The organism is Oribacterium sp. HCP3S3_B9 (assembly GCF_052064255.1).
Classification (GTDB): Bacteria; Bacillota; Clostridia; order Lachnospirales; family Lachnospiraceae; genus Oribacterium.
In genome coordinates this window covers 1-57,671 of the sequence record NZ_JBQHVY010000011.1, presented here as the reverse complement: position 1 = coordinate 57,671, position 57,671 = coordinate 1, and the positions used below count along the sequence as shown (strand labels likewise).

At 54.2% G+C, this 57,671-nt stretch carries 42 protein-coding genes and 3 tRNA genes (1 of these 45 running past the window's edge); 5 read left to right on the top strand and 40 right to left on the bottom strand.

Annotated features, from left to right (window positions below):
• Positions 1-3,692: the 3' portion of an acyl-CoA dehydratase activase-related protein gene (locus ACTNC3_RS07090; protein ID WP_441226942.1), read on the top strand. Its footprint begins 688 nt before the window's first position; the window shows 3,692 of its 4,380 coding nt (coding positions 689-4,380); its start codon lies off the left edge, out of view; it ends in the stop codon at positions 3,690-3,692.
• A 34-nt stretch (positions 3,693-3,726) separates the two neighbouring features.
• On the opposite strand, the gene glyA is transcribed toward ACTNC3_RS07090, so the two are convergent.
• Together glyA and recJ are read right to left on the bottom strand one after the other, a co-directional pair.
• Positions 3,727-4,980, bottom strand: a complete 1,254-nt coding sequence (glyA, locus tag ACTNC3_RS07085) for a serine hydroxymethyltransferase (RefSeq protein WP_410043654.1) — start codon at positions 4,978-4,980, stop codon at positions 3,727-3,729.
• Between the two features lie 36 nt (positions 4,981-5,016).
• Positions 5,017-6,765 (bottom strand): single-stranded-DNA-specific exonuclease RecJ, encoded by a 1,749-nt coding sequence (gene recJ / locus ACTNC3_RS07080; RefSeq protein WP_441226941.1) that lies wholly within the window; start codon positions 6,763-6,765, stop codon positions 5,017-5,019.
• 123 nt (positions 6,766-6,888) lie between these two features.
• Between recJ and ACTNC3_RS07075 the strand changes: the two genes are divergently transcribed.
• Positions 6,889-7,761 carry a CPBP family intramembrane glutamic endopeptidase gene (locus tag ACTNC3_RS07075; RefSeq protein ID WP_410043652.1) on the top strand — a complete coding sequence of 291 codons (873 nt, stop codon included), beginning with the start codon at positions 6,889-6,891 and terminating at the stop codon, positions 7,759-7,761.
• Between the two features lie 72 nt (positions 7,762-7,833).
• Here ACTNC3_RS07075 and ACTNC3_RS07070 read toward each other — a convergent pair whose 3' ends face one another.
• Positions 7,834-8,145, bottom strand: a complete 312-nt coding sequence (locus ACTNC3_RS07070) for a type II toxin-antitoxin system PemK/MazF family toxin (RefSeq protein ID WP_410043651.1) — start codon at positions 8,143-8,145, stop codon at positions 7,834-7,836.
• A complete protein-coding gene (locus tag ACTNC3_RS07065; RefSeq protein ID WP_410043650.1) occupies positions 8,139-8,381 on the bottom strand; it encodes an AbrB/MazE/SpoVT family DNA-binding domain-containing protein in 243 nt (80 codons plus the stop codon). The genes ACTNC3_RS07070 and ACTNC3_RS07065 overlap by 7 nt, the downstream gene beginning before the upstream one ends.
• 266 nt (positions 8,382-8,647) lie before the next feature.
• Here ACTNC3_RS07065 and ACTNC3_RS07060 point away from each other — a divergent pair, with 266 nt between their 5' ends.
• Entirely contained in the window at positions 8,648-10,252 is a 1,605-nt protein-coding gene (locus ACTNC3_RS07060) for a helicase HerA-like domain-containing protein (RefSeq protein WP_441226940.1), read from the top strand.
• A gap of 193 nt (positions 10,253-10,445) precedes the next feature.
• Here ACTNC3_RS07060 and pflA read toward each other — a convergent pair whose 3' ends face one another.
• From pflA to ACTNC3_RS06945, 23 genes are all read right to left on the bottom strand, one after another.
• Positions 10,446-11,183: a pyruvate formate-lyase-activating protein gene (gene pflA / locus ACTNC3_RS07055; RefSeq protein WP_441226939.1), complete on the bottom strand. Its 738-nt coding sequence runs from the start codon at positions 11,181-11,183 to the stop codon at positions 10,446-10,448.
• A 280-nt stretch (positions 11,184-11,463) separates the two neighbouring features.
• Positions 11,464-13,710 (bottom strand): formate C-acetyltransferase, encoded by a 2,247-nt coding sequence (gene pflB, locus ACTNC3_RS07050; RefSeq protein WP_410043647.1) that lies wholly within the window; start codon positions 13,708-13,710, stop codon positions 11,464-11,466.
• Between the two features lie 436 nt (positions 13,711-14,146).
• Positions 14,147-14,220, bottom strand: a tRNA-Arg gene (locus ACTNC3_RS07045).
• A gap of 74 nt (positions 14,221-14,294) precedes the next feature.
• Positions 14,295-14,732, bottom strand: a complete 438-nt coding sequence (locus tag ACTNC3_RS07040) for an RrF2 family transcriptional regulator (protein ID WP_441226938.1) — start codon at positions 14,730-14,732, stop codon at positions 14,295-14,297.
• Between the two features lie 218 nt (positions 14,733-14,950).
• Positions 14,951-15,550 (bottom strand): DUF5662 family protein, encoded by a 600-nt coding sequence (locus ACTNC3_RS07035; protein ID WP_441226937.1) that lies wholly within the window; start codon positions 15,548-15,550, stop codon positions 14,951-14,953.
• A gap of 96 nt (positions 15,551-15,646) precedes the next feature.
• The gene (locus ACTNC3_RS07030; protein WP_441226936.1) at positions 15,647-16,351 is read right to left on the bottom strand and encodes a phosphatase PAP2 family protein; all 705 of its coding nucleotides are present in this window, start codon (positions 16,349-16,351) and stop codon (positions 15,647-15,649) included.
• A 392-nt stretch (positions 16,352-16,743) separates the two neighbouring features.
• Positions 16,744-16,817: transfer RNA gene (locus tag ACTNC3_RS07025), tRNA-Met, on the bottom strand.
• A gap of 47 nt (positions 16,818-16,864) precedes the next feature.
• Positions 16,865-16,937: transfer RNA gene (locus ACTNC3_RS07020), tRNA-Val, on the bottom strand.
• Between the two features lie 137 nt (positions 16,938-17,074).
• A complete protein-coding gene (locus ACTNC3_RS07015) occupies positions 17,075-18,094 on the bottom strand; it encodes a glycosyltransferase family 2 protein (RefSeq protein ID WP_441226935.1) in 1,020 nt (339 codons plus the stop codon).
• Between the two features lie 248 nt (positions 18,095-18,342).
• The gene (arcC, locus tag ACTNC3_RS07010) at positions 18,343-19,278 is read right to left on the bottom strand and encodes a carbamate kinase (RefSeq protein WP_441226934.1); all 936 of its coding nucleotides are present in this window, start codon (positions 19,276-19,278) and stop codon (positions 18,343-18,345) included.
• Between the two features lie 13 nt (positions 19,279-19,291).
• Entirely contained in the window at positions 19,292-22,510 is a 3,219-nt protein-coding gene (gene carB / locus ACTNC3_RS07005; protein ID WP_441226933.1) for a carbamoyl-phosphate synthase large subunit, read from the bottom strand.
• Positions 22,511-22,512: 2 nt separating this feature from the next.
• Entirely contained in the window at positions 22,513-23,622 is a 1,110-nt protein-coding gene (locus tag ACTNC3_RS07000) for a carbamoyl phosphate synthase small subunit (RefSeq protein ID WP_410043640.1), read from the bottom strand.
• Between the two features lie 261 nt (positions 23,623-23,883).
• Positions 23,884-24,723: a diaminopimelate epimerase gene (gene dapF, locus ACTNC3_RS06995; protein WP_441226932.1), complete on the bottom strand. Its 840-nt coding sequence runs from the start codon at positions 24,721-24,723 to the stop codon at positions 23,884-23,886.
• A gap of 281 nt (positions 24,724-25,004) precedes the next feature.
• On the bottom strand, positions 25,005-25,712 hold the full coding sequence (locus ACTNC3_RS06990; protein WP_410043638.1) for an ABC transporter ATP-binding protein: 708 nt from the start codon (positions 25,710-25,712) through the stop codon (positions 25,005-25,007).
• Positions 25,713-25,838: 126 nt separating this feature from the next.
• Entirely contained in the window at positions 25,839-26,624 is a 786-nt protein-coding gene (locus ACTNC3_RS06985) for an ABC transporter ATP-binding protein (protein WP_410043637.1), read from the bottom strand.
• Between the two features lie 94 nt (positions 26,625-26,718).
• Positions 26,719-27,825, bottom strand: a complete 1,107-nt coding sequence (locus ACTNC3_RS06980) for a branched-chain amino acid ABC transporter permease (protein ID WP_410043636.1) — start codon at positions 27,823-27,825, stop codon at positions 26,719-26,721.
• A gap of 13 nt (positions 27,826-27,838) precedes the next feature.
• Positions 27,839-28,720, bottom strand: a complete 882-nt coding sequence (locus ACTNC3_RS06975; protein ID WP_441226931.1) for a branched-chain amino acid ABC transporter permease — start codon at positions 28,718-28,720, stop codon at positions 27,839-27,841.
• Between the two features lie 168 nt (positions 28,721-28,888).
• Entirely contained in the window at positions 28,889-30,085 is a 1,197-nt protein-coding gene (locus tag ACTNC3_RS06970; protein ID WP_441226930.1) for an ABC transporter substrate-binding protein, read from the bottom strand.
• A gap of 366 nt (positions 30,086-30,451) precedes the next feature.
• Positions 30,452-32,098: a serine hydrolase gene (locus ACTNC3_RS06965; RefSeq protein WP_441226929.1), complete on the bottom strand. Its 1,647-nt coding sequence runs from the start codon at positions 32,096-32,098 to the stop codon at positions 30,452-30,454.
• 50 nt (positions 32,099-32,148) lie between these two features.
• Positions 32,149-34,290, bottom strand: a complete 2,142-nt coding sequence (locus ACTNC3_RS06960; protein WP_441226928.1) for an aminopeptidase — start codon at positions 34,288-34,290, stop codon at positions 32,149-32,151.
• A 263-nt stretch (positions 34,291-34,553) separates the two neighbouring features.
• On the bottom strand, positions 34,554-34,880 hold the full coding sequence (locus tag ACTNC3_RS06955; protein ID WP_441226927.1) for a hypothetical protein: 327 nt from the start codon (positions 34,878-34,880) through the stop codon (positions 34,554-34,556).
• 284 nt (positions 34,881-35,164) lie between these two features.
• Complete coding sequence (locus ACTNC3_RS06950; RefSeq protein WP_441226926.1) at positions 35,165-35,647, bottom strand: VanZ family protein; 483 nt, start codon at positions 35,645-35,647, stop codon at positions 35,165-35,167.
• A 4-nt stretch (positions 35,648-35,651) separates the two neighbouring features.
• Complete coding sequence (locus ACTNC3_RS06945) at positions 35,652-35,801, bottom strand: hypothetical protein (protein ID WP_410043629.1); 150 nt, start codon at positions 35,799-35,801, stop codon at positions 35,652-35,654.
• A gap of 288 nt (positions 35,802-36,089) precedes the next feature.
• Between ACTNC3_RS06945 and ACTNC3_RS06940 the strand changes: the two genes are divergently transcribed.
• On the top strand, positions 36,090-36,968 hold the full coding sequence (locus ACTNC3_RS06940) for a GNAT family N-acetyltransferase (protein WP_441226925.1): 879 nt from the start codon (positions 36,090-36,092) through the stop codon (positions 36,966-36,968).
• 985 nt (positions 36,969-37,953) lie between these two features.
• Here the strand turns inward: ACTNC3_RS06940 and ACTNC3_RS06935 are convergent.
• The 3 genes from ACTNC3_RS06935 to ACTNC3_RS06925 all read right to left on the bottom strand — a co-directional run bounded on the left by ACTNC3_RS06935 (position 37,954) and on the right by ACTNC3_RS06925 (position 44,599).
• The gene (locus ACTNC3_RS06935; RefSeq protein ID WP_441226924.1) at positions 37,954-40,410 is read right to left on the bottom strand and encodes a glycogen/starch/alpha-glucan phosphorylase; all 2,457 of its coding nucleotides are present in this window, start codon (positions 40,408-40,410) and stop codon (positions 37,954-37,956) included.
• Positions 40,411-40,562: 152 nt separating this feature from the next.
• Entirely contained in the window at positions 40,563-43,814 is a 3,252-nt protein-coding gene (ileS, locus tag ACTNC3_RS06930) for an isoleucine--tRNA ligase (RefSeq protein ID WP_441226923.1), read from the bottom strand.
• A 245-nt stretch (positions 43,815-44,059) separates the two neighbouring features.
• On the bottom strand, positions 44,060-44,599 hold the full coding sequence (locus ACTNC3_RS06925; protein WP_441226922.1) for a hypothetical protein: 540 nt from the start codon (positions 44,597-44,599) through the stop codon (positions 44,060-44,062).
• Between the two features lie 561 nt (positions 44,600-45,160).
• On the opposite strand from ACTNC3_RS06925, the gene ACTNC3_RS06920 reads away from it, so the two are divergent.
• Positions 45,161-46,006: a hypothetical protein gene (locus tag ACTNC3_RS06920; RefSeq protein ID WP_441226921.1), complete on the top strand. Its 846-nt coding sequence runs from the start codon at positions 45,161-45,163 to the stop codon at positions 46,004-46,006.
• Positions 46,007-46,134: 128 nt separating this feature from the next.
• On the opposite strand, the gene ACTNC3_RS06915 is transcribed toward ACTNC3_RS06920, so the two are convergent.
• The 10 genes from ACTNC3_RS06915 to ACTNC3_RS06870 form a co-directional block, all read right to left on the bottom strand.
• On the bottom strand, positions 46,135-47,175 hold the full coding sequence (locus ACTNC3_RS06915) for an aldo/keto reductase (protein WP_441226920.1): 1,041 nt from the start codon (positions 47,173-47,175) through the stop codon (positions 46,135-46,137).
• Between the two features lie 32 nt (positions 47,176-47,207).
• Positions 47,208-48,365, bottom strand: a complete 1,158-nt coding sequence (glf, locus tag ACTNC3_RS06910) for a UDP-galactopyranose mutase (protein ID WP_441226919.1) — start codon at positions 48,363-48,365, stop codon at positions 47,208-47,210.
• Positions 48,366-48,508: 143 nt separating this feature from the next.
• Positions 48,509-49,492 carry a type I phosphomannose isomerase catalytic subunit gene (locus ACTNC3_RS06905; protein WP_441226918.1) on the bottom strand — a complete coding sequence of 328 codons (984 nt, stop codon included), beginning with the start codon at positions 49,490-49,492 and terminating at the stop codon, positions 48,509-48,511.
• Positions 49,493-49,769: 277 nt separating this feature from the next.
• Entirely contained in the window at positions 49,770-50,714 is a 945-nt protein-coding gene (locus tag ACTNC3_RS06900) for an Abi family protein (protein ID WP_410044070.1), read from the bottom strand.
• Positions 50,715-50,836: 122 nt separating this feature from the next.
• Positions 50,837-52,642 (bottom strand): N-acetylmuramoyl-L-alanine amidase family protein, encoded by a 1,806-nt coding sequence (locus ACTNC3_RS06895; protein WP_441226917.1) that lies wholly within the window; start codon positions 52,640-52,642, stop codon positions 50,837-50,839.
• The gene (locus ACTNC3_RS06890; RefSeq protein ID WP_441226916.1) at positions 52,614-53,177 is read right to left on the bottom strand and encodes an IS1096 element passenger TnpR family protein; all 564 of its coding nucleotides are present in this window, start codon (positions 53,175-53,177) and stop codon (positions 52,614-52,616) included. The genes ACTNC3_RS06895 and ACTNC3_RS06890 overlap by 29 nt, the downstream gene beginning before the upstream one ends.
• Before the next feature lie 130 nt (positions 53,178-53,307).
• A complete protein-coding gene (locus ACTNC3_RS06885) occupies positions 53,308-54,030 on the bottom strand; it encodes a hypothetical protein (RefSeq protein ID WP_441226915.1) in 723 nt (240 codons plus the stop codon).
• Complete coding sequence (locus ACTNC3_RS06880) at positions 54,020-55,471, bottom strand: AAA family ATPase (RefSeq protein WP_441226914.1); 1,452 nt, start codon at positions 55,469-55,471, stop codon at positions 54,020-54,022. The genes ACTNC3_RS06885 and ACTNC3_RS06880 overlap by 11 nt, the downstream gene beginning before the upstream one ends.
• 314 nt (positions 55,472-55,785) lie before the next feature.
• Entirely contained in the window at positions 55,786-56,019 is a 234-nt protein-coding gene (locus ACTNC3_RS06875) for a hypothetical protein (protein ID WP_441226913.1), read from the bottom strand.
• The gene (locus ACTNC3_RS06870; protein WP_441226912.1) at positions 56,019-57,437 is read right to left on the bottom strand and encodes an IS1634 family transposase; all 1,419 of its coding nucleotides are present in this window, start codon (positions 57,435-57,437) and stop codon (positions 56,019-56,021) included. The genes ACTNC3_RS06875 and ACTNC3_RS06870 overlap by 1 nt, the downstream gene beginning before the upstream one ends.
• Between the last annotated feature and the right edge of the window lie 234 nt (positions 57,438-57,671).

The window sequence follows — 57,671 nt, the reverse complement described above, 5'->3', positions numbered from 1 at the left end:
CCCTCCATCTGCAGGGTGATGAGATCATCGAGCCGGAGAACAGCCATCTCTTCGCGGCGATCGGCTCCTGTCTGAACTGCCCGGAGGACGCGGAAGCTGTATCCATCACGTCTCTCATCGAGCAGCTCCGTCACGGCATCCAGATGGATACCGAGATCAAGCGTATGGACCCGCTCTTCCATAGCGAGGCTGAGTATCAGGAATTCACGCAACGTCATGCGCAGGCGCGCGTAAAGACAGCCGACCTCAGTACATATCACGGCAATGTCTTCCTCGGCATCGATGCCGGCTCCACCACGACGAAGCTGGCCCTCGTTTCCGAGCAGGGTGAGCTTCTCTACAAGTTCTATGCAAACAACGAGGGATCGCCGATCGCGACGGCCATCAAGTCCATGAAGGAAATCCGGGACCTGCTGCCTTCCGACGCACGCATCGCCTACAGCTGCTCCACCGGTTACGGTGAGGCACTCCTGAAGTCCGCCTTCCAGCTCGACGAGGGCGAGGTGGAGACCATCTCCCACTACTATGCAGCTGCGTTCTTCGAGCCGGAGGTCGACTGTATCCTCGACATCGGCGGCCAGGACATGAAGTGCATCCGCATCAAGGATGGCACCGTCGATTCGGTGCAGCTTAACGAAGCCTGCTCGTCCGGCTGTGGCTCCTTCCTCGAGACCTTCGCGCGCTCACTGGACTACTCCGTGATCGACTTCGCGCACGAGGCACTCTATGCAGCGAACCCGACCGACCTCGGCTCCCGCTGTACCGTGTTCATGAACTCGAACGTCAAGCAGGCGCAGAAGGAGGGGGCAAGCGTCGGCGATATCTCTGCCGGCCTCGCCTACTCCGTCATCAAGAACGCACTCTATAAGGTCATCAAGGTCACAGATGCGAAGGATCTCGGCCAGCACATCGTCGTACAGGGTGGTACCTTCTATAACGATGCCGTCCTCCGTGCCTTCGAGAACCTCCTCGACGCCCATGTCACCCGTCCGGATATCGCCGGCATCATGGGTGCCTTCGGCGCAGCACTGATCGCACGCGAGCGTTATCAGCTGAAGAACGAACATCTTCGTGCGATGAAGCCGGGTGAGGAAAAGGATGTTCCGCTCACCGCTTACGGACGCGTGCAGACCAGCATGCTTCCGATCGATGACATTATCCACCTCCAGTACACGACCCGCATGGCACGCTGCCAGGGCTGCAACAACCACTGCGTCCTGACCATCAACCAGTTCGGTGCCGGCCGGAACTTCATCTCCGGTAACCGCTGTGAGCGTGGTCTCGGAAAGACGGAGGCGAAGTCGGACATTCCGAACCTCTTCGCTTATAAGATGAAGCGCATGTTTGATTACGAGCCGCTCCCGATCGATCTCGCCGAGCGTGGCGAGGTGGGTATCCCGCGCGTCCTCAACATGTACGAGAACTATCCGTTCTGGGCGACCTTCTTCCGTGAGCTGAAGTTCCGGACCGTACTGTCCCCGGCCAGCACACGTCAGATCTACGAGCTCGGCATCGAGACGATCCCGTCCGAGTCTGAGTGCTACCCGGCGAAGATCGCACACGGCCACATCGAGTGGCTGATGAAGCACGGGCAGAAGTTCATCTGGTACCCGTGCATCCCATACGAGCGGAACGAGACGCCGGATGCCGGCAATCACTACAACTGCCCGATGGTCACCTCCTATGCAGAGAATATCGTTAACAATGTCGAGGACCTGCAGAACAACTCCGTCCTCTTCATGAAGCCGTTCCTCGCGCTGACGAACGAGAAGATCTGCACGGACCAGCTCGTGAAGGTCTTCGTCCATCCGGACCGCATCGAGGATTCGATCCGTCCGGTCGGCGAGCTCACCCTCGAGAAGATCGGCGAGCAGTTTAAGAAGTGGAATTTCACCGAGCAGGAGATCCGCTCGGCGGCGCATGAGGCCTGGGCAGAGCTCGAGCGTGCGCATCAGGATATGGAGAAGAAGGGTGAGGAAACCCTCCGCTGGATGAAGGAGACCGGCCACCGCGGCATCGTGCTGGCGGGTCGTCCATACCACGTGGATCCGGAAATCAACCATGGTATCCCGGAGCTGATCACGAGCTACAACTTCGCGGTGCTGACCGAGGATTCCATCTCCCATCTCGGCGAGGTGGAGCGTCCGCTGATCGTCACCGACCAGTGGATGTACCATACCCGCCTCTATCGCGCGGCTTCCTTCGTGAAGACCCGTGAGGACCTCGATCTCATCCAGCTGAACTCCTTCGGCTGCGGCCTCGATGCCGTCACCGTGGATCAGGTACGGGATATTCTGAACGGTTCTGATAAGATTTACACCGTGCTGAAGATCGATGAGGTCAACAACCTCGGCGCGGCACGTATCCGTGTGCGTTCGCTGATCGCGGCGATCCGTGTCCGGGAGGAGAAGCACTACGAGCGTACGCTGCGTCCGGCCAGCTATGATCGTAAGCTCTTCACGAAGGACATGAAGGACGAGGGCTACACCATCCTCTGCCCGCAGATGTCCCCGATCCACTTCGAGCTGATCGAGCCGGCCATCCGCGCCTGCGGTTATAAGGTCGAAGTCCTGAACAACGCAAACCGGACAGCGATCGATACGGGTCTCAAGTACGTGAACAACGATGCCTGCTACCCTTCCATCATCGTGGTCGGTCAGATCATGGATGCGCTGAACTCTGGAAAGTACGACCTCGATCACACTGCGGTCATCATGTCCCAGACGGGTGGCGGCTGCCGTGCGTCTAACTACATTGGCTTCATCCGACGTGCCCTCGAGCATGCCGGTATGGCGCAGATTCCGGTGATTTCGCTCAATGCGAACGGCATGGAGACTACACCGGGCTTCAAGATCACACTCCCGCTGCTGACGAAGGCCATGCAGGCGGTCGTTTATGGTGACATCTTCATGCGCTGTCTCTATGCGACACGGCCGTATGAGCAGACACCGGGTGCTGCCGAGGCGCTGCACCAGAAGTGGGTGAAGACCTGCATCACATCGCTCCAGAAGAAATCCTCCTCGATGAGTGCGTTCTCACGGAACGTGCGCGGCATCATCCATGATTTCGATGTGCTGCCGCTGCAGGAGGGCCTCCGGAAGCCGAAGGTCGGGATCGTCGGCGAGATCCTCGTCAAGTTCTCGCCGCTCGCGAACAACCATATCGTGGAGCTGCTCGAGCGCGAGGGGGCGGAGGCCGTCATGCCGGATCTCATGGACTTCCTGCTCTACTGCTTCTACAACCAGAATTTCAAGTACGAGAATCTGGGGGCCGGCTGGAAGGGCAAGACGCTCTGCAATGCGGCGATCACGCTGCTTGAGTTCTTCCGGAAGACCGCACGGAAGGCGTTTGCGCAGTCTGCACGCTTCACGCCGCCTGGCGATATCCATGAGTTCGCGAAGATGGCGCGGGAATATGTGTCGCTGGGTAATCAGACCGGTGAGGGCTGGTTCCTGACGGGTGAGATGCTCGAGCTGATCGGCGAGGGTGTCGAGAATATCATCTGTACGCAGCCGTTCGGCTGTCTCCCGAACCACATCGTGGGGAAGGGCGTCATCAAGGAGCTGAAGCGGCATCATCCGGATGCGAACATCATCGCGGTGGATTACGATCCGGGTGCGTCGGAGGTGAATCAGCTGAATCGTATCAAGCTGATGCTGACGGTTGCGCAGAATAATTTAAAGTCGAAGTAAGCAAAAAGCCGAGGCAATTGCCTCGGCTTTTTGCTTATCCTTCGTAGATCGGGTGTGCCTTTGTGAGCTCAAGTACCTTTGCGGTGACGTCGTCCTTTGTCGCTTCGAAGTTTGTAGCGACGTTCCAGATGCAGTCGGCGATCGGTGCCATGTCGGCTTCGGTGAAGCCACGGGTGGTGACAGCCGCGGTACCGATGCGGACGCCGGAGGTGACGAACGGGGAGCGTGGGTCGTTCGGGATGGCGTTGCGGTTCAGGGTGATGTGTACTTCATCACAGTTGTTCTGCAGAGTCTTACCGGTGAGGTCTGGGATGTTTGTGAGATCCACCAGCATCAGGTGGTTGTCGGTACCGCCGGAAACGAGCTTGAAGCCCTTCGCCATCATGGCGTCGGCGAGTGCCTTACAGTTCTTCACGATCTGCTCCTGATAGGTCTTGAACTCTGGCTTCAGTGCTTCACCGAAGCAGATGGCCTTACCGGCGATGACGTGCTCGAGCGGGCCGCCCTGGCTGCCCGGGAAGACATTCTTGTTGAACTTGAAGCGCTCAGCGGTCTCTGCACTGGACAGGATGAGGCCGCCACGTGGTCCACGAAGGGTCTTGTGGGTCGTCGTGGTCGTCACGTCCGCGTATGGGATCGGTGACGGGTGAAGGCCGGCTGCGACGAGTCCGGCGATGTGGGCCATATCTACCCAGAGCACGGCACCGCACCTGTCGGCGATTTCACGGAAGCGCTTGAAGTCGATGATACGCGGATATGCGGAGGCACCGGCGATGATCATCTTCGGATGATGCTTCATCGCGAGGGCCTCGACCTCGTCATAATCGATGTAGCCGTCGGCGTTGATACCGTACGGGACGATGTTATAAAAGCGGCCGGAGAAGTTCGCTGGTGAACCGTGGGTGAGGTGTCCGCCGGCGTCGAGGGACATGCCCATGATCGTGTCACCGGGCTCGCAGATCGCCATGGTGACGGCCATGTTTGCCTGTGCACCGGAGTGTGGCTGCACGTTCGCATACTCACAGCCGAACAGCTTCTTCGCACGCTCGATCGCGATGGTCTCGATTTCGTCGACATTGACGCAGCCACCGTAGTAGCGCTTGCCAGGGTAACCCTCGGCGTACTTGTTGGTCAGCACGGTGCCCATGGCCATCATGGCCGGGCCGGATACGATATTCTCTGATGCGATGAGCTCGATGTTGTGCATCTGGCGGTCATACTCGCGAAGAATCGCCGCGCCGATTTCCGGATCTGCCTGTGCGATGTAGTTCATTACTTCCTTGATCATAATCTGCCTCCTCTTTCTGTCTTCATGCCGGCCTGCTCACGCCCTCAGCTGATAATCCTCGATGACGATCTGCAGACTTTTAAATCCATTATATTCATTCACTTCCGGGTAGTAAACCACATCTATCAGGGATTTCGTGCCCTTATTTCGCATGAAGGCATCGCCATCCGTGAAGAGGATACCGGAGATCGAGGTTCCCTGCAGCGAGAGGAGCTGCAGGCGCACGACGTTCCGACCCTTACCGAGCACGCGGGCCTCGAGGATGCGGAGGTTCTTTTCGGCGAAGCACGGTTTTTCGTTGCCCTTTCCATACGGCTCGAGGCGATCGAATTCATGGATCAGCTCCTCCGTAACATAGCTTACCGGCATCGGCACATCGATCCAGAGCTTATCTACGAGCTGGTCGAGCTGAAGACCGCAGCGCGCGTTGAGGGCCGTACGGAAGCGGTCAATGTTGTCGCGCGGGAGGCTGAACCCGGCCGCAAGGGGATGGCCGCCGAACTTCGTGAGAAGCTCCGCCACCTCGGCGAGGCGCTCCGACATCGGATAGGCATCGATGCTTCGACCGGAGCCCTTCGCCATGAGGGTGCCGTCTTCTCCATCCTCGGCGTCGGTGACCACGAAAGCCGGACGGTAATACTTCTCGCGGAGGCGACCGGCGACGATGCCGGCGAGGCTCTCATGCAGCTTCGGAAGGTAGATGACGAGTACTGGATCGGACATATACTGCTGCTCTACCTGCGCATAGGCTTCCTTCGTCGCCTCGATCGTCATATCCTTTCGGACATCGTTCAGCTCCTTCAGCTTCACCGCCTTTGCGAGGGCCTCCGACGGGTCCGTGGTGGTAAAGAGCGACAGTGCGATCTCGGCACTGCGGAGCCGGCCGCCTGCATTGATACACGGGCCGATGATATAGCCGATGTGGTAACTCGTGATATGCTCCTTCTCGAGGAGGCCCTGCACGTCGAGCAGTGCGCGGAGGCCCGGATTCGTCGTCTGCCGAATCTGCTGGAGGCCGAACTTCACGATGATGCGGTTCTCATCCTGGAGCTCGACGACGTCGCAGACGGTCGCGATGGCGGCAAACTCGAGGAAATCGAGGTACGCGTCCTGCGGAAGCCCGCGGTTCTGGTAGAGCAGGGTGATGATCTTCCAGGCGACGACCGCGCCACAGATCTCGGTATACGGGTAGCGGCTGTCCTCGCGCTTCGCGTCCACGACGGCACTCGCCGGCGGCAGGATATCCCGCGACTCGCAGCCGTAATCCTCGTCGTCCCGCTGGCGGATGTCATGGTGGTCCGTGATCAGCACGGTGAGGCCGAGGTCACGCGCATGCTTCATCTCCTCGATGGCGCTGATGCCGTTGTCGCAGGTGAGGATCACGCTGACGCCGTCCGCCTTCGCCTGGTCGATGATGTGCACGTTGATGCCGTAGCCGTCCCGGATGCGGTCCGGCAGCACGTAGTCGACCTGCGCGCCGAGGCGCTGGAGGCCGGTATAGAGGATGTAGGTCGCGCACACGCCATCGACGTCGTAATCACCGACGATACGGATATGGCGGCCCTCCTGGATCGCGCGGTTCAGATGATTCATGCAGCGGATCGCATCCGGCAGGAGGAGCGGCGAGTGAAGCTCCTCGAGGGAGCCATGCAGGTACTGCTCGATCTGCGCATCCGAGTTGATCTCTCGGTTTCGGAGGATACGCGCTGTCACCTGATCGATGTGGTGCGCTGCCGCGACCGCCTTGAAATCCGCCTTCTTGTTATAGATGAACCATTTTTTCATATGTTGTCCTTCAGGTTTTTGGTGTATATTAGTAACTTAGCTACAGTTCAGGCAGGGAGCCCCCTTAACCGAACTGTTACGTAACTTAATCAGTATAGCATAAAAGAAGGGTTTAGCAGACAGATGAGTTTTCAATATCCGGCGAAGCGGCGTTTCACGAAGGTCGCGCTCGCGCTTCTTCTATATGAATTTCTGTTCCAGGTGGGCAGTGGTTTTCTGATCCAGTATGGGTCGGCGGTCTATCAGCAGGAGGACTTCACGATGATCGCGGTGAGTCTGTTCGGGCTGGTGCTCGTGCTGCTCCTGCTCGGGGGTGATGGAATCCCGCGGACGACGCATGCGCGTTTCGGGCCGCTTACGTATCTCTGGCTGCTGATGATGATCTACGGGCTGCAGGCCTTCAGCTCGATCCTGCTGACTCCGGTGGAGGCATTTCTGCACCAGCAGGGCTTCACGATGGAGTATGCGACGGAGGTCGCGAGTGGGCGGATGACCGGCTTCTGGATGATTCTGTATGCCGTGGTCGTCGCGCCCTTCGTGGAGGAGTGCCTGTTCCGCGGGCTCATCTATAATCAGCTCCGGCACTGTGGGCAGCTCTTCGCGATCGTCATCAGTGCGCTGCTCTTCGGGCTCATGCACGGGAATCTGATGCAGCTTCTGACAGCGCTCTTCGTCGGGGCGCTGCTCGCCTTCATCCGGGAGCGCTACGGCTTCGCCTGCGCGATCCTCATGCATCTCAGCAACAACGCCTTCGCGCTCTTCTTCAATAATCTCGGCGGGGACAGTACGCTCGTAAGTCTCATTTATCTCGTGTTCATCTACGGCGGGATGATCGTGACCGCCGTAACACTGCTTCGGAACTTTAAAAAGCTGTGCAGCTTCTGTCGAAGCGAACACAGCTTTCCAGCGATGGTAAGGGCCTGGTTTACGACACCCGCGGTCATCGTCGTCAACCTGCTTTTCATCGGGCTCACCATCCTCAGTATTTTCGAGTGAGGGGCATGGCTAAACCACTACTATAGCACGAGGATGCCCCCATTGATATCAGTATCTATATTTATCTTCTATTCAAATATAATCAAATATTCCCTGGATAGCATCTGTAATATTCATGATGTCATTCATATGTAAACTGTTTAACTTCACAAAACCTCTGGCGTTAAGATCGAGTAATGCCAGCTTTTCACAGTGAACATATCCGTCCATGTTCTGGGTTTGAATATGAATGTGCAAAGCATCATCTCTTCCTGCATTGTAGACAGGACAGGCTATTATTTCGCCCGTCTGATTAAAGAAATCTTTGCTTACGACCAGTACGGGGAGTTTGATCTTATCGACTTTCAGTACATCTCCCTGATGAACAGTTTCCGCCATCACCATGCCTCTCTTCCTAATGGCTCGCCCCAGTCAAATTCACCATCCAGATTTAGTTTTCCGCCATATTCCTTCGCGCGCTCTTCGAGCGTTCTATGACGGAATGGCTTTGCCAACAGAATTTGTCCATCGCTGACTTTCACTTCCAGGATATCATTTACGGATATATGTGCTTCATTCAGAATGTCTTTGGAAATTCTGATTCCCTGACTGTTTCCCCATGCCTTCACTTGTGCCTGCATATTAAACCTCCTCTATCGTATATACTATGTGTATACTACAGAGGAGGTTTTTCGTCAAGCTGGGGGTGAGGAAGTCCCGGCTAAACTGTTACTAGGAAAGCCCAGGACAAAAGGCCGAAAATGGAAAATCATTTCAAAGAGCCTTTATCCATGGTAGAATATATTTAATTATAGTCTGATGTCAGAATGGTGTTCTGACATCAGACCGGCAGTGGGCGAAAGCGCTGCCGAACAGCTTTGAATATTCTCCGGAGGAGGTTCTTTTTATGTTTTATAACGAAAAAGTCTGGGCAGCAGTGGACATGGATACGCAGGAGAAGGTCTATATCCTGCCGAAGATGGCGAACCGTCATGGCTTGATCGCGGGTGCTACCGGCACAGGTAAAACCATCACCCTGAAGGTGCTGGCGGAGTCCTTCAGTGACATGGGCGTACCGGTTTTTCTGTCGGATGTGAAGGGCGACCTCGCTGGTATGATCCTGCCGGGCGTCGATTCTGAAAACATGCAGAAGCGCATCGCGCGTTTCGGCCTCACACCGGCGGGCTTCCAGTACGAGGCCTACCCGACACAGTTCTGGGATATCGATGGGAAGAAGGGCCTTCCGCTTCGCACGACCATCAGTGAGTTCGGACCGACCCTGCTCGGACGGCTCCTCGGCCTCACACAGCTGCAGACCGATATCCTGACGATCATCTTCCGTATCGCGGATGAAGAGAATCTGCTTCTGCTCGACACGAAGGATCTTCGGGCGATGGTACAGTACGTCGCAGAAAATAATAAGAAATACTCATCCGAGTATGGCAATATGGCGACGGCCTCGCTGAATGCGATTCTGCGTTCCGTCGTCGCGCTTGAAACCGCCGGTGGTGATACGTTCTTCGGTGAACCGGCGATCGACATCGCGGATTTCCTCCGTACGAACAGTGTCGGCCGTGGCATGATCAATATCCTCGACGCGGAGTCGACGATTCAGAATCCACTGATCTACTCGACCTTCATGCTCTTCATGCTGAGCGAGCTTTTCGAGCAGATGCCGGAGGTCGGGGACCCGGAGAAGCCGAAGATGGTCTTCTTCTTCGATGAGGCGCACCTTCTTTTTAATGGCGCACCGAAGGCGCTCATCGAGAAGATCGAGCAGGTGGTGAAGCTCATCCGCTCGAAGGGCATCGGCGTGTACTTTATCACCCAGAACCCGAGCGACATCCCGGATGCTGTGCTCGCGCAGCTCGGCCATAAGGTAGAGCATGCACTTCATGCGTATACCCCGAGCGAGGAGAAGAAGGTGAAGGCCGCAGCAGCGTCCTTCCGTGTAAACCCGAGCTTCGACACCATCGAGGCGCTTCAGAGCCTCGGCACCGGTGAAGCGCTGATTTCCTTCCTCGACCGTGATGGCAAGCCGGAAGTCGTCCGTCGCTGTGCGGTGCTCCCACCGGCCTCCCGGATGGGCACCATCGATGAGACAGCGCGTCTCGCTGCGATCGTCTCCTCAGATCTCTGCGGAAAATACGACGAGACCATCGACCGCGACTCGGCCTATGAATTCCTGAAGCGCCTGACTGATGAAGCTACTGCAAATGCTGCGCGCGCAGCGGAGGAAGCGGAAGCCGCAAAGCTCGCGGAGAAGGAAGCAAAGGAGCAGGCGAAGCTCGCAGAAAAAGAGGCCCTCGCAAAAGCGAGAGCCGAAGAAAAAGCGAAGAAGGATCAGGAACGCATCGTGAAATCCGTCGGCCGCACCACCGCCGGCACCCTCGGCCGTGAAGTCGGCGGTGCCGTCGGAAAAAGCTTCATGGGCAGCTTCGGAAAGCGCGTCGGCGGCAACGTCGGTGCAGCGCTCGGTCGTGGCATTCTCGATACACTGTTTGGGAAATAAACTCTGTTCCGACCTGATTTCTATTTGATGGAATGGCCGTTCAGCCAGAAGGATTACATCCACCCGGCTGGACGGTTATTTTTTTATAAAATGTTACATGATCATACATCCAGCACAGCGAAAGAGACGCCCGTGAGGACGTCTCTGAAGAAACAGCGGGGCGACGACATCGCCCTGCTGTTTTTTTATGCTTTCACACCGCGCCGAGGATTTCCTTCGCGTGCTGCACGCTTTCGTTCGTCGGCGGGTTCACACCTTTGAGGGTGTATGGGATACCGAGCTTTTCGTACTTGAAGGTGCCGAGGGTGTGGTACGGCAGGACTTCGACCTTCTGCACAGTCTTCAGTTCGTCGATGAACTTCCGGGTCGCGATGAGCTCTTCATCCGAGTCGGTGAGGCCCGGCACGAGGACGTGGCGGATCCACATCGCGACGCCGTGGTCGCTGAGATAATGCGCACAGTCGAGGATGTTCCGGTTCGTCCAACCGGTCAGGGCCTTATGTTTCTCGTCGTCGATTTCCTTGATGTCGAAGAGGACCGTGTCCGTCACTTGGGCCAATGCCTCAAACTTCGAGATAAATGGCTCTTCGCGGGTGAACGGCTGCGCCGAGGTGTCGAGACAGGTGCTGATACCGCGCGCCTTCGCCTTCTGGAAGAGCTCGAGCACGAAGTCGATCTGCACGAGCGGGTCGCCGCCGCTGACCGTGATGCCGCCCTGCTCGCCCCAGTACTCGCGGTAGCGCTCTGCGTGGTCGAGGAGCTCGTCCGCGGTGCGCATGTCGTCGCTCTGCAGGGTCCAGGTGTCCGGATTGTGGCAGTAGCGGCAGCGCATGTGACAGCCCTTCAGAAAGATCGTATATCGGATGCCCGGACCGTCCACGGCGCCGAAGGTCTCGATGGAGTGAATTGCACCTTTGATGGATTCTGCCATGATATCTCCTTTTCTACTTGTTTCTAAAATGATGACGCTTCCGAGATGCAGAAGTTGTTTCCGCTTTCCCGCATCACTGCCGAGACACGGATTCTTCTGTACATCCGATGACGCATCGGACAGTATCAAATAAAAACATGAGGGAGTGCTGTCCACGCAGTGTGGGGCCCTCCCTCATGATGTCTTTATAACTGCATGTGCATGCATGTTCCTGCGTGATCACAGATCCATATGCATCGGCTGTCGTACAACTGCTGCACCTAGCCGGCGCCTTCCTGTATTACAGGGACTTGTGCTCTGTTCTGGAGATTACGTCGAGCTGCTGCTCTCTCGTAAGGTCGATGAACTTAACCGCATAGCCGGATACACGGATCGTGAAGTTTGCGTACTCTGGCTTCTCCGGGTGCTCCATCGCATCCTTCAGCTTCTCTACGCCGAAGACGTTTACATTCACATGGTGTGCGCCCTTTGCGAAGTAACCATCCATAACGCGAACGAGGGTGTTCGACTGCTCGTCCTCGGTATGGCCGAGTGCGCTCGGGTTGATGGTCTGGGTGTTGGAGATACCATCGAGTGCATACTCGTATGGAAGCTTCGCAACCGAGTTCAGGGAAGCCAGAAGACCGGACTTCTCTGCACCGTAGCTTGGGTTTGCTCCCGGTGAAAGCGGAGCGCCTGCCGGACGACCATCCGGAAGAGCACCGGTTGCCTTACCGTAAACGACATTGGATGTGATGGTAAGGATGGATGTGGTCGGCTCGGAATCACGGTAGGTGTGGTGCTTCTTGATCTTCGTGAGGAAGGTGCGAAGAAGATCAACCGCGATATCATCGGCACGGTCGTCATCATTGCCATAACGAGGAAAATCGCCCTCTACAACATAATCGGTTACGAGACCATCCTCATCACGTACGGTCTTTACGCGTGCATACTTGATCGCGGAAAGAGAGTCCACCACGTGTGAGAAGCCGGCGATACCGGTTGCGAAGGTACGACGAACATCAGTGTCGATGAGGGCCATCTCCGCTGCCTCATAGTAGTACTTGTCGTGCATGTACTGAATCAGGTTCAGAACGTTTACGTAGATGCCTGCGAGCCAGTCCATCATACGATCGTACTTCGCCATCACCTCATCATAATCGAGGTACTCGGAAGTGATCGGACGGTACTCCGGACCTACCTGCTGCTTGCTCTTCTCATCGATACCGCCGTTGATTGCGTAGAGAAGGCACTTTGCGAGGTTTGCACGTGCACCGAAGAACTGCATCTCCTTACCGGTCTGTGTCGCAGATACGCAGCAGCAGATGGAGTAGTCGTCACCCCATACCGGACGCATGACATCATCGTTCTCGTACTGGATGGAGGAAGTGCGAACAGAAATCTCTGCAGCGTACTTCTTGAAGTTCTCCGGAAGTCTCTTCGTGTAAAGAACCGTAAGGTTTGGCTCTGGAGCCGGGCCCATGTTCTCAAGGGTGTGCAGGAAACGGTAGTCACTCTTCGTAACCATGGATCTGCCATCCTGGCCCATACCACCGACCTCAAGGGTAGCCCAAACCGGGTCACCGGAGAAGAGCTGGTTGTAGGACGGGATACGTGCGAACTTGACCATACGAAGCTTCATAACGAAGTGGTCGATGAGCTCCTGTGCCTGCTTCTCGGTAAGTGTACCTTCCTTAAGATCACGCTCGATATAGATATCAAGGAATGTAGATACACGACCAACGGACATCGCAGCACCGTTCTGGGTCTTGATCGCTGCGAGGTAACCGAAGTAGAGCCACTGAACGGCTTCCTTCGCGTTCTTTGCAGGTACGGAAATGTCATAACCGTAGCTCTGTGCCATCTCCTTCATCTGCTTGAGGGCACGCACCTGATCGGAGATCTCCTCTCTCTGACGGATGACGTTATCGGTCATGGTTCCGTCACCGGTGTTGGCATAATCAGCCATCTTCTCCTGGATCAGGAAATCGATACCGTAGAGCGCCACTCTTCTGTAGTCGCCGACGATACGACCACGGCCGTAGGTATCTGGAAGACCAGTGAGAATCTTGTTATGACGAGCCTTCATCATCTCCGGTGTGTACGCATCGAAAACGCCCTGGTTGTGGGTCTTGTGGTACTCGGTGAAGATCTTGTGAAGCTCAGGATCCGGTGTGTAACCATAGGTGGAGCAGGCCTGCTCTGCCATCTTGATACCACCGTATGGCATGAATGCTCTCTTCAGCGGCTTATCAGTCTGAAGACCTACGACCTGCTCGAGATCCTTCTCTGCCTCGTTGATATATGCTGCGCCGTAAGCGGTGATGCCGGAAACGACCTTGGTCTCCATATCGAGCACGCCGCCCTTTGCACGCTCTTCCTTCTGAAGTGCCTGTACCTCGTTCCAAAGCTTCTCTGTCGCTTCGGTCGGACCAGCAAGGAAGCTGGAATCACCATCATAAACGGTGTAATTCTCCTGGATGAATGAACGAACATTGACGTCCTTTACCCAATGTCCGGTTTTAAAGCCTCTCCATTCTTCTCTCATATCTTCTCCTCTTTCTACCATGTTGTCTTTGTATACAGGATTCAATACTCTTTACGCGTGCTAATATAAAGCATAGAGGGCAGATTCGTCAACGATTTAACTATTAAATTTTCGATGTTTTCTAATTAGAACATGAGGACAATGCAGCCGGCCCGGAAAGCCGGTGACGACGCCCGTCGGGCCGGCTGTGGATCGGGAGCGATGCCCGGCTTCGCACTACACTCTTGGCGCACTTGATCGTGCAATCGAGGCACAGTCGTGCCCCGATTGGGAGCGATGCCCGGCTCCGCACCACGCACTTGTCGCACTTGATCGTGCAATCGGGGCACAGTCGTGCCCCGATTAGGAGCGATGCTCCTATATGAGCACAAACGAAAGAGCCCGGAAACAAGTAAACTTGTTTCCGGGCTCTTTCGTTTGTGCTCATGCACGATCATGCGTGCGACAAGATTCGAACTCGCGACCTTCTGGTCCGTAGCCAGACGCTCTATCCAGCTGAGCTACGCGCGCATAAGCGTTTCTCTCAAACGCAAGTGTTATATTACAGAAGAGAAGGGCAAATGTCAAGCATAAATTTGAATTTTTTACGTCGTGCAGGAGCTGCTGCTTTCAGCACTCGACTGGTCGACGAGGTCCTTCAGGGTGTAGCTGTTCACGACTTCGTAGATGGCGTTGTCGATTTCCTTATAGAGGGGGAAGGTTGGGCAGCTGGCGGATTTCGCACAGGTGCTCGTACCGTTTACGCAGTCTACCGGGGCGAGGGTACCTTCTGCGGCGTCGAGGATCTCACCGACCTTGATCTGATCAATCGGACGGGTAAAAAGATATCCGCCCTTCGCACCACGGATGGACTTCAGGAAGCCGCCCTTCACCATCAGGGAGATGATCTGCTCGAGGTACTTCATCGAGATCTTCTGGCGATCTGAAATCTCCTTGATACTGACCGGAGTCACACCGTCGAAGTTCTGCGCGATATCTATCAGGGTTGTCAGGGCATAGCGGCCCTTGGTTGAAATCATCATGTTCCTCTCACCTCATACTGTTCAAATCTCTACATTCTGTCGATACTTCATTAATCCTACCACGCAGCTAGAATTTAATCAAGTCGAGGCGATAGGGGCAACCCTCCGAACGCCCCCTGATTTCAAAGAAGCTGTGCCTTAAGGCACAGCTTCACATACGTTCGCCACGAAGACATCACCGGGACCCACTCACCTGCAGGCGCGCCACGTGATATTCATTAGAAATGGTCCTTTTCGCGGCGGCGACGGGCGATCTCCTTCTTCAGGTAGGCGAAGGTTTTTTCCTCGCCTTCGGTTTTCAGCATCCACAGAAGCTCCGTGATTTCACGCCGGGTTTCCGGCTCGAGGAGCGGGGAATCCTTGCACGGCTGGAAATACGCCCACGGACAGCTGTCATCATAATCTGCGCCTTTGTAGACCTTCGAAGCAGCGACACGGTCGCAGAACATCTCAGCGACATAGCGGTATGGCATGCGGCAGCCGACCATCGTGGTTTTCTTTTTGGTGTCGTAATCGACCCAGTACTCGAAGTGATGCTTATTCCGCCCCTTATGATGGAGCCAGGCCTCACAGAGGCCCGTTTCGAGGCGTTCTGCCGTGTTCGGGCTGCGATAGCCCTGATAGTACTTCACACCGGTTTTAAACTCGCTCCAGCTGTACTTCGAGAGATCATGAAGCAGCCCCTGCTTATAGAGGCCCACGCGGAAGCAGTTTTTCATGACTTCGCGCTTGTGACGGTTGATCGTCCGGAAGTGATGTACCGCGTTCCAGAGATAGCGCGGAAGGCCCGTCTGCACTGTCTTATGATTCTTCTCCATCGTCTTCACCTCTTCTCTTCTATGCTCAGATTATACCCTATCATTTCATAAAAAGAACCCTCGCGTGACCACTTCGTCACACGAGGGATTCAAGATTCAGCGCCAGTAACGTTCCGTTGCATGCTCGCGCTGTGCGTGACGGTCCTGCGGGCTGCGCTGAAGAAGCGGGTAGCCGTAGGTGAACTCGAACACGATGGAGGCGAGGATGATGGCGCCAGCGACGTCATACACGCTGTGCTGCTTGAGTGCCATGGTGCTCATGCAGATCAGGATCGCGAGGATCGTGGACGCAAACTTCACCAGACGCCCATGCTTCGAGGCCGCGATGTCCTGCGAGTGGAGAACAGCGATGGCGACGCCGATCGAGTTATAGCAGTGAATGCTCGGGAAGACGTTCGTGCAGGTGTCGGTACGATAGAGCCAGGCGACGATCCGCGTGAAGATGTTCTTCGCCGGGTCTAGGATGGGCCGGAAATCCGTGCCGTTCGGGAAAACCGAGCAGATGATCAGGCTGATCGTCATGCCGCTGAACAGGAAGGCACAGAGGCGATAAAAATCATCCCTGTTCTTAAACATGAAGTACAGAACCGCGACGGCAACATAAGCAAACCACAGCATGTACGGGATGATGAAATACTCACAGAAGGGGATTTTATCGTCGAGCGCTGCATGCATGACATGGAAGCTGACCTGATGATTGATCGTCTTTTCAAGGTAGCTGAACCAGGTAATATAGATCAGCGCATAGGACAGAATCCATGCGTGACGATAGCGCTGTATAAACTTTTTGATTTTATTCATTCACTGGCCTCTGGAACGTTTTACGTTCGGATCCAAGAATACACGCAGCCCTCGGCACATCGGGGCGTGATAAATATCACCGTCCCACGCAGGTCGAAGAATACGCAAAGTTTCACTTTATCAATTTAGAAATACTAGCACCGTAAAAAAGTGGATTCAATAGCGAGGATTTAATTTCGGAAGATTCAACAAAAAGGATCCCCGTCAGGCTGTCTCTCGTGAAAAATTATCTCAAAACGCCATATAAGCCATCGAAGGATGAGGAAGTGCAAACCGAACATCACAAAAACAAGAACATCTATGCATTTTCTATCGTAACGATCCCATGGAACTACGGGGGGTCGTCAGAGAGCAAAAAGAAAAGCACCATGCTTTCGCATGATGCTTAATGATAGCGAGAGGGAGACTTGAACTCTCGACACCGCGGGTATGAACCGCGTGCTCTAGCCAACTGAGCTATCTCGCCATATGTCCGACCCAGACCGCGTATACACGCAGCCCAGACCGAAGACGTGGGGCCTACAGGGCTCGAACCTGTGACCCTCTGCTTGTAAGGCAGATGCTCTCCCAGCTGAGCTAAGACCCCGTTCGTGTGTCGCTCGTTTTGCGACCTCTGTATATTACTAAATCGGCCAAACTTTGTCAACAGCTTTTCCAAACTTTTTTTGAAGGAAATTTTCAGGCCGTAACCGTTCAGGACCGCCGAAGCGGTCCTGCTATGTATCAGTTGAATCCGTAGAACTTCTGCGCGAGCTTGTAGCAGAGGATCGTGAGTTCGTTGCCGGCCTTCAGGCGGAAGTTGCAGCCCTGTCCGAGGAAGGAGAAGCGCATCTTGAGCCAGGTCTGGAAGCTGCTTGTCTTCAGGTAGTCCCATAGCTCCTTTTTCTTCTGCATGTTCTCCGGGTCACCGGACTTGATGGCCAGCACGGAGGAGATGGTGGTGATGATCTCGAGGTAGCTGAACATATAGTGGCGCTTCTTGCGGCTCTTCAGCTTCGTGAGGTCACAGCAGTCGATCATGATCCGGTTGACCTTCAGCTGCTGGTCAATGCGCCCGATCATGACGCTTTCATTGACCGACTGATCATCGCGGCCGATAAAGTAGTGATAGAGGTTGACGTCCATGTAGTACATCTTCTCTACGCTCGGAATCGGCTGGTATACGAAGATGTTGTCGACGTAGAAGGTGTGCTTCGGCAGCACGAGGCCGCAGTCACGCAGCATCTGTGTGCGGTAGATGACGGAGTGCATCAGGATGTACTGTCCGAGGTGGAAGTGCTTCACCTCGTCCCAACCGAAGATGCGGTCCTTCGGGAGCGCCGACTCGTAGCGCATAACCTTCTTATGGGTCTGGCCGACCTTATCGTAAATGAAATTACAGATGAACATATCGACCGGGGTACCGGCCATGATGAGCTCCCGGAGCTTCTCCAGCACCTTCGGGAGGGCTTCGTCATCGAGCCAGTCGTCAGAATCGACGACCTTATAGAAGAGGCCGCTCGCGTTGCGGAGACCGGTATTGACCGCCTCCCCGTGGCCGCCGTTCTCCTGATGCACCGCCTTCACGATGCCCGGGTACTTCGCCTCGTACTCCTTCGCAATCTCGAAGGTGTCATCCTTCTGCGAGCCGTCGTCAACGACGATGATCTCCACCTCGTCCCCACCCGGAAGGATCGACTCGATACACTTCCGCATATAGGCGGCAGAGTTATAGCATGGTATAGCAAAGCTGACAAGCTTCATGTTTCCTCTTTTCTCAGGATATCGCAGGATATCCTGTACTATCGCTGCTGCACCGCCCGGCAGTTCCGATCACCGGACGCGTTCCCGCAGCTATCCATCAGTTCCCATAATTGAGCTCATTCTACCACGCCATGCAAAACATGACAAACAGAAAAGAGAAGCCCCGCTTGGGACTTCTCCTGGTGGTCGTAGCAGTTCAGGCAGAGGGACCTGGAGGGACGGCAACGGAGGCCCCATAGCTGAACTTGTTACCGGATGGTAGTGCCTGCGAGGCCGTCTACGGCCTTCTCTGCGAGCTCCATCGAGGTGATGATGGCCTTGCGGTCCTTCCCGGACTCGACGAAGTCGACACCGGCCTCTACCTTCGGCTGCATGGACTTGAACTCAAAGTGGCCGTCGCGGATGTACTGCTTCGCATCCTCGATCGACATGGTTTCGATCGCCTTCTCATCCGCCTGACCGTAGTTCAGGGATACATGATCCACGGCGGTCGTAATCAGCAGGATGTCGGCGTCGACGTCCTTTGCGAGGAGGGCTGCGGTGCGGTCCTTCTCGATGACGGCGGCTGCCCCCTTCAGGTTATTGCCCTGACGAAGCACCGGAATACCGCCACCGCCGCAGGCGATGACGACCTGATCCGCGTCAAGGAGTGCCTTGATGGCGTCGATCTCGACGATGGACTTCGGGGTCGGGGAGGAAACGACACGCTGGAATACGCCGTCGGAGATCATCTCCACATGGTTACCGTTCTCCTCTTCCTTCCGTGCCTCCTCGGCATTCATCAGCTTACCGACACACTTGATCGGATTGTAGAAGCTCTCGTCATACGGATCAACCATCACCTGGGTGATGATGGTGGATGCCGTCTTATAGATGCCCCTCTTCACGAGATCGGCACGCACTGCGTTCTGCAGGTCGTAGCCGATCATGCCCTGGCTCATCGCGGAGCATACATGAAGCGGCGTGTTTACATACTGCTCCGGATTCGACTCCGTAAGATTCTTCATCGCAGTGTGGATCATACCTACCTGCGGTGCGTTGGAGAATACCAGGGCCACCTGGTATCCGTCCTCAACGAAATCGCCGATCATCGTTGCGGTACGTGCAACGGCGGCCTTCTGCTCCGGAAGGGTAAAGCCCAGATCCTTATGTCCGAGCGCAATGACCATTCGCTTTTTGCTCATGCTGTACCTCCTCTTAATTCTTCTCTTCATCGAGAGCTGCGATATCGATGAGATGCAGCTCGGATGACTTATTTTCGAGGGATGTGGCAAGCGCTCTTGCCGTATCCACTGCTGTCAGTACATTTACACCGGTCTCGACCGCATTACGACGGATCACGAAACCGTCCTTGGAGGCCTCTGCGCCCTCCTTCGGAACGTCGATGACGATGTCGAGCTCATGGCCGAGTACGAGGTCGAGGATGTTCGGAGACTCCTGCTCTACCTTCCGTACCTGGAAGCACTTGACGCCGCCCTCGGTGAGTGCCTGGTAGGTGCCGTGGGTCGCGAAGATACGGTAGCCGAGCTGCTCGAAGCGCTTCGCGATCGGGGTGATCTCTTCCTTATCCTCATCACGTACGGTGATGACCATGTTCTTATACTTCGGAAGCTGGATGCCAGCGCCCTGGAATGCCTTGTACAGTGCTTCGTTGAAGCTCTTTGCGATACCGAGGCACTCACCGGTCGACTTCATCTCCGGTCCGAGGCTGATGTCGGCACCCTTGATCTTCTCGAAGGAGAATACCGGCATCTTGATTGCGTAGTAGTCGGCTTCCTTCTGGAGACCCGGCTCGTAGCCGAGCTCACGGATCGTGTGGCCGCAGATGATCTGTGTGGCGAGCGGCACGATCGGAATACCGGTCACCTTACTGATGTACGGAACGGTACGTGAGGAACGAGGGTTGACCTCGATGATGTACACCTCGTCACCATCTGCGATGAACTGAACATTGACCATACCGATGACGTGCAGGGCCTTCGCGAGACGCTCGGTATACTCGATGACGCGTTCCTTCGCCTTCGGGGTCAGGCTGCGCTGCGGGTATACGGAGATGGAGTCGCCGGAGTGGATACCGGTACGCTCGATATGCTCCATGATGCCCGGGATCAGGATGTCCTGACCGTCGCAGATCGCATCGACCTCGAGCTCGGTACCACGGATGTACTTATCGACGAGGATCGGGTGCTCCTGTGCGATCTGGTTGATCTCGCCGATGTACTCGTCGATATCCTGATCGCTGATCGCGATACGCATGCCGGCACCACCGAGTACGTAGGAAGGACGTACCAGTACCGGGTAGCCCAGCACATGGGCCGCTTCCTTCGCTTCCTCTGCCGTAAATACGGTCTGACCTGCGGCACGCTGGCAACCGGTCTCCTGGAGAATCTCATCGAAACGCTCACGGTCCTCTGCGGCATCGACGTCGTCCTGCTGGGTTCCGAGGATCGGTACACCCATCTTCTGGAGGGCATCGGCCAGCTTGATAGCGGTCTGTCCACCGAACTGAACGACCGCTCCGTCCGGCTTCTCCACATCTACAACGTTCCGTACATCTTCCGGTGTCAGCGGCTCGAAGTAGAGCTTATCCGCGATATCGAAGTCCGTGGAAACGGTCTCCGGGTTATTGTTGATGATGATGGTCTCATAGCCCTCACGCTCGAACTGCCATGTACTGTGTACAGAGCAGAAATCGAACTCGATACCCTGGCCGATACGGATCGGGCCGGAGCCGAGGACGAGTACCTTCTTTTTCTTGTTCGGATCGCGGAAGGCACCGGTCGCCTCGTTCTCTGAGCCGAATACGCTGTAGTAGTACGGGGTCTCGGCCTCGAACTCTGCGGCGCAGGTATCCACCATCTTGAACGCAGCGTGGATGTCCCACTTATCACGCATCTCGCGAATCTCGTCCTCGCTGTAGCCGCTGAGGCGGGCAATGACGTTGTCCGGGAATTCGATGCGCTTCGCTTCACGAAGCAGGGTCTCGTTCATGGACTCGCTGTGGAGTCTGTTTTCCATGTCTACGATGATCTTCAGCTTATCGATAAACCACTCATCGATCTTCGTGATGCTGTGGATCTCCTCGTAGCTGTAGCCACGGCGGAGTGCCTCGGCGATGACCCAGATACGACGGTCATCGATGCGGTGAAGCAGCTTATGAAGATCATGATCGTCGAGATCCGTGAAGTCATAGGACATCAGCGAATCGACGTGCTGCTCGAGGGAGCGGATGGCCTTCATGAGGCCGCCCTCGAAGTTGTTTGCAATCGCCATCACCTCACCGGTCGCCTTCATCTGGGTACCGAGGATGTGCTCTGCGGTGATGAACTTGTCGAACGGAAGACGTGGCATCTTGACGACACAGTAATCGAGCATCGGCTCGAAGGATGCGTAGGTCTTACCGGTAACGGCGTTCTTGATTTCATCGAGGGTGTAGCCCAGTGCGATCTTCGCGGCCACCTTCGCGATCGGGTAACCGGTCGCCTTCGATGCGAGGGCGGAAGATCTGGATACACGAGGGTTTACCTCGATGACGCAGTACTCGAAGCTCTCCGGGTTCAGGGCATACTGTACATTACAGCCGCCGGTGATGCCGAGCTCAGTGATGATGTTGAGCGCGGAGGTACGGAGCATCTGGTACTCCTTATCCGACAGCGTCTGGGACGGAGCCACGACGATGGAGTCACCTGTGTGGACGCCAACCGGGTCGAGGTTCTCCATATTACATACGGTGATGACATTGCCCGCAGAATCACGCATCACCTCGTACTCGATTTCCTTCCAGCCGGCGATGCAGCGCTCGACCAGAACCTCGTGTACGCGGCTGAGACGGAGACCGTTCTCGAGGATCTCCTGGCACTGCTCACGGTTCTCTGCGATACCACCGCCGGAACCGCCGAGGGTGTAGGCCGGACGCAGCACGACCGGATAACCGATCTCCTCAGCGACCTCGAGACCACGCTTGAGATCATGGACGACCTCTGACTTCGCCACCGGCTCACCGATCTTCTCCATGGTCTCCTTGAACATGAGACGATCCTCGGCCTTCTTGATGGTGAGGGCCGTGGTACCGATGAGGCGCACGTTATGGGAGGCGAGGTAACCGGACTCGTCCAGTGCCATCGCCAGGTTCAGTCCCGCCTGACCACCGAGGGTCGGCAGGATGGAGTCTGGCTTCTCCTTCTCGATCAGCTTCTCCAGTACATCTACGGTCAGCGGCTCAATGTATACATGATCCGCGATATCCTTATCCGTCATGATGGTCGCCGGGTTCGAGTTCAGCAGTACGACCTCGACGCCCTCTTCCTTCAGTGAACGGCAGGCCTGGGTGCCGGCGTAGTCGAACTCCGCAGCCTGACCGATGACGATCGGACCGGAACCGATCATCAGGACCTTCTTAATACTTGTATCTCTCATGTTCAGCCCTCCATCATCTTCATAAAGCGATCAAACAGGTATGCGCTGTCACGTGGACCCGGGCAGGCCTCCGGATGGTACTGTACCGTCACGATGTTCTTGCCCTTATAGCGCAGGCCCTCATTCGTACCGTCGTTGACATTGACGAACGCCTCTTCCGCGATCGCCGGATCGATCGTCTTCGGATCGACCGCATAGCCGTGGTTCTGGGACGTGATGTAAACACGACCGTTCGAGAGGTCCTTCACCGGATGGTTGCCACCGCGGTGACCATACTTCAGCTTGTAGGTGTCCGCACCGGTCGCAAGGGCCATCAGCTGGTGGCCGAGGCAGATCGCGAAGATCGGGGTCTCGGAAGCGTAGAGCTTCTTGATCTCCTCGATCACCGCCACGTTCTCCTTCGGGTCGCCAGGACCGTTCGAAATCATGATGCCATCCGGGTTCTGGCTGAGGATGGTCTCTGCGCTGGTGTCGGACGGGTACACTGTGACATCACAGCCGTGCCGCTGCAGGGAGCGGATGATGTTCCTCTTCGCACCGACGTCGAGGAAAGCGACGCGCTTCGGCTCGCGGTCACCGGTGTAGCGGGAGCCGTCCGGATTCTCCGCCTGTGCGACATAGACTTCCTTCGTGCTGGTCTTCTTTACGACGCCCTCGACCTTGTAGGCCTTGATGCGCTCGAGGAGTGCCGGCATCTCTTCCTTATGATAACGGTGGGTGGTGATCATACCGTTCATGGTTCCTTCGTCACGGAGTCGCTTGGTCAGCGCTCTGGTATCGATGCCTGCGATGCCCGGAACCTCGTTCTTCTTCAGGAAATTCTGGATGGTGTTCTCGGAGCGGAAATTCGACGGCATGCGGGAAAGCTCACGCACGATGAAGGCATCCGGCCATGGCTGTGCGGACTCCATATCTTCATAGCAGATACCGTAATTACCGATCAGTGGATAGGTCATCACGACCGCCTGTCCTGCGTAGGACGGGTCCGTCAGCACTTCGAGGTAGCCGGTCATCGAGGTGTTGAATACGACCTCGGAGATCACTTCCTTCTCTGCACCAATTGACGTACCCTTGAACACTGTTCCATCTTCAAGAATCAAAAATGCGTCCATTGTTTCTCCTTCTATCATTACATGGTGAATGGTTACTAACTTGAGTTACTTGCTTGAGTTTCTTCTTATATATTATCTGTTTACACCCGTGGGTTTCAAGTCCAGATGAAGATATATCTTCATCTGGACTTGAAACCCACGGGTGGGCAAGGTGCGAAGCACCTTTGCCAGGGCATAGCGAGGATTTCCTGCGCACGAACGTCATCCGCACGATCTCAGCGATATCCGCGCAGGAATCCGAGTTATGTCCGTAAACAGTCACTAAGCCACTGGGAAATCCCCGGTGAACACCTCCACGGCCGGGCCGGTCATGAAGCCGTGGCCGGTTGCGGCGTCGTAGCGGATCGTGAGGTCGCCGCCCACCAGGTGGACGAGGACCTCGGTATCCTTTCGAAGCTTCCCGGCGAGGCAGCCCGCAGCGACGGCCGCAGTCGCACCGGTTCCGCAGGCGAGGGTCTCTCCGGAACCACGCTCCCATACACGGAAGTCGATCTCGGTGTCTGAGATGATCCGGATAAACTCCGAGTTTACCTTCTCTGGAAAACGCGGATGGGTCTCAAAATCATGCCCATATAAAAGAAAATCCAAATCAGAGACCTTAGAAACACGAAGCTCCGGATTATCTGAAAGGAAATATACCGCATGCGGATTTCCAACATCGATTCCGATGAAATGGAGATGCATCCCGTGAACAGTGATATCTTCCGGAAGCTCTGATGTCAGCTTCGCCACGCCCATATCCACCGTCGCGCGGGTCATAACCCCATGTTCTGTATAAAGCTTTATGTTCTTAAGTCCCGATTTGGTATCGATGACTGCTTCTGTTCGATCAGCGGGAATGATGCCGTGATCATAGATAAATTTGGCGACACAACGGATCCCGTTGCCGCACATATTGCCCTCCGATCCGTCGAGGTTAAACATATGCATGTACGCATCTGCCCTATCTGACGGCTCAATCAGGATCAACCCGTCGCCGCCGACACCGTAGTGCCGATCTGCGATGCGCTTCGCCAGCGCCGAAGGGTCCTGAACCTGTTCGGAAAAGCAATTTACATATACATAGTCGTTTCCACAACCCTGCATCTTTGTAAATTTCATCTTTTTTCCTTTTAGAATAAAACCTGTAGATATATTGTGTAGGAGCCATGCAACCGACGAACCACACATGGTTCGTCGGTGTGGCGTATCCGCCACATGGATTGATCGAAGGCAATGTAGCTGTATGCGAGCATACGATACATTGTCTTCGATCAATCCGCATGGCTCTGAACGATACACAAATTTTCACTATATTAGCAAAATAGGTCTCCCAATACAAGCCCCGTTTTACGAAAAAAACAAGGCGCAGGGAGTCCGGTGATTCCCTGTGCCCTGTCTTTTTACTTCTTCTTTCCGAGGTAGGCGGCCTGGATGTCGTCGTTTGCGAGGAGCTCGGCACCGCTGCCCGAGAGGGTGATGCGACCGGTCTCCATGACGTAGGCCTGATGTGCGACCTTGAGCGCCATGTTCGCGTTCTGCTCGATGAGCAGGATCGTGGTGCCATGCGTTTCATTGATGCGCTGGATGATGGAGAAGATCTCGCGAACGATGATCGGAGCGAGGCCAAGGGACGGCTCGTCGAGCATCATGATCTTCGGCTTCGACATGAGGGAGCGGGCGACGGCGAGCATCTGCTGCTCACCACCGGACAGGGTGCCGGCGAGCTGCCAGGAGCGCTCCTTCAGTCGCGGGAACATGCCGTAGATTTCCTCGATGTCTGCGTCGAGCGCGTCGCTTCGGAGGTATGCACCGATTTTGATGTTCTCGAGGACGGTCATATCCGGAAAGACGTGACGTCCTTCCGGGCAGAGCACGATGCCCTTCTCCACACGCTTCGCGGTCGGCATGCTCGTGATATCCTCGCCATCGAAGACGATGCTTCCTTCGCTCGCTTTCACCAGTCCGGAAATCGTACGCAGCGTCGAGGACTTGCCGGCACCGTTCGCACCGATCAGGGTGACGATGGCGTGATCCGGTACATCGAAGCTGATGCCCTTCACGGCTTCGATGCCGCCGTAATGAATTTTCAGATTCTCTACTTTCAGCATGTTGTGTCCCCCTTGTTCTCTCTCATCCGCACTCTGTCTGCGACATTCCCAGCGAGCAGACGGATGTCTTCTCCCGCTCTTCCGGAGTGATCCACGATGTCGATTCGGATGTACGATTTAAAAATCTCAGTCTTCCGCATCGTCTGAACCTCCTAAGTAAGCGTCGATAACCTCCTGGTTATTCTGGATCTCCTCCGGTGTGCCATGTGCGATGAGCCTTCCGAAATTCAGAACGTAGATGCGCTCCGAGATCTGCATGACGAGATCCATGTGATGCTCGATCATGAAAATGGACAGGTGATACTGGTCACGGATCTTCACGATAAAGTCGGTCAGCTCCTGCGTCTCCTGCGGGTTCATGCCGGCCGCCGGCTCATCGAGCAGCAGCAGCTCCGGCTTCGTCGCGAGCGCACGTGCGATCTCGAGGCGGCGCTGGAGTCCGTACGGAAGGCTCGATGCGATATCATCCTTGTACGCATAGAGGCCCTGCTCCTGCAGAAGCTGCTCGGTCTCTGCCCGCATGCGCTCCTCTTCCTTCCGGTTCAGGCGCAGCGTCGCGCTGAAGACATTGTCCTTCGCACGGAGATGCTCGGCGATCAGGACGTTATCGAAGACCGTCAGATTCGAGAAGAGACGGATGTTCTGGAAGGTCCGGGCGATGCCGAGCTTCGTTATGGCATCCGGAGCGTTGCCACGGAGATCGCGGCCGTCGAACTTCACGGAGCCGGAGGTCGGGGTATAGATACCGGTGATGCAGTTAAACGCCGTCGTCTTGCCGGCACCGTTCGGACCGATCAGGGCGACGATCTCACCGCGGTTGACCTCGAGTGAGAGGCCGTCGATCGCGCGTACGCCACCGAACTGCATGACGACGTTCTCCATCTGGAGGACATTTTCTTTTACTTCCCTCATCTCTGCTCCTCCACTTCCTTCACTGTTTTCTTTCCTATATAAAGCGCAGACGCATACGCACTGCCGAAACGAAGGTCCGGCTTTTTCATCTCACTCATCCCTTTCCCCTCGCTTTCTTCACTTTTTTCTTCCCGAGTCCCCGGAAGAAGCCGAGGATCCCGTTCCAGCTGAATTCACTCGTGCCCATGAGGCCGCGGGAGTAGAACAGCACGACCACCATCAGGAGGATGGAGAAGATCACCATTCGGAAGCCCGGACGGAACAGCGGGATGTTGATACTGCCGATGTAGAGCGGCTCATCGAAGAAGCGGAGCAGCTCACGGCCGGCGGTCACGAGGAAGGCCCCCAGCACGGAGCCGGTCACAGAGCCGATCCCGCCGATAACGACGATCAGCAGGATGTCGTAGGTGAGGGACACCTGGAAGGTCTTACTGTCGATGGAGCGCATGAACATCGCGAGCATGCCGCCACTGACGCCGGCGAAGAAGGAGGAAATCACGAAGCTGAGCTCCTTCGTCTTAAACAGATTGATGCCCATCGCCTCAGCCGCGATCTCATCCTCGCGGACCGCCTTGAACATCCGTCCGAAGGACGAGTTGATCAGGAGTACCATGAGGCCAATGCAGACGACCGTAAGCGCAAGCACCTGGAATAAACTCGAGAAGCCCGGGATGGACTTGAGGCCATACGAGCCGTTCGTGATGGTATCGAGCTGCGGAGCCGAGATCAGCGCACGGATGATCTCCGCGAAGCCGAGGGTCGCGATCGCGAGGTAGTCGGACTTGAGACGGAGCACCGGGATACCGATGAGGGCCGCAAAGGCCGCCGCTACGAGTCCGCCGAGGATCAGCGCCACGAGGATCGGTGCGTGCAGGTTCGCGATCGCCGGATGGATACCGGAGATGTAGTACACGGAAGCACGCTGCTCGACCGGGATCGTGAGGATCGCGGTCACATACGCGCCGAGCGCCATAAAGCCGGCCTGGCCCAGCGAGAACAGACCCGTGAAGCCGTTCACGAGGTTCATGGACACAGCGACGACCGCATAGATCATCGAACGCTCGATGATGGAAATCGCATAATTGTAGCTGTATTTGTTCGCGTCCAGGAAGGCGCAGGCCCCGAGGATCGCCACGATCAGCAGGAGGCTCAGGATGGTGTTTCTGCGCTTCTCCGGCGTCATGTTTACCTTTGTTTTCATCGCTGCTTCCTCCTTATACCTTGTTCGTGGTCTTCTCACCGAAGAGTCCGGTCGGCCGCACGAGCAGCACGACGATCAGGATGACGAAGGTGAAGGCATCTGAGAAGGTGGAGTAGCCTGCGGCGACGAGCGCCGTCTCCCCGAGTCCGATCAGGAAGCCTCCGACGACCGCACCCGGGATCGAGCCGATCCCACCGAATACGGCTGCAACGAAGCACTTCATGCCCGGCAGGGATCCGGAATACGGATACACGGTCATACGATCGGTGAAATACAGGATGGAGCCGACCGCGGCGAGCAGTGACCCGATCGCGAAGGTCAGGGAAATCGTCTTATTGATATCGATACCCATGAGGGACGCGGTCTCATAGTCCTTCGAAACTGCACGCATCGCCATACCCATCTTCGTATGCTGGATCAGCGTGATGAGTAAACACACGAGCACGAGTGTCAGCACCGGCGTCAGGAAGGTGACGAAGGAAGCCGACAGGCCGCCGATCTTATAAACGTGCTTCAGCACCGGGATCTCCGGATAGCCCATCGGGAGCGCGGTGAAGAGGTAGGTCGCGAGGTTCTGCAGCAGGTAGGACACGCCGATCGCAGAGATCATGACGGACATACGCGGAGCGGAACGAAGCGGCTTATAGGCGACGCGTTCAATGCCTACACCAAGTGCGGTGGTGGTGATCAATGTCACCGGAACGGCGATGTACCATGGCAGTGACGCCATGGCGAAAATCATGAAGTAGCCGGCCATCATGAAGATATCTCCATGGGCGAAGTTGATCAGGCGCAGGATGCCGTAGACCATCGTGTAGCCGATGGCGATCAGTGCGTAGGCACCGCCGAGCGAGATACCTGTCAGACACTGCTGCAGGAAGGTTGTAAGAGACATAGGTTTTTCCCCTTTGAAGATGCCCTCGGGCGAGGGTGGAATCGAGTGTGTTACATGCGTGAGCATAAACAGAATTGCAGGAAGGAGTCGCTCGAAGCGGTCCTTCCTGCATTCATCGGCTGCCGGTGGAGTGGCGACAGACGCCACCGCCCGGAGCGGAAGCTTTCATCAGTTCTGAACGGTTGTGGTGGTCAGGAACTCGAACTTGCCGTCCTTCACGGTCTTGATGAAGGCCATATCCTTGTTTGCATCCCCATTCTCATCGAAGCTTATGCCGGAGCCGGTCACACCGTCGAAGGAAACGGACTTCAGGGCTTCCTTGATCGCCTCACCATCGGTGGACTGCGCCTTTTCGATCGCATGGTATGCTGCGAGGTACGCATCATAGCCAAGGGCAGAAACGGCCGGGATGACATCCGACTGCTTGTTTGCGGTCAGATACTCCTTGAAGCCGGTGATGAAGGACTTCGCCTCATCGTTGGCCGGCTCGGACTCATCGAAGAAGGTGGAAAGAACAATGCCCTCTGCAGAGGCGCCTGCATTTTCGATGATGGTGGAGTTCTCCCAGGTATCACCAGCGGCGATCAGGGACTCGATGCCGAGCTCGCGTGCCTGCTTGATGATGAGCGGTGCTGTCGTGATGGAGGACGGTGCGAAGATGATGTCCGGGTTCGCGGCCTTGATGTTCGTGAGCACTGCCTTAAAATCGGTCTGGTTCGTCTGGAACTGCTCCTCGTCGACGACGGATCCACCGAGCTTCTCAAATGCGGTCTTGAAGAAGGAACCTAAGCCAGAGGAGTAGTCATCACCGAGCTGTGTCAGAACCGCTGCGCTCTTGTAGCCGTTCTGGTAGGCGTAGTTCGCCATAACGGTGCCCTGGAACGGATCGAGGAAGCAGACTCTGAAGTAGTAGTCATTGCCCTGGGTCACCTGCGGGTTCGTGCAGGATGCGCCGATCGCCGGGATCTTCGCGTCAGCGAAAATCTGGCCGGCTGCGATGGAAACACCGGAGCCATAGGAACCGAGCACGACGCTGACCTTATCGCCGACCAGCTTGTTTGCGGCACTGACGGCCTCGGTCTTATCCGACTTATTATCGACCTCATCAAGCTCGATCGTGTACTCGGTGTCACCGATCTTCACGGTCTTATGAGTCTCGTTTGCGTAACGCATACCGAGTACCTCCTGGAATCCGCCACCGCCGTTCTCGCCGGTCGTCGGCTCAAACACACCGATCCGGATGACGTTTCCACCGGACTTTCCGGAAGACGATCCGGCTGCCGGTGTCGAAGATGCGCCACATGCCGCCAGAGATGCGGTCATCGCCGCTGCAAGTCCAAGTGCTACGAGCTTTGCTGATTTCATAATCTCCTCCTCTGAAATGTGCCAGTGGTGATGTACATCTCCGTCTGGACATTCTTCTTTGACGTGTGCGGGTGTCGCGGACGTTTGTCCGCTTGCCTCGTACATTTGCTTTATTTTATCACTTCAGTGTATGAATGCAAGAGGAATTCTCACTAAAGTTTGATAAAATCCATCGTTTCATAGCGTCCGGTTATGGCTAGGATACAGAAAAGGGAGCTGCCGCTCACGCGACAGCTCCCTTGCTGGTCTTTTTTCTTCAAATCATTCTATTGTCAAAATAAGGCAATGTAAACTTCTGGAGAAGTTCGAATGTGTCAAACTCAAGCAATGTTACATAGTAATAACGCAGTCATTTGCAAAAATCAACTATCTTCGTCGGCTGCGGCTGCGGTTGCGCTCCGCGCGGACAGTGTGTGCGGCCTGATGCTCGCGAAGCTTCTCGTCCTCCATGTGCGTGCGGGCGCGCTGCTTCAGGCTACGTTGTGAAACATCGCTTCTCACGCGCGAGGTCTTCTGCTCCCGCAACGGAGCTTCATCCATCCCTGTGCGGGCACGCTGCCGGGTGCTGAGTCGCGATGCATCATCGCGGCTGTACGACGCTTTCCGCTCGCGGCGTCGCTCGACGAGGGCGAGGAACTCTTCCTCGGACATCTCCATCTCCTGGAGGCGCTGTGCGCGCTTCTCCTGCATGCGGCGACTCAGCTTCCGGTCGTCATGGACGTTCTTCAGGCCGACCGCGGTGCCGGAGCCGAGGATGAAGAAGGCCATCACGCCGACGATGGTCAGGACACTGACCGAGGTGGCGACGGCGACCTTCGTGCTGGTCGGGGTCTCATGCAGGATAACCTCGATGGTCGGCTCCTTCTGGATGAAGTAGCGGCCGACCGTCACGCCATCCGCGAGATACTCGATCTCCGCGATCGTATGCGTCGGGATCCCCGACGACGGAAGATTATAGTTCAGCTTATATGTGATGCCGTCCTGGCTCGCGCCCTTCGGCAGTGACAGCAGCACATTTCCCTCGACATGGATATCGGAGGCCTTACAGATCTCGTCGACGATGGTGTCCGCGACGAAACGGTTCCGAAGCTCCTCTCGATTAAAGAGCGCGTCCGAAACCGGCTGGTTCTCCGTCTGGTTGAAGCCGAGATCCAGGAGCGCCTTCGTATCGACGTAGTGCGCCGGGTTTTTATCCTGCAGCACGACCGCCACCAGATGACGGCCATCCTGCTCGGCCATGGTAATCAGCGTATTGCCGGCAAGCTTTGTATAGCCGGTCTTGCCGGCGATGACACGGGCATCCGAATAGGCAGTGTCCTTGCGAAGCATCTTATGCTCCATATAGACGGTCAGACCGCCCGGATTTCGGATCGTCCCCGCCATCTTGTAGGACGCATGGGACTCGATCTCCAGGAAGTCCCTGTTCTTCATCGCTTCCGCACCGATCAGTGCCATATCATAGGCACTGGTGTAGTGGTCCTCGGCATAGAGGCCGGACGGATTTGCGAAGTGGCTGTCCTGGCAGCCGAGGCGTGTCGCCTCCGCATTCATCATGTCGACGAAGGCCTCGCGGGAACCCGCCACATGGCAGGCGAGTGCATTGCCGCACTCATTCGCAGATTTCAGCAGCAGTGCGTAGAGACAGTCCCGTACCGTCAGGACGTCGCCCTCTTCGATCTGGGCATTCGACGATCCGGCGTCGACATTGTACACGTCATCATGACTGAAGGTCACCTGCTCATCGAGGTCACAGTGCTCCAGTACCACGAGTGCGGTCAGCACCTTCGTGATCGACGCCGGGGCCATCTTTTCGTGCATGTTCTTCTGAAACAGGACCGCACCGGTGTCCGCGTCGAGGACGACGCCCGCGCCCGCGGTGAGCTCCGTATACGGGAAGTTCCACGCGGCGTACGCGTGCATCGCGAGGAGCGGCGTCCCCAGGGTACATATGAGAAGGGTCATGAGGACGGCAGCGCAGGTTCGGCGCCATCGCCCGTGATGATGATAAAACATGGGTTTTCTTTCCTTTTTGCTAACAGATCAGATAAGGGCCGTCCCTTATGTCAGTCGTCCAGTGCCTCATTCAGCACTCCGGTTCCGGCGAGGACGAAGCGTCCGCCGGCGATGATCGGGATCTCGGAGCCGTCGGCGCGGATCGCCGTGATGCGGTCGAGCTCGTCATACGGGATCGTGATGTCGGTGTGCACGGCGAAGTAGGCCTTCTCCGGCTCTGTCTTCCGGAGGATCGAGCAGCTGTTGTCCTTCGCGACGAGTTCCTTTCCATCCGGATTATAGAGCTGCATGTCCTCCATAAAGGAGTAGCAGGTGTCGCCGACCGCGAAGTGCGGACCGGTCTTCTCTGCGATCAGAATCGGCATCAGTGCACCGATACCGTAGCGCTGTGCCATCCGGTAGGCGCGGGTGTTCGTGCCGATCGCGAACTCTCCCATCGGCAGGCGCTCCTTCTCACCGAAGATCACCTTGCGCATGAGTGCCCGTCCCTGCTCCGGGTCCGGGAAATTCGCACAGCTGTAGTCCGCGACGCGACCATCCTCGAAGCGGATCCGGAGATCCCGGAACTGGAAGCCCTCGATAAACACAGAGCGGACGTTCAGCATACCGGAGGTGCCTTCGAGCTGCGGCGAAGTGAAGACCTCACCGAGCGGGATGTTCACATCCGACAGGCAGTTCTCGAAATTCGTCTCGCGGGCAGGATTCGCCAGCGGGTGGAGCTGTACGTACAGGTCGGTTGCATTGCCCTTCCCCTGGATATGAACGGTGCGCGCCTGGTCCAGGGCGGCGATCAGACACTCCTGCACGGGACGGTACGCCGCAGAGGACAGGGTGTTGACCGCCTCCGTCTCGCGGAAAATCGCCTCAAAATCCGGGCCGATCGTCGGAAGCGGCCAGGCGATGATCGTGAACGAGCGCTCTTCCTCGAGCACGAATTCATGCACGAGCAGCTGCACGCTGTTCTGGTAGTGGCCGTACACCTCAGACTGGTGCGTCGTGAAGCGAAGCCGTGCAGGCTCCTCCACCGGCTCGAAGGCAGGCGCGCCGAAGCTTTCCATCACGACCGGACCCGCGTAGCGGCCGATCTCGTCCCCATAGGAACGGAAAATCTGGCGCTGCTCCTCGAGCATGCGGGCGCAGATGCGGTCCCCCATCACGAGGGCGAGGTCGTAGCTGTGATCGAAATCCATCTGCGGATTCGGGCTCTCATAGAGCTGGCGGCTCCGGCCCGGAGTGCGCGTCAGGAAATGCTGCGGGCGCAGCGGGATTGTGAAATCGAAGCCATCCTCCGCGAAAAGTGCCGCGGTGCGCTTCACCACGCGCTCGAAGCCTGCCGGGTAGCTGAACTCGACGACTGACTTCTTCTCGTACGGCTTCCCCTGAATGCGGAAGCCATCCTTAAATCCCTGGTACCAGGTCCGCGCCATGCGGTCAATGCGGTCGTCTGGCAGCTTCGCGATAAATTCCGCCGTCCGGAGGGCAGTGTCCGATACATAGTAGCCGAAGCGGCAGATGTCGGTCGGCTCCAGGAAATCGTGGTCAAGGAGAATCTGACGCGCGTAGGAACGCGCCGGGATGTACATCGCATCCATCTTCCGACGCAGGAAATCCTCGGAATAATCGTGGGCGTAGCTGTAAAGAACGTCGCGGAGCTGCTTCGGTTCCGGAATGCCGGCCATCCAATCGTCCGTTCGGGTCTGGTCACTCGTGGCCGAATTCCGACAAACGGCAGGGGTCACATCCGCCATGGCGGGCGACGGCGCTGCTGCAGGCTGCGGACAGGCTGACCTATACTCTTCCCACGCCGAGGTAAACATGCAGTAGACCTGCACGAAGGTCTCGAGCACACAGACGATGTCCTCGAGATCCTGCTGGTACGCCGACGGAATCAGCCCCTGCAGCTCCATGTACAGTGCCGACAGCTCGGCACCGACCGGCCCCAGCTTCGCCACGGCCACTCGCGGATTCAGGTAGGAATCCTCGTAGCGCTCCGCCGCTTCTCGGTACAGCGCCGCATTCCAGCGCTGAAGCTCTGGCAGTGGCAGCTCGCCCTCTGTGCGCGCTTTCATAAACGCATCCAGTAATAAAATAAATTCTGCGGCCGCCGTGAAGTATGCCTGGAAAGCGGCGTTCAGCGCATGCTCCTCCGGGATCTTACGGATCCGCTCAATCACATCATCATATCGTTCCATGGTGTTTCTTTCTTGGTAGTGGTAACGGGGCGTCATCGCTTCCCGGTAGTTTATGGGGTCTGACCCCATTACGATTTTCTTAAGGTGGTCGCCCTATCCTCGATGGGGGGGTCAGACCCCCTGGCTTCGCGGGAGGTCGTGGCGGGCCGCCGTCACTTCCCGGTAGTTTATGGGGTCTGACCCCATTACGTTTTTCTTAAGGTGGGTGCCCTATCCCCGATGGGGTCAGACCCCCTGGCTTCGCGGGAGGTTGTGGCGGACCGTCAGATCATCGTCTTCAGGCCGAGGGCGATGAAAATGATCCAGACCAGCAGTACGCAGGCGGCGAGGATGCCACCGATGCGGACCGGGACGTAGTTTTTCTCGCTGTCGTGGAGGGCCAGGATCAGGAAGTAGAGCGAGAAGATGGTCATCACGATGGAGCTGAAGCCCAGCGCGCCCAGGAGCATCGGTCCCTGGCCCTGGAAGTGCACCGCCAGGGCGAGGGTCGCGAGCAGGAGCCCGAGCGCCAGCAGCATCGTCAGGATGCACGGCCAGGTACCACGCGCGATCTTCTTCTTTATATAGTTGTATCGTTTCTTTTTGGTCATAGTTACATTTATTCTTTCTCGCGACTGAATGGGGTCTGACCCCATTATGAAATCCCAAAGGTGGTCGCTCTATCCTCGATGGGGTCAGACCCCTCGGCTTCGCGGGAGGTCGTGGCGGGCCGCCGTCGCTTCTCGGTAGTTTATGGGGTCTGACCCCATTACGATTTTCTTAAGGTGGTTGTTCTATCCTCGATGGGGTCAGACCCCCTGGCTTCGCGGGAGGTTGTGACGGGTTGCGGTTGCTTCCCGGGATACATCCAGGTCGGGAGCATTGTCCTCTTCCGCTACTGCTTCGGGTGTTTCAGGAAGTAGCGGCGGATGCGTTCGTGCTGGACGATATGGAAGGCGATGTAGCCGAGGGTGCCGCCGAGGGTGTTCAGGATGATGTCGTCGACGTCGCAGCTTCCGGCGCGGAAAAACAGCTGAATCATCTCGATCGAGTAGCTGAGGAGATAGGTGCAGATCACCGCGTCGTACCAGTACTTCCGGCAGCGTGAGCTGATCACACCGAGAATGAAGCCAAACGGCATAAATCCGAGGATGTTCCCGTAAAGGTTTAGGAACACGCCTCGGAATCCGATTTGCGATGCACAAAAAAGATACCGTCTGATTTCCACAAACGGCTTCAGATTATAGGTATAGTTTTCCTTCACGCCGAGCCCCCGCTCCGCCATGTCCGCGAAGAACATGAGGTAGAACAGCGCGCCCAGGTAAAGGACGAAAAGAACCCAGCCCAGTCGCTGGTTTCTCGTGCTGTGCTTCGCCATCCGTTTAGAAGGTGATGTCGTTCTTCCGCTTCAGAAGCAGCGCACCATTCACGATCGACAGGATGCCGATGATGAGGCCGGACACCAGGATGATCACACCGAGCGCGATCGAACCCGCCCCCGTATTTCGCATCGTTTTATATACTTTTTCCATATTATCTCCGATCATACATTCCTATCTTTAAGAGATCTCCAGAGTCCCTCGCCCGACGCCCTGCGCCGCGCTTCCGAGCAGATTCGAACGCCGTTTCCCCATAGAAAGCGCCTTTTTATGCAAAATCTGCAGACCTCTGAACATCAACATCTTAGCATAATGGAAAAATGATGGCAAGTTTAGTATAATAGGGCTCAGATCTGTGCCGGGCAGGTGTACCCGGATGCCCACAGCCCGACATCGTACGAATACAGCTTTGCATAGCAGCGAATACAGGAGATGAATGATATGGAAGCAGAATTACTGAAAGAACTGGATGACGAAACCTGGGATGCGGTCAGCGCGTTAGTGTCTCTGTGCAATGCAGCCGACCACACCTCGTATGACACAGACCTGGACGGTGACTTCTACTATATCATCCGAAATGATGACCCGGAGGAGAGCGGTGTCGAGGAGGCACTGTTTGCCGTACTCTCCGGCTATCTTCTCGGCGAGACCATCGACGGGAAGCCGGTGCTGGAGATCGAGGCCTTCACCCACCCGAGGATGCGCCAGATCGGCATGTTCCGCATGTGCTACCAGAGCCTGCTCGACGACTTCCGCGGCTATCGCATCCGTTTCATGATCAAGCGCCCGATCGTCGCAGATGATGAACCGGTATACGATCGAATATCTTTTTCGGACGAGGATTATTCACAGGACGCTCGGGATGGAAGCAGCTCCTGCGAAGACCAGCATGAAGTGGGTGATTCCGATATGTCCGGCAGACCGCTACGGACCGCGACGCCGTTCGTCGCACCGGACAGCTACGAGACACTCCGTGCCCTTGGGGCGACACATCAGTACGATGAGCTGTTCATGGCGAAGACGCTCGCGCGCCCGATCTCCGATCCGGGCGACAACCTCTCAAACAGCTATGGTGAAGTGCATCTCACGCCGTTCAGCGCCGACACACTCTACCTCTACGGCCTCCTCGTCTATGATACGTATCTCGGGAAGGGGCATGGCCGCGCCCTGATGGAAGCGGTCGAAGCCACGCCGGCCGACGGCCCATATAAAAAGGTACTTCTTCAGGTCGCCAGCAATAATGATATCGCGGTTCACCTCTACGAAAGCCTCGGCTACCAGGAAACGGAGCGAGTACTCTATTTTCTCAACAAAGAATAATTAAGTAGTAACCCAACCACCCTGTACTGACTTGAGAAGTTTGAGGCGCTCCTCATTCGCCCACCCCATAAAGTCAGTGGATCTTTGCACGTTTTGGTCCCACCCCAATTCATGAGGAGCACTCTAACTTCTGGCTGACCGGAAGCCAAAGAACGATCGTAGGCATGGTTAAATGCGGAAATTGATGATCGTGCCTGCTATTACGATCGATTTTCAGGTAATTATTGAGCGCGGCCTGGAAATCTTCACTGACGGACCTGGCGAAACAGATGAAAATCGAAGATGCTATCCAATAACTGGCGGATTATGAAATAGTGGATATTTTTAACATCGTTTATCATTTTTGTGTACGATGCTAAGATATCCACTATTTCATAATCGGGCGCATATTGGATAGTTTTCTGTAAAATCATGCATACGCATATAAGCGTACTATCCAATCTTCCTCGATTTTTCAAATAGTGGATATATATTTCGCGCTTCTGAGAAGAATTTTTATAAGCAGATATCCAATTAACCTTTATTTATAAAATACTGGATACTCGAGCCCGGATTCCTCTTTTGAAATAAGGCTTTTCATATCCAGTATTTTCAAAATCGCCTAAGAGTGGATGTGTTTAAGCCATCCTCGATTATTCCAGTCCAAAAACATATCCAGTATTTTCAAAATCAAGCCATATTGGATAGGAACATGACGTTTTAGCCCCAGGGCCCGGGAACCTGCTTGCCGTTAGCATCGATCCAATTTTTCACTGTTTTGATACAGCATCACTCGACCGAACTAAAACAGGCGCCGGTTTTTTGTTTGCCTGCTTGGGGTGGGACCGATATGTAAGTAGATAAAAGATGTATGCCGGGGTGGGCAGGCAAACAAAAAGAGGTGCCTTATATAGCCCCTTGAAAGCCGCCGTATAAGCAGATTCTTCCATCGCTTATACGGCGGTCATATTTTACATTCTTCCGAATGATGCTATCTTCAGCTTTCTCACTTCACCTTCAGCTTGTCGAGTCCCCAGATGTCCTTCACGTACTCTTCGATGGTACGGTCGGAGGAGAACTTGCCGGCGTTTGCGGTGTTGAGGATCGCGGCTCTTGCCCACCATGCCTCGTCCTGATACTTCGCGACGGCACGCTCCTGTGCGTCGTGGTAGGACTCGAGGTCCTTCAGGATGAAGTAACGGTCTGCGACGTCGGACTCCTGGGTGTTCAGAAGTGAGTTGTAGAGCGGACGGAACAGCTCCGGGTTCTCCGGGCTGTAGTAGCCGTTCACGAGCTGCATCAGCACGCGACGGATCTTCTGGTTGTTGTTGAAGATCTCCATCGGTACATACTGATGGTTGTGCTCGAGCTCGATGACCTCCTCAGCGGACATACCGAAGATGAAGGCGTTCTCATCCCCGACTTCCTTTACGATCTCGACGTTCGCACCATCCATGGTTCCGAGGGTCAGGGCACCGTTCAGCATGAGCTTCATGTTGGAGGTTCCGGACGCTTCCTTGGACGCGGTCGAAATCTGCTCGGAGATATCCGCGGCCGGGATGATGATCTCGGCGTTCGATACACGGTAATCCTCGATGAAGACCACCTTGATCTTACCGTTGATGGACTCGTCGTTATTGATGACGTTCGCCACGCTGTTGATCAGCTTGATGGTCAGCTTCGCGGTCTTATAACCTGCCGCCGCCTTCGCACCGAAGATGTATACATGCGGATAGAAGTTCATATCCGGATGATCCTTCAGCTCGTTGTACATGTACATCACGTGCAGGATGTTCATCAGCTGACGCTTGTACTCGTGCAGTCTCTTGACCATGACGTCGAAGATCGCATCCGTCGATACCTGGATGCCGTTATGCTCGAGGATGTACTTCGCGAGGCGCTCCTTGTTGTGACGCTTGATCGCCATGAACTCCGCCTGGCACTTCTCATCATCCGCATAGACCTCGAGCTTCTTGATCTTCGAAAGGTCGGTAATCCAACCATCGCCGATCTTGTTGCTTACCCAGGCTGCAAGCTCCGGGTTCGCATGTACCATCCATCTACGCGGGGTGATACCGTTCGTCTTGTTGGAGAACATCTCCGGGAACATCTCATAGAAGTCCTTCAGGGTCTCCTTCTTCAGAATCTCGGTATGAAGCTGTGCGACACCGTTCACGGCGTGGCTTCCCACGATCGCGAGGTGCGCCATCTTCACCTGACCGTCATAGATGATCGCCATCTTCGAGATCTTATACTCTGCGTTGTTCGGATACTTTGCACGGATCTCCTCACAGAAGCGACGGTTGATCTCCTCGACGATCTGGTAGATACGCGGAAGCAGCTTCGAGAAGAGCTCGATCGGCCACTTCTCGAGGGCCTCGGCCATGATGGTGTGGTTCGTATATGCACAGGTCTTCTTCGTGATCTCCCATGCCTCATCCCACTCGAGGCCATAGTCGTCCATGAGCACACGCATGAGCTCAGCGACCGCTACGGTCGGGTGCGTATCGTTCAGCTGGAACGCGACCTTCTCGTACAGATGGTGAATGTCTCCATCATGCTTCTCGTAGTACTCCTTGACGGCGGTCTGTACGGAAGCGGAGATGAAGAAGTACTGCTGACGCAGACGAAGCTCCTTACCCGCGAGGTGGTTATCGTTCGGATAGAGGACCTCGACGATGTTACGCGCCATGTTCTCATTCTCTACGGCTGCCTGGTAGTTACCCTTATCGAACTCCTCGAGACGGAAGGTCTCCTTCGCCTCGGCATCCCATACACGGAGAGAATCGACGACATGATTACCATAGCCGACCACCGGTGTATCGTACGGAATCGCGATGACGGACTGATAGCCCTTCTGAACGAACTTCAGCTTGCCGTTTTCGTTACGTGTCTCCACCCAGCCGCCGAACTTGACTTCCTTCTGAAGCTCCGCACGACGAAGCTCGAACGGGTTACCGTCTCTCAGCCAGTCGTCCGGCACCTCACGCTGGTAACCATCCTCGATCTTCTGCTTGAACATACCATACTTGTAGCGGATGCCGCAGCCACATGCCCAGTAGTTAAGCGTTGCGAGGGAATCCAGGAAGCAGGCGGCGAGACGGCCGAGACCACCGTTTCCGAGTGCCCAGTCCGGCTCAGCCTCCTCGAGTGCATTGAGATCCAGTCCCAGCTCCTCGATCGCCTCCTTCAGCTCCTCATGACAGGTCAGATTCAGGATGTTGTTACCAAGTGCACGGCCCATCAGGAACTCCATGGAGAGGTAGTACACGCGCTTCGCGTCCTGCTTCTCTGCAGCCTTCTGGGTCTTCATCCAGTCGTCGATGATGACATCCTCGACAGCATACGCCACTGCATGAAATGCTTCCTTCGTATTCAGATCTACGAGAGATCTACGGTAGAGCTTACGCGCATTGGTCTCGACAGCCTTCTTAAATGCTACCTTGTCAAACTTTTCCACCATATATAAAATCCTTTCATTCTCAATTCACTTTGCATCTGCAAAGCTTCGAATATACTTCCGACCAGGATCACGCCCCCTTCCCCTGTGCGGGAACCTCGTGAACCGCGGAAGAACTACGGAGGCCATAAGGGCCTCCGCCGTCTACATATGAATTACAGCTTCTCAACCGCAAGCTTTACCTGCTTACCGTTGATATCCCACTCCTTTTCATAGCCCTTCATGATGTCATATACGATGCTGTCGGCCATTACGATTCGCTTGATTTCGTCTTCATTCTTCTGCATAAGTGCAGCGACTTCTGCATTGTCCTTCACGTAAACCGTGATGTGGTCCATAACCTCGAAGCCGGCTTCCTTACGCATGGTCTGAAGCTTACTGATGATCTCACGGACGAAGCCCTCTTCCTCGAGTTCCGGCGTCAGGTTCGTGTCGAGCACGACGGTGAGGCTCATGTCCTCCTCGGTCACGAAGCCGCCCTTCTGTGCGACGTCGATGAGGAGATCGTCCTTCGTGAGGCTGACCTCGGTGTCACCGTCCACGGTGAACTTCAGTACGCCGTTCTGGTCGAGCTCGTCCATCGCTGCAGAGCCATCCATCTCGGTGAGATGTGTACGAATCGCGTTTAAGTGCTTGCCATACTTCGGACCGACGGTCTTCAGCTGTGGCTTAAATGTATAGGAAGTGAATGCGCGAAGGTCATCCTGGAAGGTCACCTTCTTGACATTCAGCTCGTCTTCGACGATGTCGACGAAGAAAGGATCGAGTACGTGCTCTGCCTTTACATACATGTCACCGATCGGCTGACGATTCTTTACAGCTGCGGTGTTTCTCGCTGCACGACCGAGCAGTACCATGTGCAGCACCTCATCCATGTTCTCCTCGAGGGCCGTGTCGATCATCGACGCGTCCGCCTCCGGGAAGCTGCAGAGATGAACGGATTTCTTCGCAGACGGATCCACGCTGCATACCAGGTTACGGTAGATGGACTCGGTGATGAACGGAACCATCGGTGCCGCTACCTTCGAGAACGTTACCAGTGCGGTATAGAGCGTCATGTAAGCATTGATCTTATCCTGCTCCATGCCCTTCGCCCAGAAGCGCTCTCTCGAACGACGAACATACCAGTTCGACATGTCATCGACGAAATCCTGCATCGCGTTCGCCGCCTCCGGGATACGGAAGTTCGTGAGGTCGTCATCGACTTCACGGATCACGGTGTTCAGCTTGCTGAGCAGCCAGCGATCCATGACACCGAGGGACGCGTAGTCGAGGCTGTACTTCGTCGGGTCGAAGTCGTCAATGTTGGCGTACAGAACGAAGAATGCATAGGTGTTCCAGAGCGTCGACAGGAACTTACGCTGTCCCTCGACGACGGCCTTATCATGGAAGCGGTTTGGCAGCCATGGTGCAGAGTTCGTGTAGAAGAACCAGCGGATGGCGTCGGCACCGTGCTTCTGGAGCGCATCCATCGGGTCGACTGCATTGCCCTTCGACTTACTCATCTTCTGTCCGTTCTCGTCCTGAACATGGCCCAGTACGAGGACGTTCTGGTACGGTGCCTTATTAAAGAGGATCGTACTCTCGGCGAGGAGGGAATAGAACCATCCACGGGTCTGATCCACGGCCTCACAGATAAACTGTGCCGGGAACTGGGACTCGAAGAGCTCCTTATTCTCGAACGGATAGTGATGCTGTGCATATGGCATCGCGCCGGAATCGAACCAGCAGTCGATCACCTCCGGTACACGGTGCATCTCGCCGCCGCAATCCGGACAGCGCAGGGTGATCTGGTCTACATACGGCTTGTGGAGTTCGATGTGCTCGTAGCCCACATAGTCGGAGCTGTAGCCGCCCTTGCCCTCAGCCTTCAGCTGTGCGAGGAGCGCGTCGTAGTTCGTGGAACGCTCGCGGAGCTCCTGGATGGAGCCGATGGCCTCCTGCTTACCGCAGCACGGGCAGGTCCAGATGTTGAGCGGGGTGCCCCAGTAGCGGTTACGTGAAAGACCCCAGTCCTGTACATTCTCGATCCATGCACCGAAACGGCCGGTACCGATCGTCGCCGGGAACCAGTTGACGGTGTTGTTGTTGCGAACGAGGTCGTCCTTTACGGCACTCATCTTGATGAACCAGGACTCTCTCGCATAGTAAATAAGCGGCGTATCACATCTCCAGCAGTGCGGATAGGAGTGGGTGAACTTCGGCGCATCGAAGAGCAGCTTACGTGCGGACAGATCCTTCAGTACCTCTGGATCCGCGCTGATCGCACCCGCGACCATCTCCTTCTCGGTCGGCTTGCAGCGCATGCCGGCGAACGGCGTCTCCTCGGTCATCACACCCTTCTCATCGACGAACTTGATGAGCGGGAAGCCATTCTCACGGCCGACACGGGCATCATCCTCACCGAATGCAGGGGCAATGTGTACGATTCCAGTACCATCGTCTGCCGTTACGTAGCCGTCTGCGATCACGAAGTGTGCGCGCTTATGCTGCTTCGCAGCCGCCTCCGCTGCACATGCATAGAGTGGCTCGTAGTCGATCCCGACGAGGTCGGTACCCTTATAGGTCTCGAGGATCTCGTAGGCCGGCATGCCGTCCTTTGCAAGCGGGCCGAGTACCTTATCCAGCAGTGAGCAGGCCATCACGTAGGTGTAGCCGTCGGCAGCCTTTACCTTCGCGTAGTCCAGATCCGGATTTACACAGAGGCCGGTGTTCGATGGAAGGGTCCATGGGGTGGTCGTCCATGCGAGGAAGTAGAAATCCTGATCCTTCGCCTTGAAGCGGACGATCGCTGAACGCTCGGTCAGCTCCTTATAGCCCTGTGCTACCTCGTGGCTGGAGAGCGGGGTTCCGCAGCGCGGACAGTACGGTACGACCTTGAAGCCCTCGTACAGGAGCTTCTTCTTGAAGATCTCCTTCAGTGCCCACCACTCGGACTCGATATAGTCGTCATGGTAGGTAACGTACGGGTGCTCCATGTCTGCCCAGAAGCCGACCTTGTAGGAGAAGTCCTCCCACATGCCCTTATACTTCCAGACGTTTTCCTTACAGTGATCGATAAAAGGCGCGATACCGTAGTTCTCGATCTGATCCTTACCGTTGATGCCGATCTGCTTCTCGACCTCGAGCTCGACCGGAAGACCGTGGGTATCCCAGCCAGCCTTACGTGGTACCATCGCACCCTTCATCGCGTGGAATCTCGGAATCATGTCCTTGAACGCGCGCGTCTCGACATGGCCGATATGCGGCTTACCATTCGCCGTAGGCGGACCATCGTAGAAAACGTAGGATGGATCACCCTCGTGCTCCTTGATGGACTCTTCGAAGATATGATTCTGTCTCCAGAACTCCTCGACCTCGCCCTCGCGCTCTACAAAGTTCATGTTTGTATCAACTTTTCTAAACATAAGCGCCTTTTCTCCTTCAAAATATATATAAGTATAAACCGGTGTGGACCGGTTGCAGACCTCTAACCCGAAAAATAGGCAGAATGCGGCCTTTATAGCCTTCTCATTATAAAGTAGGGGGATGATAAAATCAAGGAAATAACGTGTAAAGGCGCGGTGCAGGCATACGAAAAGAAGCTGTGCCAAGTGGCACAGCTTCCAAAAGTTTTGTCTCGATTTTATCTGGATTTCGGTAAGCTTTCAGATTACCAGTCCTGGGCGTTTCCGTCAGAGATCTGTCCGTCCGGGCCCGGTACGTTGATCATGGTGTAGTCGATGACCGGTGCGATCTGGTTCGTGTATGCGCCTGCCGGTACGGATGGTCCGAACATCGCGCCTGCGGTCTGGGTGAGATCCGGCTCGCCGATCGCACTTGCAGCGTTTGTGTAGGCTGCATTTGCGGCTGCAGCAGCTGCCTTCGATGCGGCGACCTTATCGCTTACGGTGGTTCCGTTCGCTGCTGCGGCGCCTGCGCCCTTGATCTTGATGACATTGGTTACGATCTGGTTTGCTGTGAGGGATGCTGTGCTGCCGGCCTTCTTCGTGCCCTTCGCCGCGTTTCTTGCGACGGACTTCGCGTTAAATGCGTTCCGCACCTGCTTCGTGGAGGTGACGGTATCTACCAGGCTCTGGTATGCTGTATTTGCGGTGCCTGTACCGGCCGCGAGTGCGGTGCCTGCGAGTACAGATGCACTCATCAGAACAGCGGTGGTGGTTGCGACTACTTTCTTCGTGAAGTTTCTCATATTCGTTCTCCATTTCCCTGCAGGTCCCACAGGATATTCGAGGTGCCGGGCACCCGACGATCAAATCGTTCTCTGAAAGGCTTCAGATGAAGCTGCGGTGTTTTCAAACCGCTTCAGCCTCGCCATCGGTAAACCGATTCAGCTGATAATCCTACTATACCACAGCGGATTATGAAGAACAGCGCTTAAATTCTTGTTATTTGCTTAAGATTTGCTGGAGAATTCCAATTGCAGGCACTGTAAGCGCTTTAACTCGCGATCATGCCTACAAGAAAAGAATTCAGGCGGCAAGATTTCCTAGTCGCCTCATATTTCTCCAATTTCTGACGATTTCTTAACGTTTTCGTCAAAATCTGTAAGCGAATCGCAATCGAATCCCGCGGATTTCTGCACCCTCGGCATGCTATAGTATATTTATTCATACATTATAGTACGTGTGTTGTACCGGTATGCGCACGAGACATGCATCAGCTGCGTTTTCTATCCTCTTTCATGGGGCGCGGGCCAATGCTGAGATCCTGCGGCCATCCGGTCATCTATATCTACGAGGGGGAAGGTGTTATGCGTAAGTTCGAGCGATTCAGAAGAGTTACGAAAGGGAGGGCGATGTCCATACTGACCGCGGGTACCACGGTGCTGCTCAGCGCGGTGCTTCTGTCCACGCCTGCGCTTGCGGGCGAGTGGAGGGCGAACTCGACGGGGTTCTGGTACATAAATGATGATGGGAGCTATCCGACCTACGCGTGGCAGTGGATCGACGGAGACGGCGATGGGGTCTACCAGTGCTTCGCCTTCGACGAGAACGGATATCTCATGCTGAATCAGACGACGCCGGACGGCTATCTCGTCGGGGAGGCGGGTGCCTGGTTCGACGGAGTGACGCCCGTGACCCGGACGTATCCGGTCGGCACCTATGTCGCGCCGACGCCGATCGAGGGGCTCCGAAAGTATGGCTACGCTTCGGACGGTACGCGTCTTGTCACGAGTCGCACGGGTTCGAAAACGAACGCTTCCAATAAGACGAACAGCTCGAGCAACAAGAATAATAAGAATACGTCCACGAACAAGACGCATTCGTCCAGCTCGAAGAACAACAGCAGTGTTCTCAATAAGCCGAATGCTGGCAACACTGCGAGTGTGTCGAAGAAGGATCTCGTGACGAATAAGATCACCGTCGGTAAGACGGACGCAAACGGCGATGGCACCACTACCGGCACAGGTACCAGCGCCAATGCTTCAACCACCGAGCGGGTGGATCCGAGCACGACCGCACCATCCACCAGCGGCTTCGGTCCATCCGTCCCGAAGAAGAACACGAGCTCCTCGAGCGCGAGCGGCCCGCAGACCGTGATCACAAACAGCGACGGCCCGAACCGCGGTGGCAGCGTCACCACTGAAAACCGATAAAACGATCGAAACGGCAGAGGGAAGCCCTCTGCCGTTTTCAGTTCAGCCAGGAGACCCGACTTGATTTTACACGGTCTCTACGTATGGCCTCCGTTGCCGCCCCCTCCGGGTTCCCCCTGCCTAAGCTGTTATACCTGTCTACGTGCGTCGAGTTCGCCGGCGATGGATGCCTGGATCTCGTCGATCTCCCGCAGCTCTTCTGCGGAGAAGCTGGTGTTCTCGATAGCACCGAGGTTCTCGAGGATCTGCTGCGGCTTCGATGCGCCGATCAGAACCGAGGTGATCTCCGGATCGCGGAGGTCCCAGGCGAGGGCCATCTGTGGAAGCGTCTGTCCACGGCGCTTCGCGATCTCATCGAGGCGACGGATACCCTCCATCTTCTCCGGCTTGAGGTCGTCTGCATGGAGGAAGCGACCGTCCTTCGCGATACGGGAATCGGAAGGGATGCCATTCAGGTACTTCTCGGACAGCATGCCCTGAGCGAGCGGCGAGAAGCAGATAACACCCATACCGTCCTCGCGGGCGAAGTCCTTGAGCCCGTTCTTCTCGATGGTGCGGTCCAGAATCGAGTAGCGGTTCTGGTTGATAATGAGCGGCAGGTGGATCTCCTGGGCCAGCTTCCGCGCCTCGGCTGCGTGCGGGCCGTCGTAATTTGAGATGCCGACGTACAGCGCCTTCCCGGAGCGTACGATCTGATCGAGCGCCATGATGGTCTCCTCGAGCGGGGTCTCCGGGTCCATCCGATGATGATAGAAGATATCCACATAATCGAGCTGCATGCGCTTCAGCGACTGATCGAGTGATGCCATCAGATACTTACGGGAGCCCCAGTCACCGTAAGGGCCGTCCCACATGGTAAAACCTGCCTTCGAGGAGATGATCATCTCATCACGGTACGGACGAAGATCTGCGCTCATGATCTTTCCGAAGTTCTCCTCTGCCGCACCCGGCTCCGGGCCGTAGTTGTTCGCCAGATCGAAGTGGGTGATGCCGTGGTCAAATGCCGTAAACAGCATCGACTTCATCACGTCCATGTCGGCCTCCGTACCGAAGTTGTGCCAGAGACCCAGGGAAACCTTCGGAAGCTTCAGTCCCGACTTTCCACAACGCCGGTAGAGCTTCTCCTCCTCGCTGTAACGGCCTGCTGCGGCCACATATTTCTCGCTCATATCTTCTTCCTCCTCTTAGAAATCAAAAACCTTTACAGCTCCCGCCGGCTCATCTCAAGTGCCGATGCGATCACCTTATCCATGTCATAGTACTTGTACTCACCGAGACGACCACCGAAGATCACGCGCGTCTCGCTGTCTGCCAGCTTCTTATACGCCTGATAGAGCGCGCCGTTTTTCTCATCATTGACCGGATAGTACGGCTCATCGCCCGGCTTCCACTCGCTCGAGAATTCGCGGGAGATCACGGTCTTCGGAAGGTCCCGGCCCTCCGCGTCCTTGCCGAACTCGAACCACTTGTGCTCGATGATCCGGGTCCATGGCGTCTCGCGATCGGTGTAGTTGACAGCCGCATTGCCCTGGAAATTCGGCTGGTCGAGCAGCTCCGTCTCGAAGCGCACCGAACGGTACTCGAGCGTGCCGAGCTGGTAGCCGAAGTACGCGTCGATCGCACCGGTATAGACCACCTTCTCCGCAAGCGCGTCATACTTCGCCTTCTCCGCGAGGTAATCCACGCCGAGCTCCACCTCGATGCCGTCCAGCATGTTCGCCACCATCTGCGTATAGCCCCCGACCGGAATGCCCTGGTAGAGTGCATTGAAATAGTTGTTGTCGAAGGTGAGACGCACCGGCAGGCGCTTGATGATGAAGGACGGGAGCTCCGTGCACGGACGGCCCCACTGCTTCTCGGTATAACCCTTGATGAGCTTCTCGTAAATATCCACACCGATCAGCGAAATCGCCTGCTCCTCGAGGTTCTGGGGCTCAAACGGCGCATCCGCCGCGAGCCCGCGCTCCGCCTGCTTCCGCGCGATGTAATCCCGCTTCTGCTCGTTGATCTTCGCCGCAGCCTCCTCCGGCGTCACCACACCCCACATACGGTTAAAGGTGTACATGTTGAACGGCAGCGAATACAGCTCGCCGTGGTAGTTCGCCACCGGCGAGTTCGTGAAGCGGTTGAAGGTCGCGAACTGCTGCACGTAGTTCCAGACCTCCGTGTCGTTCGTGTGGAAGATGTGCGCGCCATACTTATGCACATGGATGCCCTCCACGTCCTCCGTATAGACATTGCCAGCGATGTTCGGACGCCGATCGATCACCATCACCGACTTCTCCGCCTTCCGCGCCTCATGCGCAAACACCGCACCGTACAGGCCGGCACCCACTACCAGATAATCATATTTCGCCATATCACGCTCTCCTTTCGCTGATTTCATTCACTTTTTATCTATAACATCCCGCTTGGGTGACACGCCAGGAAGCATCCCTTCACGCGGCCCGCCCGCACCGGCATCCGTCTAGCGTTTTCACAGAAGCTGCTGCCGGCCAGGTCTCAGCACGTCACCTTCAGCAGTTCGCTCTGTCCACGGATCTCGAGGCCAATGCTGTCAGCCGGCACGAAGATGCAGTCGCCTTTCCGGAACGAAAGCTCCACATCCTCGCCGCTGAGCGTTCCGCTGCCATCCACACAGAGCAGCACCTCGAAGGACGCCGGGCCCGTCGCAAACACGACGGATTTTAACATCGTATCCAGGTGGATCCGCTCCGTCCGGAAGTACTTGCACTGCTCGAGGAGCTCCACGCTGTAGCCGTCGTGTTCCTCACGCTCGCGCTGCAGCTGCTCCGGCAGCGGTTTCCGCCGGAGATCCACGACGTCCAGCGCCTTCGCGATGTGCAGCTCCCGTGGTTTTCCGTCCTTCCCGAGCCGATGATAGTCATACATCCGGTAGGTGAGGTTCGAGCTCTCCTGGATCTCCACGATCATCGCACCCGCGCCGATGGCATGCACCGTGCCGGACTCGATCAGAAAGACATCGCCGCGATGGATTTCCACCTTCTGGAGATACTGCTCCACCGTGTCGTCCTCGAGTGAAGCCGCCAGCATCGCCCTCGTAAGGTCCTGGCGGAAGCCATAGACGAGGCTCGCCCCCGGCGCCGCTTCAAGCACATACCACATCTCGGTTTTCCCAAGCTGCCCGTGCTCATGCGTCCGCGCGTACTCGTCACTCGGATGCACCTGCACTGACAGATCCCGCGCCGCATCGATAAACTTGATCAGCACCGGCAGGCCGCCCTCGCCGTCCGTCTTCGGATGCGTCCCGATGAACTCCGGATGCGCACGAAGCACATCCACGAGCTTCTCGCCCGCAAATACACCACTCGCCACGCGCGACGGCCCATCCGGATGCGTCGAGCACTCCCAGGTCTCCGCCAGCGGCGTCACATCTATATGTTTATTATACTCCTCGCGCAGCCGCGTACCGCCCCAGATATAATCCTTGGCCGCCGGCGTCAGGAGGAAAGGTCTGTTTTTCACTTGCATACTACAAAAAATGAGAGCCATGCTGTACGCACGGCTCTAATAAACAGTTATCAATTTCACGTGTGGGATTATAGTAACACATCTAGGGTAATTGTCAATCTTCGGGTGATGCCTCGACTACGGTATTAACATTATACAAGCATTGTATCCATCACTGAGCGCTTACCTCAAATCAATATCAAGTTTGATGACACAAAGAAAAACAGAGCTAACATCATACAAGTACAATGCCGCTCTGTAAAAGTTAAACTTTTTCTATGTAATGCTAATTCTACTCATTTGGGAACCAACTGTCAACCACCATTTTCAGGAAATCAAAAGTGTTTTTCACCTCCGGATTCCCTTTATAATAGTCTATATGTTTATATATGCGAGTCATGACCTTGTGCAGTTCTTCACTCTCCGATGTTTTGACTCCCGAGCTCGTCACCACTGTTTTATGCATAAAAAGCAGAGTCACCACTTGTTGTATTCTGGCATTACTCATCCGATTCTTACGGAAATTTTTGTTCATCCCTTCTATTCCCATTAACGCTTTAGTAACATCAGCATTCGTATCATGTGCTGCTGTCCTTGCGCGAAGATCATTCAGAATGCAGTTACTATGGGCCGATGCATTTCTGATTTCTTTGCAAGTCAAAAGCCGATAAAAATTATTTTTCATGCTCTTGTCAGAGAAACGATCCGCACAGAAGCCATAAAACGCAACCAGTCGGCCAAATGGAATAATTTCAATAAATGCCCATACCGGGTAGGCTCCATCATATTTATCGATGATGTTACCGCAATATATATTTCCTTTATTACGATTGATCTCGCTGTCAAAAATCTTCTTTTGCTTTTCGTTTAAAGAATCAATATAGTCCTGAACAATCCGATATCCATCTTCGCAATTCTCCTCAACCTTACGAAGAAGCTGTAATTTGGTGTGATGCTCGACATCCAAAGCCATATGTACGATTCGATATCTGAACTTCTTATCGATTATTGCCAAATCAACCAGATACGCAAAATCGAGATCAATATACTTATTTTTATTCTTACCGTCCGGATGCTTAGGATAATTCTTTCTATACGCTGTAAGTTTGAAGTAATTATTATGTTCAAGCAGATACTCCTTAGCAGCATCCTCATCCATAATATCGAAACGAACCCCTTTATCCTTAAGATGTTTCACCTGTCCATCCAGATCAAGTATAGGTTTAGTTATCTCCATATCGCAGTAAACCCTCTTATCTGTCATTCATAATAAGTATAATTTTACCATACAAAGGAGCTTACCTCAAAGCGATATTGGCGTTCATCCAGCGCATTTACTCATACCTACAATAGTGATCCTCAATCTATTTTCTCTCCATTCTGATCAAAGGTAAATTTCCGCTCGTACTCACACTCATTTTTATCAGCTATAACAATGCATCTCTGGCCAATCGTCATGGCTCCATCATTCCAATCTCCGAAGTAGTAAGTGGCATGTTGCCATGCGTAAGGATCGCTGTCCAGAAGTTTTGAACTACCTTTGTTTATCCAGCCGTAAAGCATATGGCCATTTTCATCAAACGCGTACTTTTTCCCTTTAATATCTCTTATGACATATTTTCCACTCAACTTACACTTATAAGCTTTTCCATCACTGACAAAGTACATCCACCAATAATCGGCATCTCTGACTAAAGCTTCATCACCTTCTTCAAATGCCACAGCCTTCCATGTTTCTGTTACCATAGCGCCATACTTATTAACGTAATAAATAGGTCCATTTACGTCTTCAATCAGTTTATCTGTCACCATATTTCCATCGGTATCTAGATAAAACCATTTTCCGTTGGCAGATTTCCATTCATCTGTAATTGGACTACCATTCACCAAATATCGCCATTTTCCTGTTGTATTATCCCATCCATTTCCAGCAATTTTAGGCTTTTCCCTGTTAAGCTCATCTATATTCAGGTCAACATCTTTTTGCGCCAATCTGATCGGCTGCGGAGTAGCAACATCATCTTTATATAAACCAGAATCATTATTATTTTCTATTGCCTTCTGGTTATGCTGCATAGCTTCTTCTATCAAGCCAAAAATACTCATCTGATAGGAATAATCATCCCCGTTTTTAGTATAGATACGCCAGTTTGATACTCCCTCATCATTTAGATTTGCGATTTTAGATTTCAACCTTTGATTTTCAATTATTCTTGTGAGAATTTGTAAATCCCGACCTGAATAATTATTGTCTATTTTAAAGGTACGTTCCAACAGTTTACAACTTTTTCCAATCATTTCATCGGACCGTACCGGAAACACATAATTTACGTAGGTATGCCAATCATCCTTCAATTGATCTTCAAATACTGTCGCAGCCTTAATTGAAACATACTTTACGCCCACAATATCTTCAGTTTCCTGGTTTTTCTGTATGTACTCAAGGAGAAACTGTGGAAAAATATATTCCGGCTTAAAGCTGCCGGATTCATTCCTTACTTTAATCGAACACAGAGCAAGCAGTGGCCAATACAGAAGGTATTCCTCGGGTGTAAACTTCAACTCTTTTCTTAAGTACGGCAGTCTCTGTGGGATATTACTCATGTCAACGATTGAATAACCATCTGCTCCTGGTGTTGTAGCTATCGCTGCTACTTGAAAGTCTTCAAAAGCAGGACGATTGAGTTCCACCCAACACGTATAAACAGAAGCCCCCAAATATAAGCACGGAAGTCCGGGGAAGCTATATCTCTGTGTCGAGATGATTCTACGGCTATCCAGCGGAATATGGAACATCTCTTCATCTTTATAGTCCTTAGTCGCAACGTCTCCGCTTCTGTTCTCTCTTGCACGATACATTGAGGCATCTGGAGAGATAGATGCTTTTAATAATTTAGAGTTCGAAATATGCAGTGCTTTCACTGCATGTTCAAAGTTTTTATACGCATTTGAATGAATCCCCTTCAGGTAATTTTTCAATGAGAGTCCGCATAATCTCCGAAATTTCTTAATACTATCCAAAACAGCTTGCGATACCCCTCTCCCCTCTAACTCACGAATATATATAGTCAGCAAGGTATCAACCTCTGTTTTAAAATCATCACTTCCGAATTCTACTGGTATTTTAAATTTCGGATCACTGAAAATGCTCTCTAACAAGTCCATTCTTCGCCTTGTTCTTCCTTCCTGTCCATCCCATCATGCGTGCCCAATCCTTCGCATCTTCTTTACTTTCAAACGCACTCACTTCGCTCTCTTCTTTTCCCTTTACTACCTTTAGCAGCTCACAGTACCCGCGTATCCCGCCTACGTCATCCATCACCGGCAGTCCATCCGCTGCCACGCAGATCGGCCGCTCCGTCTCCAGCACCTGGTCTTTCAGCTCGCCTTCCACTTCCTCGACCACAGTGATCTTCACCGTCCAGTCATCGCCGTAATCATATCGATAAATCAGCGTATCCGAGAGCGGCAGAACCGGCAGATCCGTCTTCTGTATGAGTCCCCACCGTGCCTTATCATCTTCACTACCGAGACAATCATCTATCTCTTTTAGATTTGCATCGAAGTTCTTCGCCGTGGATATCACAAGCTCTATCAGGTCTTCGCTGTCCGCCAGCTCCAGTCCGATCAGCTGTCCGACCGGGATTCGCTCCAGTAGTTCATCCATACCGGCGGCCAAATACATCTTCATCGCATCCATGGAGACGTCTTCGATCTTATGACTTGTGAGCCACAGAGTGACTCTCCCAGTCTACATAAATCACGTTCGTGGCCCCTTTACAAGCCTCCGGAACTCCTGCTCCGTATCCACAAAGTGATATGGTGCATACTCATTCTTTTTCTTGATTTTTATCAAATTTCTGTCGAATATCTTTAAAACATATGCCCAGGTTCGAATGTCGCTCCAGAGAATGCACATCCTCCCGAATATAGTCCCAGGACTCTGCGTAATCATTTACTACTGAGAAATCCGAATCACACAAAAACGCAAGGAACTCCTTTAAATGGTCCTTATATTTCATTGCAAAATGATATGCATCGTTTTCTTTATCATCATCGGTACTGTTCAGTTTATCATGCAGAACATGATCCAGATTGCAGGACATATAGTACGCGCGGTATGGAATGCTCGTCCACACCTTATTTTGAGACTGCAGCCGATTCATATTACTGCTTTTCCGATGATTTCTTGCAATGATTAGATCTGGACGACTCGTTTCGATCGAGCGCAGTGTATACTTCGGACCATTCGTAGCCTCCGGATTTTCCTCCACATGATCATCCGAAATATAGGTCCCATCCGTATCCATAATGTGTATTACTTCGAGAAAATCGGTCCTCGTATAGTGGTTTGATTTCGCATACGCTTTCACCAGATCACCGACCTTACTCACGATATGGGCAGCATCCGTACGGCTATCTGAAGTAATGTCTCCATGTGTGATTTCGACAAAAATTTCCTGGTCCGTAAATAGTCTCTGAAATATAACGCCCAGAGCCTCATCATCCGAAGGGCCTTCTACAATTACATAGATTATTTTCTTACGTGCCAATCGCCTCACCCGCCTCTCTGAACGCCAGTGCGATTTCCGCATTATTGGTTGCGTTGTACACTTCCTCGCGCTGCTCGCCGAGCACGATATCCCGGAAGTAAAAATCTCTCAGATTATTATTTTCCTTGATATTCGTCAGTCGGATATACCGATTTTCTGGATTCGTCGTCGTAAATGCGATAAATCCACGATCCAGTGTCTCCAGAGGACGCAGATTATGGGATGTAAAAATCAGCTGTCCCTTTCCCTTTTCAGAAAGAATCCGAAGAAGCTCACCGAGCAGATACTCGAAAATACCCGAATCCAGCTCATCAATCACGATCGTAATCGACGGCTTATTATACATTACGATTAAGAGCTGCAGCACCGATATGATTTTCTTGATGCCTTCCGACTCATACTGCAACGGGATACTCTTATGATTCTTATCCGACATCAGCATGATACGACGCCCCGATGACCCGTTTTTCATCACCGTCGGTCCCAGGTCCATCACACTGATCGTCAGACCGGGTACAATCTGCTTCAGAACGATGTTCATGTCCTCCACAACTTCAAATACCGTACGAAATACTTCATCTGGAATATCTGCCGTTTTCCCCAGCGGAACCATCAGATTTCCCACCGCACCATGCTCGCCATGTCGAACATTAAATGCAAGTGGAAGTGCATTTAAACTGATGATACCCGTGTTCGATGTACCGATGACGAAAAGCTCATAATTACCATAAAAAACCATCCTCTCGATGATTTCACTATGAAATGCACGCTCATCTGGAATCACTGTTCCATCCTGCTTCACAGATTCCTGCTGCTTCCGCATCTCCGTCAGAAACTCTCTGGAAAAAATAAAAGAACGGGAAGTCGCCGATGCCAGCGCCTTCGCAACGATCAGCCGCTGTTTCACATCCCGATCCTTGCCAAAAAGCAGCTCGTATTTCGAATTCGGTACAAAAACAGAAACGGAAGATGTATCAATAAACGGCCCCTTCCGTATCTTTCGATCCCCCTCCGCATCCTCATAAGAAAAACTCAGCAGTTCATCCATGATCTGCACTTTTTTCTTCGATTTATGCTCGAAAGCCTGATCTGTATTCTGTTCTGTATCATCCTCTATGCTCATCATCGAGAATGCATAGAAAATATCACATTTTCCGGTCTGCTGATCTTTCATTTCGAAATGAAAGGAAAGACGTGCCATCTTTTCATCCACGTTAATATAATCCGCAAACTTATCCGGTACACTCTGCCCGGATAAAATATGCTTCAGCATCTGGAGTGCATCGATCAGTGCCGTCTTACCCGAACCATTCTGACCATAAAGCCCCAGTACACTGGCTCTGAACTGCTTTCTACGATTTATCAGATTCAAATGACCATTTTTAACATTCTTAAAATTCTGAATCTGAATATCGACCAGTCGAACAAGCGAATTTACCATAGCCGTTCCTCCTCATCTGTTTGCATGTTCACTATAACATCAATGTGCAAAAGTATCAATATGGATCAAACTATAGGCACAATTTGTACCGTTTTTTGTTTCTGTATGTCACAGTCATCCATTCCTCTGCCATAAAATCTGTTTATTTCCATCTCTATCTATAATCCGCATCTAAACCGGCGAAGCCCCGCTAGGGGGCTCCGCTCACCCGATTTTTTTCACTTCCTTATTACTGTGAACTTCCAGAGATTTTGCAACTAAAGCTCCTCTATCGAGCTGGTTTTACTATCTTTGGAAGTTTTTTGCCATCAATTTCAGTCTTCGTCTTTTGACGTCTCACCCTTGATGTACTGGAGGATGTCCTCATAACTTCGTGAGCTATCGGCGATTGCTTTCATCAGTTCTTCGCTCTGCATCGCCTTCTGCTTATCCAGTAGTTCTTTCAGTTCCTTCGTCAACTGATCATACTGCTGTCTGTTCTTACTGATCGCCGTTTCGAGCTTACTGATCTTTTTCTCCAGCGTATCTTTGCTGATCGTTCTTGCCATTACTTAGTTTCCTCCCGCAGCGCTTCGCTGATAAAGGCTGCCTTATATTTCACCTGAGCTCCTTCGATACCAAACGCGCTCAGGATTTCCTTCTGTGCCTTTGTTACTGCGTGATCCATCCGATACACGTTATCCAGGTGTCTGCACAGCTCGATTTTCTCGAGTTCGCGGATAGCGGCTGGAACCGTGAAATAATTCGGCTTTTTGATCATCGTGCTGACTTTGTCTTTCAGCGCAGTATAGATTCTGCAGCGTATGATCAGCGCGATAAATCCGATAAAGATCTTGTTGTCTGCTGCTTCCTGCGATGCCACGCAAAGCGCTCCGTTACCAAGAAAGGACTTATCTGCACGGAACAGCTTCTCCGATGCATCCCGACTTTTGTACAGTCTGATTGCCTGCTTTGCGTCCATCTTCTCTGATGTTATGATGGCGAAATAGCCACACAGTTCCAGCTCGTCCTGGATCACCTGAAGCTTCGGTTCTACATAGACAAGCACGCCGCTGTCCTGATCCCGATGCAGGAAGAAGTACTTGTCGAACACCGGACCAAACTCCCTCTTTACATTACGGTTTGAGTCCAGATAGCTCTGCATCTGCTGAATATTTTCTTCAAATCTCGCACGTTTACCGGCTGCCTTCGCCGCACTGTAGTACATGTGTATGTAACGCTTCTTGGTATCCGATACATACAGAAACGTATGAATCGTCTTTCCGTACACGCCGAATTCGGCGATCTGATTTCCCCAGCTGCTTTCGAACGAGCCCTTCTGCTGTCGGATCTGATCGTGAATGAAACTCTTCATACCTTTCACCATGATGATAAACGCAAATCCGTTATCATCCATGAACTTTAGGTTCTCCTTACTGAAGTAGCCGCGATCCAGGATGAAACCGATGTTGTTGTAGCCGCATCCCTTCATCTTTGCAATCATGAACTGCAGCTGTGAGACGTCGTTGATACTTCCCGGATACTTCTCATACGTCAGCGGCTCACGGTTGTTTACATCGTAGGCAACGGCATAGTTAAAGATCGGCAGGCCGGCATCGACCTTCGCCGCACCATACTCGACCATGCTGATGTCACCGGCTTCACAGTTCTTGTTTGTGGAATCATAGGAGACGTAGATTCGCTCACGCCTGTTGCGTTCCTCATTCCAGAGATTCAGAAACATCTGCCGCTGATTCTCGCTGAGGTCTCGCAGGAAGTCGGATATCGTCGAATCACTGTAGGCCTTCATGTTCGGTGTGAAGAGTGGATGATTGTACGCATAGTCCGGATAGTACTGCGCTGCATTGTTTTCCGTGATGATGGAATACGCCGCCAGATCCAGAATCAGACCGCTGTTTCTGGTACCGAATGCCGCCTCCAGTTTCTCACAAAGACCCATGTCTTTTACCACCTGATTTATCACCATTTTGTGCATCTGCCTATTCGTCAGATGCGCAAAATGCTTGTTGGGGCAACATCCCCAAACCCCTTCGAATTACAACTGCGTTGCTGGCTGCGCAGATTAAGAAGATATATTTAAGATATATTTGGCTCTTCGGGCGTACCTGTGGGTAAAATCCGTGGCAGAAATGCCCGTTAAGCCCCTCCATTGTTAGTTTTCTGGCTCCGCTATCGGCCTGTTCGGTAAAGGAACCTTAAT

Bases quoted from the DNA above. Each gene is read 5' to 3' on its own strand.
- glyA (WP_410043654.1), bottom strand. From the start codon at position 4,980: ATGATCAAGGAAGTAATGAACTACATCGCACAGGCAGATCCGGAAATC.
- recJ (WP_441226941.1), bottom strand. From the start codon at position 6,765: ATGAAAAAATGGTTCATCTATAACAAGAAGGCGGATTTCAAGGCGGTC.
- ACTNC3_RS07075 (WP_410043652.1), top strand. From the start codon at position 6,889: ATGAGTTTTCAATATCCGGCGAAGCGGCGTTTCACGAAGGTCGCGCTC.
- ACTNC3_RS07070 (WP_410043651.1), bottom strand. From the start codon at position 8,145: ATGGTGATGGCGGAAACTGTTCATCAGGGAGATGTACTGAAAGTCGAT.
- ACTNC3_RS07065 (WP_410043650.1), bottom strand. From the start codon at position 8,381: ATGCAGGCACAAGTGAAGGCATGGGGAAACAGTCAGGGAATCAGAATT.
- ACTNC3_RS07060 (WP_441226940.1), top strand. From the start codon at position 8,648: ATGTTTTATAACGAAAAAGTCTGGGCAGCAGTGGACATGGATACGCAG.
- pflA (WP_441226939.1), bottom strand. From the start codon at position 11,183: ATGGCAGAATCCATCAAAGGTGCAATTCACTCCATCGAGACCTTCGGC.
- pflB (WP_410043647.1), bottom strand. From the start codon at position 13,710: ATGAGAGAAGAATGGAGAGGCTTTAAAACCGGACATTGGGTAAAGGAC.
- ACTNC3_RS07040 (WP_441226938.1), bottom strand. From the start codon at position 14,732: ATGATGATTTCAACCAAGGGCCGCTATGCCCTGACAACCCTGATAGAT.
- ACTNC3_RS07035 (WP_441226937.1), bottom strand. From the start codon at position 15,550: ATGGAGAAGAATCATAAGACAGTGCAGACGGGCCTTCCGCGCTATCTC.
- ACTNC3_RS07030 (WP_441226936.1), bottom strand. From the start codon at position 16,351: ATGAATAAAATCAAAAAGTTTATACAGCGCTATCGTCACGCATGGATT.
- ACTNC3_RS07015 (WP_441226935.1), bottom strand. From the start codon at position 18,094: ATGAAGCTTGTCAGCTTTGCTATACCATGCTATAACTCTGCCGCCTAT.
- arcC (WP_441226934.1), bottom strand. From the start codon at position 19,278: ATGAGCAAAAAGCGAATGGTCATTGCGCTCGGACATAAGGATCTGGGC.
- carB (WP_441226933.1), bottom strand. From the start codon at position 22,510: ATGAGAGATACAAGTATTAAGAAGGTCCTGATGATCGGTTCCGGTCCG.
- ACTNC3_RS07000 (WP_410043640.1), bottom strand. From the start codon at position 23,622: ATGGACGCATTTTTGATTCTTGAAGATGGAACAGTGTTCAAGGGTACG.
- dapF (WP_441226932.1), bottom strand. From the start codon at position 24,723: ATGAAATTTACAAAGATGCAGGGTTGTGGAAACGACTATGTATATGTA.
- ACTNC3_RS06990 (WP_410043638.1), bottom strand. From the start codon at position 25,712: ATGCTGAAAGTAGAGAATCTGAAAATTCATTACGGCGGCATCGAAGCC.
- ACTNC3_RS06985 (WP_410043637.1), bottom strand. From the start codon at position 26,624: ATGAGGGAAGTAAAAGAAAATGTCCTCCAGATGGAGAACGTCGTCATG.
- ACTNC3_RS06980 (WP_410043636.1), bottom strand. From the start codon at position 27,825: ATGAAAACAAAGGTAAACATGACGCCGGAGAAGCGCAGAAACACCATC.
- ACTNC3_RS06975 (WP_441226931.1), bottom strand. From the start codon at position 28,720: ATGTCTCTTACAACCTTCCTGCAGCAGTGTCTGACAGGTATCTCGCTC.
- ACTNC3_RS06970 (WP_441226930.1), bottom strand. From the start codon at position 30,085: ATGAAATCAGCAAAGCTCGTAGCACTTGGACTTGCAGCGGCGATGACC.
- ACTNC3_RS06965 (WP_441226929.1), bottom strand. From the start codon at position 32,098: ATGTTTTATCATCATCACGGGCGATGGCGCCGAACCTGCGCTGCCGTC.
- ACTNC3_RS06960 (WP_441226928.1), bottom strand. From the start codon at position 34,290: ATGGAACGATATGATGATGTGATTGAGCGGATCCGTAAGATCCCGGAG.
- ACTNC3_RS06955 (WP_441226927.1), bottom strand. From the start codon at position 34,880: ATGACCAAAAAGAAACGATACAACTATATAAAGAAGAAGATCGCGCGT.
- ACTNC3_RS06950 (WP_441226926.1), bottom strand. From the start codon at position 35,647: ATGGCGAAGCACAGCACGAGAAACCAGCGACTGGGCTGGGTTCTTTTC.
- ACTNC3_RS06945 (WP_410043629.1), bottom strand. From the start codon at position 35,801: ATGGAAAAAGTATATAAAACGATGCGAAATACGGGGGCGGGTTCGATC.
- ACTNC3_RS06940 (WP_441226925.1), top strand. From the start codon at position 36,090: ATGGAAGCAGAATTACTGAAAGAACTGGATGACGAAACCTGGGATGCG.
- ACTNC3_RS06935 (WP_441226924.1), bottom strand. From the start codon at position 40,410: ATGGTGGAAAAGTTTGACAAGGTAGCATTTAAGAAGGCTGTCGAGACC.
- ileS (WP_441226923.1), bottom strand. From the start codon at position 43,814: ATGTTTAGAAAAGTTGATACAAACATGAACTTTGTAGAGCGCGAGGGC.
- ACTNC3_RS06925 (WP_441226922.1), bottom strand. From the start codon at position 44,599: ATGAGAAACTTCACGAAGAAAGTAGTCGCAACCACCACCGCTGTTCTG.
- ACTNC3_RS06920 (WP_441226921.1), top strand. From the start codon at position 45,161: ATGCGTAAGTTCGAGCGATTCAGAAGAGTTACGAAAGGGAGGGCGATG.
- ACTNC3_RS06915 (WP_441226920.1), bottom strand. From the start codon at position 47,175: ATGAGCGAGAAATATGTGGCCGCAGCAGGCCGTTACAGCGAGGAGGAG.
- glf (WP_441226919.1), bottom strand. From the start codon at position 48,365: ATGGCGAAATATGATTATCTGGTAGTGGGTGCCGGCCTGTACGGTGCG.
- ACTNC3_RS06900 (WP_410044070.1), bottom strand. From the start codon at position 50,714: ATGGAGATAACTAAACCTATACTTGATCTGGATGGACAGGTGAAACAT.
- ACTNC3_RS06895 (WP_441226917.1), bottom strand. From the start codon at position 52,642: ATGGACTTGTTAGAGAGCATTTTCAGTGATCCGAAATTTAAAATACCA.
- ACTNC3_RS06890 (WP_441226916.1), bottom strand. From the start codon at position 53,177: ATGGATGCGATGAAGATGTATTTGGCCGCCGGTATGGATGAACTACTG.
- ACTNC3_RS06880 (WP_441226914.1), bottom strand. From the start codon at position 55,471: ATGGTAAATTCGCTTGTTCGACTGGTCGATATTCAGATTCAGAATTTT.
- ACTNC3_RS06875 (WP_441226913.1), bottom strand. From the start codon at position 56,019: ATGGCAAGAACGATCAGCAAAGATACGCTGGAGAAAAAGATCAGTAAG.
- ACTNC3_RS06870 (WP_441226912.1), bottom strand. From the start codon at position 57,437: ATGGTGATAAATCAGGTGGTAAAAGACATGGGTCTTTGTGAGAAACTG.